This is a genomic window from Herbaspirillum sp. NPDC101396, assembly GCF_044767365.1.
Classification (GTDB): domain Bacteria; phylum Pseudomonadota; class Gammaproteobacteria; order Burkholderiales; family Burkholderiaceae_D; genus Herbaspirillum.
Window position 1 is genome coordinate 343,875 of sequence record NZ_JBIWNT010000001.1, and the last position, 54,569, is coordinate 398,443.

Sequence of the window (54,569 nt, forward strand, 5' to 3'; positions counted from 1 at the left end):
GTTCCTGCCGGCGGCGTATGCGGCGCTGTTCAGGGTCAAAAAGCCCTAGGAAAATTGCCGGGGAGACGGATAAAAACGCAGACAGCCCGCCAAGCTTGCAGTAGAATAGCGGGCTGCATTAAAACTGCTACCTCATTGACAGGACCTGGTTCTCCGGCGTACGCGCTGAAAAATCCAGCGCAAGCCGGTCAATGATTGCAACCTTTCAGCGAGGGTGGCGAAATTGGTAGACGCACCAGGTTTAGGTCCTGACGCCAGCAATGGTGTAGGGGTTCGAGTCCCCTCCCTCGCACCACGACTCATTTCCAGACATTTCCCTTTTAACCCTGTTTAGACCTCTTTTCCAGTCTGGAAAAGGCTTTCAGGCGTTTTCGACGTTGTTGTCAATTCCTCATTTTCCCGCTTTAAAACGCATTATAATTGCCGTCACTTCCCATATTTCTCCCACGAACTTCCCACGGGATATTGCCGATGGCATCAGTGTTAAAGGTAGCGACAGGCTGGCGCGTTCAGATCAACGTCAAGGGTCAGCGTGACAGCCGCGTGCTGTCGAGCAAGACTCTGGCGAACGAATGGGCTGTCAAGCGCGAGGCCGAGATGCGTTCCATTTCGTCCGGCGCCGGCAGCAAGACTCATACCGTCAACGACGCTTTGCGACGCTATGCAAAGGACGTCAGCCCAACCAAGAAAGGCGCGAGGTGGGAAATCCTTCGGTTGGACGTGATAGGCCGAAAAGAGATCGACGGCCAGGTGTTTTCAGCGATCCGTCTCGCAGACCTCCAGCCGAGCCACATCGCTCGTTGGCGTGATGCACGCCTACGGGAGGTCAAAGGCTCGTCAGTTTCCCGAGAAATGAGCCTGCTGTCCCATGTCTTGGAGATCTGCCGCAAAGAATGGGGTTGGCTGATCGCAGATCCGATGCAGGACGTGCGCCGGCCGGCGGAAGGTCCGCCACGCGATCGGCTTATATCGCAGGCGGAGATCGATGCCCTGACCGTCGCGTTAGGATTCCAGGAGGGGCTACCCGTGGCGCTTCCCTCGCAGCGAGTTGCGGTGGCCTTTCTGTTCGCGATCGAGACGGCCATGCGCTCTGGGGAAATCCTGGGGCTGACGTCGTTGACCGTCGACCTAACGTCCCGCGTGGCGCATCTGCCGCTGACAAAAAACGGCAGCGCCCGAAACGTACCGCTGTCGACGAGGGCCGTGGAGCTGCTCAAGGTTTTGCCTCCCGTGGATGCTGGCATGCCGTTGTTTGCCTTGAAAGCGGACAGTCGAGATGCGTTGTTCCGAAAAGCGAGGGATAGGGCGATGGTGCAGGGGGTGACGTTTCACGACTCACGGCACGAGGCAATCACTCGCCTGGCGAAGAAGCTGCAGATATTGGACCTGGCCAGGATGACAGGGCACAAGAATCTGCAGGAACTCATGACGTATTACAACGCCACCGCGAGCGATATCGCGGGGCGCTTGGGATAGATCAGTCGTCGGCCCGTGGCCGGCCGATTTTCTTTTCCTGGTGCGATTCTGCCCAGGCGATAACTTCTGTGGCTTTCCAGAGTGGCCGGCCGCGGGAGGCGTCTCCCGCCGGTAGGCGGATCGGCTTAGGAAAGCCATTCAACGTGACCACGCGTTCCATGACGACGTTGGGTGTGCGGTGCAGATAGCCGGCGATCGCCTTGCCGTCCCACAGCTGCACCGACAACGGTATTGCCGGGAACAGTTTGTCGCGCAGCGCGTTGGCGAGCTTCTCGATCATTTCAACCTCGCTCATCTTCGCGCCCCTTCCCCGTAGATGCGGGCTTGTCAGAGAGGCCTCGCCCAATTTCCGCAGCAGCGACGACGATGGCGCGGCGGGTATTCGCGGCAGCGTCCGGGCCATCAACGAAACGAAATTCGCAGCCGGTGCGTTCCTTGCCAATCGACAAGCACAGAACGGCACAACCAGATAGCGGCTGAATTGCTACCGCGAGGCGCAGCGCATCGCCGTCGTCCCTGAGCGGATTCCACCAGCGGTGCCCAAAGTCTGTCGGTATCTCAACCCCGGGGTGCATCCAGTTCGGCGGCTTTCCTGGTGTCTTGATTCCTGCGGCAATCGCCGCCAGATCTAGCAACTCGCGGTCGGCGGCGCTCACTTTGATACCTGCTGTGGTGGGGATTGCAGAGCGCGAGCGTCATCAATTGCCTTCGTGAAATGACCGGCTACACTGCCTCGAAGCAATGGCGTACCCGCTGCAACTGGAAGCGTTAAGAAGTGAAAGTTTGCATCCCATCCACCCAGCTTGTGAGCGCCGACGAATCGAAGTGCGGTACGCCACCGGTCGGCGTCGATCGCATCCTTATCTGCTGGCGTTTGCTCCTGCGGTGCGGCGGCGAGATCATGCCCGGCAAGGTTCGATACGGTCCGTTTGGTGATTTGCCAGATGTCTTGCAGTTCGTCGCTTTTGTAGCGCTGGGATGTTTGCGCGCGTGCGAAGTCAGCGTGCCCTTGCTTCCTTGCTTCATGCTCGAAGGCAATCCGCACTTCATCGACGGAAATGCTGGCAACGTCCTTGTATCCGGCTACTGGCTTCGCCTCTTGGTTTGTTGCTGCATCGGCGTGCTGCGCGTCTGAGCATTTGAAAGCGCCGATCGCTTTGATCGCGCTGGCCAGCGAGGGATAGGCCGCCGTGTCCCAGCACGCGGGATAGTGCAAGACGCTGGCCAGGAGGTTTGTTTCGATCCAGTGGGCATCGCGCGGCCAGCTTTGCTCGACCATTTCCTGTCCCAGTGCGAACCGGACGATATCGCGTAGGCGGGCGCTCGCGGCAAGGCCTAGATCGTCGGGATTCAATAGTCGCCGCAACAGCGCGGTGATTTCCGATGTCGGGCTGTAGGGGATGCTCATGCTGGCTCCTTCACTTGAATTGGTTGCATGCGGCCGGTGCGCAAGTTGATGAACGCTCCGTGCCACGTGAGGCGGCCGTGGCGGAACAATTCCCAGAGCAGCTGCAGCGCCGGCGTGACGACGGCTTGATTGATGAAGAGCTCTTGGCGCTCGAGCGCTTCGGCCAGGCCGCAGCTTGGCGTGTCGTCTTCGGGTAGCGCCACGTTGATAAGTTCCGGCAGAACGTCATACGGATAGGGCAGTCGGACATGCCCGGCTGGTGCAGCGTGGCCGGCCGTTACCGACGTGCGGGGCTGGCCGATGATCATTTGGCCGTCGGACGCCCGGTTGCCGAGGTCCATGATGTAGTGCGGCTCGCGGCCCATGGAATGAAAGTGCTGGTGAATTTCGTGTCGTGCGCCGATGCTGTCGACGCACATGATCACTATGTCCGACTGGTTGCCGCGCCGGTAAAGCGCTGGCGTAGCGCGCCAATCCAGACCGAAAAACGCGTTGATTCTGTGCGTCAGGACCAGCGCCTTGTGCTGGCCGACGTCGGCGGCGGTGAATAGTTGGCGTGCGAGATTCGCCTCGCTAACCGTATCTGGATCGTAAGCGTGCACATGAAGTCCGGGGTGTCCAAGCGCCTGGATGGCGTGACTCAGCCGGGCCAGGCCGGTCAGCATCTGGGAGCCGTTGCCGCCGCAGCCGACGAGGTCAACGTTGACGCGGCGCTGTAGGAGATGGGAGGGGAGAAAGTGCGGCACGTCAACCCCCGAACAGCTTGTCAGCCGGTACATGCACCGGCAGATAGAGGCCGAGAACGCAAAGGCGGAACTCAAGCGTTGGTGTCGACGTGTCCAGATTGCCGATGACTCCGGAGAATTTGACGCTGCCGGCGTCGTCCTTGTTGTCCTGGTCGCTGAAGAATGCCGGCAGTGCGCCGTGGCTGTGGATGTCAATTGCGAGCGTCTGGTGGTCCGGCAGGTCAGGGGCGCGATACTGAACTGCGCCCGGAGTAGCGGTTTCGATTTGCAGATCCACCGGCACGAGCGCCTGCGCTTGTTCGTCCCATGCCAGATGCCGGATGTGTTCGTTGGGAAGTTGATCCATGGCGTCGCGGACGAACGCGCGCATCAGATCCAGCGCGACGCCCAGGCGACCAAAAGCCAAGTCGATACGCGGCGTTATTTCGCCGAAGGGCATGGCGATAGATTTCTCTTCATAGAGGCGATGAATGAAGTGCAGCCATGGGCGCCGAACTTCGATGTGCAGTCCGTCCTTGGCCAGCAGGAACCGATGCTTGTTTTCTGTCAGCGGAGTGAACATGCCCCACGGCGGGACAATGGCGGTTGGAACGGTTTTAAACGATGCGATATCGAGCAGCTTGGAATCGTCTTCGTGCGAGCTTGCGATGGGGTACAGATCAGCCAACGGCAGCAGCGCGTCGATGAGAGACGTTGCCGCCTTGTCTGCCTGAACAAGGTGGTTGTGCAGCGCGCCGTAGTGCATGTCGGTTGCGTGTGCCGGATTGTTGTTTTTGGTCATTTGGTGATTCCCTTGATGGTTTCTGCGAGCGTGGCGCCGCATGGGACAAGGCGCTTAGCCCAGTCCCATTCGGCGTTCGGATTGTCTAGAAGGTGCTTCCACATATGGACGGAACCGCCCTTCCACTTGACGAGCTTTTTATCGTTGGGGTGGGTGAATCGGCTGCCGAAGAACGCGCGCTCGTAAGCGTCGATAGCGGATGCGTCTGTGGTTTTTGGGAAATTGACGTTGCCGGCGCATACCTTTCCGCCTTCCCATACATTGAAGTACGGCGCTTTGAATAGCTTCGTGTCTGGCACCGGTCTCTCGGCGCCGGTCACCGCAAAGACGTGGACGTCGCCGTGTGCGGCAATGAAGACGAGGCCTGGCTGGCTGATTGAGGCATGCGCCTCGCCGATGATTGCGTCGCTTGTCTTGAACCACATATGACGTAACAGCGGCGGGCACCACCAGGCCATTGCGTTCGGCCCGGTATACAGCATTCCGGCTGGGACAAATCCTGAAAACGCGGTCGCTGCGGCTACGGAAGCGCCGAGCGCAGCGATTGCCTTTTTGCTTGGTGCACGGCCTGGTCCCAGTACTGGTGCATGCGGATTTTCCGGGGAAAAGACAATCGGATGCTGAGATGCGTACACCGAGCGGCCGTCCTGCGATCGATAGAAGAGAAAGGCGGCCTCTAGGTTTAGCTCTTGAGGCGTGACGTCGTCATGAATCTCAAATATTGGGGTGCGTGTGCGCACGTTTACCTGACTCATTCTTGGCGCTCCCCGATCAAGAGCACCAAGTCTGCAACGAGTCGGGCGAGGCCGAGACCTTCTTCCATCGCGCGCAGACGTTTTTGAAGGCTTGGCGTGCTGACCTCGATGTGAGAGACGGTAATCATCTCAACGTATTCGCCTTGAATGAACATATTGAATGCATCGTCGATCACTCGCCCTGTGCAGTCGTTGCCATCCCATGCCAATACGAACGTGGCGGCAACCAGATCAACGCCGACATCTGTTCCAAATGCGTCGCGTGATGCATGTTTGACGAACTCAGGGCGATTCCCGTATGCGCTGATGGCGTCGCACGCATTGATGACGTTGCGAGCCAAGGGGCTGGTTGCGTCGCGTATCGCGCGCTTCCGGCTGCACACCCGCTCCGGGAAGGGGAGCCATGCTGGAATATTCCGGAAAAAATCCGCGCGCTTGAACACTTCGTTGTTTGCAAGGAAGTCGTCGACTGTTTGCTCGTCGTGGTATCCCAGATCTACTTCAAGTTCAGCGTATTTGACCTCATCGAATTCGCCTTGCCAGTAGAACCATTGCGCAAGCCCTAGCACGCTGGCCGGGGCCAAGTTGTAGGGGAGGTAGCGCAACGCGTCCTCTAAAACCGCCATCGTTGTTTGGCCCAGCCCGGGACACTCCGCTTCCAACTGCGAGATCGCGCGGCCGATGTGAAAGTACGGGAGTGTGTCCTGGATGGGCGCCACGCAGAAATAGCTCCCGGTACCGCCATATTCGCCGACGTTCTTTCCAGAGCGAATGCTCAGTTCCCAGTCAAACAGGGGCATCCCTTCGGTGCGTTGGCTCCACCAGCGAGTCATTACCCGGCGCGCCAAGATTGATTCGTCAGCGCTGATATCGAGATCGGCTTGGGTGGCGAGGCCAAGTTCAAGCAGGGCGATGGAAAGGTCGCCGGCAATCTGGGATCCCTTCGCGGCGGCCGGCCGTACGGCGTGCGGAATCGCGGCGCTCAGGCGCGGCAAAATCCACGGCGAGAAGGAGTGGAGATCCGGTTTCATGGCAGGACGGAAATGCTGGTGCTGGTCGCGACCAGGGGCTCTGCGCTGGGCAGCGCCTTCATCACTTCATGCAGTTTTAGCGAGAAGGATGAGTTGATGGTGACCTGCCGCTTCGGCTCCCCTAGGGTTGCGAGCGTGCCGTGCTTTTTGAGTTGCGCGATGGCTTCCGAGATGGTTGCGCCTTTGGTTCCGACCGCGCGGCGGAAAGTGTAAATCTGGCGGTTGTCGCGCAACTCCGGGCCTTCGATGTCGGCATTCAACAATTCGGGATAGGCGGTCGCATAGAACTCACGGACCTGCTCGATTGAGAACGCGGTATTGGGGTCAGCCAGTCTTACGCTGCCGTGCTTGAATTCGCGGATAAGTTCTTGTGTTTGCATTTTGGCACCTTAGAAAACTTCGAGGAAAGCGCCGGCGGTCGGCGCAGCTGGGGTTGGGGTAGAAGCACCGGCCGACACTGGAGGCGGTTGATTGCTGGCTGGCGGGATTTGCCAGTCCTTATCCAGCGTCGAGGTGGCGATTGCATCGCTGTTGGTCGTCGACGCGGCGTCGACTGTTGGTGCGCCTTCCGGCGTGACTTTGGCGTCGGTATCTTCGGGAGTTTTGTTCGTCGTCAGCGCGCCGCTTGCCGGGGCAGATTCCGCGCCTGCCGTAGGTGCAAGGTCGGACTTTTCCAATTCGCCAGCCGAGGCATCGGTCGGCGCGCCTGCCTTGGTCGCGCCGGGGTCTGCAGCCTTGGCGGCTGATTTGGTGCTGGACTTAGCGGCCTTCGCTGTCTTTGGCGGCTTGCCTGCTGTCTTTGATCCGGTCTCAGCCTCGGTCCCGGCCTCGGCCGCATCCTGTGCGCTGGCGTCGGCGACCTGGTCGAGCAGGGACTTGCGCGGAGGGCTGGTCCACGCCAAGAGCGCCTTGCCGAAATCTTGGTCAAGTTCCTCGGGTGTTGCGAGAAGGGACAGGGGGCGCAGCGCGGGCTTGTCTCCGCTGTCATTTGCCTTCGGGGTAATGTTGACGCGCAGCTGGTCGCCGTCGATTGCGACTGAAATAAGTAATGTAGATTTTTGGGCGAGTTCCGCCAGTGCTTTGAACATGATCGTCCTTTCGGGTGGGTGGCTGGGGTTAGGTGGCGCGGTAGAGATAGCGATGCGGCGTGCCGCGCCGAAGGATTTTGTATTTGCGGACGAGGTCGGTCAGCAGAGTGAACAGGCGATGCGCGTCAGCGCCCATCGTGACGGCCAGCGTTTGCAGGTCCATCTCCTGAGCGCGCAACAGCGTGATCGCGCGGGAGCTCAGGTTGATATCGTGCATGCCGTTGCTTGGGGCGTGCCGGCGACGGGTCTCCGTGGCCTGCTTGCCGGTCTGCGCGCGATAGGCGTGCGTGGTGCAGTCCTTTTCTGATGGGAATGAGATTTGCTGGCCGAGCACTTCGCCTTCGCGCGTGATCTGATACAGGATGTAAGGCGTCGAGCGCAAAGGCATGCGACGCACCAGATATTCGCCAACCATGACGGCGGAGAAATCCCGTTTGGCGCCCGGATCGTAGCGGTCGATACTGCTGTAGGCGATTGCCGGCGCCGAAAAATTGGTCGTGGCTGGATAGAACAGCGTGTGTTCGTTGGGCAGATAGCTCATGAATTGTCGTTTGCTTGTGCGAGTTTTTTATCGGTGGCGCGGAGCTGTTCCAGGCGGGCGGCGCGGCGCACATTTCTTTTTGCGAGGGCGTGGATCGTTGCGGCGAAAAGGGCTGTTTTCATGGCGGCTTCGAAGGACTCTCCAAGTCGGCATTCGCGCCACGCCCGCGCCAGATCAGCCTCGGAGATTGCTGGCGTATCCATCGGGCGATTACAGAGGGCTGCATGCAATTCGACGCGCGTCAGCGGCACCCGGAACGTCCGGCCATGGCTTGCCGCACAAGGTCGCGAGTTGCGAGTCCGGTTTGCCGCCGAGTGATTGCAGAACCTGTGACCGCTTACCGTCGATGAAGCCGCGCTCGTAGGCCGCCTGCTTCTCTTCTTCAGTGTGGTCGAACGTGCCGGCGGCGCCGAAGGCAGCAATGAGTAAGGCGATGGCGACGATGGGGTGGCGATCAAAATACGAAACGACTCTATTCATCGCGGTCACCTTTGCGTGCGGTTGTGACTTTGCGCGTCTCGGTGCCTGGCGAATGGAGTTTGCCGGCGGCCGCAGCTTGTGCAGCTGCTTCGGATGGGGACATCCCTACGGGCCATTGTTTTGGCGCGGCGCGAGATTTAGACGATGGCGCGGCATCGAGGAAATTGAAACTGCGCGGGAATCTGCTATTTGGCATTCTGGCTCCGTCGTTGAAGTACACGAAGCGGATATTAGAACCATTAGTAACCATCAGTCAAGAACTATTGGTTCTAAAAAAATGGTTGGTATATCACTAATTGGTTCTATTGCCGAGTTTTTCGGTTCGATTGGCTTGTTATGGTTGGCTTTGCTATGCTGCCAACATCAATGTGCATCTGCTGGGGAGGTGATGAATGAGGGGATTAATTGTGGTTGGCGTGACCGCGCTGATTTTGGCGGGCTGTGCGACAACACCCGTTTCTCTGGGGGATGCAACGGCTGTGCCTGCTGAGCGAATTTTTGCTCAGGCAAGCGGTGCCGCCAAAGACTGGCCGCGTATCACGGTGGTGCGCGACTCAGGGTATTTGGCTTCAGGATGCGACTTCGGTTTTTACCTTGATGGGAGGCTGGCGGCGCGCATGGCTGTTGGGGAGCGCTTCAGTATAGAAGTGCCGCCAGGAGAGCACATCTTAGGTGCAGCAATCGTCGGGCGGGCGCTATGCTCCTTTGGGGAGGATCAGCGCAGAGAAATTGCTTCGATCGTTCAGCCAGGAGAAAAGAAGGTCTACCGCATATCAGCAAGATCCGATGGGGGAGTCTTGATCGAGCCGACGACGATGTTGCAGGCCCGTTGATAGGGCTTTAGTCGTTGGTGCCGTCCCTCGGGAAGGCTTTCCTTTTTTCCGTTATGTCGTCTTTTTTTGATTGAGCAACTTGATCGGCTAGCCTCGTAACGAGCGCTTGCTGCTCAGGGTCAAGCTGCTTCATCACCTCTACCGTTCGAGCGATCGATTCGGACGGGTAGAGTGTTGTCAGTCGTTTGGGGCCACGTCCAGCAACTAGCCAGTCGACGGTTACGTCTGCCCATTCCGTTATGGCGACTATGTGTTCCCATCGAGGGAACGCTTCTCCCTCCAGCCACTTTCGCGCCCCTTTTTGCGAGACCTTGAAAATCTGTCCAAGCGCAGTCTGCCGGCCGCGCTCTGGCAGTTGCATGTCCCCGCAGATCTCGTTCATGCGCCTAGCGAACTCGTTTAAAAGTGTTGAATCGGTCATAGAACCAATGGTACGCACTGCGGACGGAACAATCAGTTCTCGACATTTGGTAACAGTTGGTTCTAAAATGCCGGCATGCATACAAACCTCATATCGAAAGCTATCGGGATTGTCGGGCTCGGAAAGCTGGCAAACGAATGTCGCGTCACGTATCAGGCGCTCCGAAAGTGGGAGAAGGCGGGCCGCCTCCCGCGAACCGACTGGACCGGTGAAACTAATTACGCTGCCGTGATCGAGCGTGAGACCGCGGGAATCGTCACGCGCGATGCGCTACTGTCGCGACCCGCTGCTGCATCGCTGCAAGGGCCGTGCGCGTCAGTAGTTGACGCTCTGCATCGAGGCCAGGGCGACCAGTCGGTAACTGCACCTCCGCCAGTGCCAGCATCATGACTCGAGCAAGAGTCGGGCTTTGGTCGGCAACGGCGGCGACCAGCGTGCCAATCACTGCGTCGAGCGCGAATCGATGGGTATTCACGACGTCCGCGAAGTGGTCTGAATTCTTCAGCAACTTTTCGAACAGCCTCTGCGCTGCATCAATCTCTTCAAAATTCCCTTTGGTCCGCATTTTCTTTTCCTTTGTTTTCGCCGCTTCCGGGTTGGCACTGGAAGGACTGTATCGCGACCGATTTCATAAATCATCAGGAAAAAATCGGAGATTTTCCCCATGACCTATCACTACGGCGAAACGAATCAGCATGACTGCATCTACAACCTTGCGCGCAAATATGCGGGCGGCATCGAGGCCCTTGCGCCCAGGCTTGGTATGTCAGTCAAGCTGCTCCGGAAGAAGCTGGCGCCGGGTGAGGTGCGCAATCAACTTAGCTTCGAAGAGGCCACGGCAATCATGGAGATTTGCGCTGCAGTCGGCATGAGGGATGCGTTGTATCCGCTCCACGCTATGGGGTTCCGACTTGGTCAGATCTGCGCACCGATCCCCGATGTTGACCATGGCGACTTGTCTCAGGAGGCCATTCATACCGCGGCGATCGGCGCGATGCGGCAACTGGCCGAGGCAATGGCGGCATCGTCGGACGCAATGATGGATGACGAGCTTACCGAGACGGAGCTGGAAACGATCGAGCCGAAGATCAGAGGCATTTTACCGGCGGTGTGCAAATGGTTGGAGCGTATTCGTGCGCGGGCCAGACGTGACCGTAAACCGCCTGGCGTACCGAAAAACATCTTTGGAAGCGGCCGCAGCGATCGCGCCGAGGAGCTTGAAAGTGTCGGACAGTAAGCCGGACACAAACTCGCAAGAGTGGCAAATGATCTGCCTTGCGCGGCACGTGTGTCGGCTGCCCAGCAAAGCTGACCGAATTGCGTTTGTAGATCTCCTGCGGCAGAAACGCATCGGGCGAGATCGTAAAGAAGATCCGGTGGCCATTGCGGCGGCCGATGCATTCGCGGAGTCGCTGAAGGCGCTGGTCCAGCAAGAGTGGGCGCTGATGTATCCAAAGAAATAGAAAGTTAGAAAAATGAAGCGATTGAACGGGGCGACAGATGGCAACGCTTGACCAAGCGATACAACAGATGCGAGACGCCGGGCTTCCACCCTTGCCCGATGGTCATCCAAAAAGAGACGGAAAGATTCACCGGTTTGGCCATGAAAGAAAAAGCTGGTACGTGATGCACGAAGCGGTCCTAAAGGACGGCCGTCAGCAGGTATACGGGGCGTTTGGGACCTGGCAGGGAACAAACGAAAACACGATCCGCATCGAGGCAGACTGGGCGGGCATCTCGGCCGAAGAGCGCGCGGCTATCGAAGATCGCGAGCGGGCATATCACGCGAAGCACGAAGAGGATAAGCGGGAAAAGGCTCAGCTTGCGGCAAACCGAGCGTCGCAGCAATGGGCCGACGCAGTGACGGAAGGAACGTCGCTCTACGCTCAGCGCAAACAAATCAGCACACCAGGCCTGCGGTTCCAACCCGACGGGACAATGCTTATTCCCATGCTGGCTGTGCGGGGTGAAGTCCGTGCGCTCGTCGGGCTGCAGAAAATAACCCCGGACGGAACGAAGCGATTCAACAAAGGCATGAGCAAGCAGGGCAGCTTTTGCCCAATCGGCAAGATCGCACCCGATGATCGCGTGCTCTTCGCGGCGGAGGGCTACGCGACAGGCCGCACGGTGCGTCAAGCCACGGACGATACCGTCGGTGGGTACGTTGCGTTCGACGCGGGAAATCTCATTCACGTGGCGCGCATGGCGAGACAGGCCCACCCTGACGCCCACATTGTGTTTTGCGCCGATGACGACTTCGAGATAGAGCCGCGCGTACACAAGGACCTTGAAAAGCGGTTCGGCGTCACTGGCTTGCAAATCGATGGACAAGAATACGAATTGGAAGGCAAGGACGGTGCCTACAAATGCCGCGCGACGTGGAAAGTCGGCATCGCGGAGACGCAGTTCGTGGAGTTGGCAGTCCGCACCAGCGGGTTCAGCACTGTCCTTCAGTTCGAGAACACTGGCCTGGTCAAGGCGCACCAAGCGGCAGCGGAGGTTGGGAATGCATCCGTTGCGGCGCCGGCCTTTGCGAGCCGTGGTGAGAACTCCTGGACGGACTGGAACGACCTTCATTGCGCCGAGGGGATCGATGTTTGCCGGACCCAGTTAGGGGGCGCTATCTTGTTCGCGCTGACGCCGCCTGCCATTAAGGCTCGGATGGCAGAGCGCGAGCTTGAATCTGCGGCTCTCCCGGACAACGTGGTCCCGATCACGGAGAAGAAGTCGAAGAAGAAAAGGGCGAAGGCCGCCGATCCCGCTGCCGCAGGGCAGGGGGGGGCGGCTGACGGGCCTCCGGATGGCCGGGAGCCTGAGAATTCGGAGTTGCGATGGGAGGCGCGCCTTGCGCGCACTGACAAGGGCCAGGTCCTGCCGGTGCTGAGCAACGTCGTCAGCATTCTCAAGAACTCTGATGAATGGCAGGGCGTGGTGGCGTTTGAAGAGTTTAGCGGCCAAGTCGTGAAGCTGAAGCCGCCACCGTATGAGCGTGGCGAAGTGGGCGAGTGGAGCGACATGGACGACTTGCGCACAGCGCTGTGGCTCCAGCAGACCTACTCATTTCATCCGCGCGAAGACATTGTAATGAAGGCGGTGTTGCTGGCCGCTGACATGCATTCTCATCATGTGGTGCGCGCGTACCTTGACCCGCTGATTTGGGACGGCAAAGAGCGCCTTTCGCATTGGCTGGTCGACTGTCTCAGCGCAGAGGACTCTGAGTATGTCCGACGGGTCAGTCGCAAATTTCTGATTGCTGCAGTCGCGCGAATATATAAGCCCGGCGTCAAGATGGATAACGTGTTGATCCTGGAGGGCGCGCAGGGCCTTTACAAGTCCACTGCGCTGAAGGTGTTGGCCGGGGAGTGGTTTACCGATGCCCCGCTGCGGTTTGGCGACAAGGACACCTACGCCATCATGCGTGGCAAGTGGTTCATCGAGCTGGCCGAACTGGACTCATTCAACAAGGCTGAATCAGAGGCCGCAAAGCAGTTCTTTGGCCAGTACATCGATCGCTTCCGGAATTTCTATGGGAAGCGTGCTTCGGACGTGCCGCGCCAGCAGGTGTTCACTGGCACAACAAACAAGATCAATGGTTACCTGAAAGATGAAACTGGGAATCGTCGGTATTGGCCGGTCGCTGTTTACGAAATCCTGTTGGAGGCCCTGCGGGACATGCGTGATCAGCTGTGGGCGGAAGCCGTCGCTGCGTACAAAGCCGGCGAGGCATTTTGGGAAACGCCGGCGGACGTGGAGATTTTCCGCGAAGCGCAGGATGCGCGCTTTATAGAAGACTCCTACACAGACCTGATTGCCAGTGGCCTTGCTGGCAAGTCGACAACCTCAGTCACTGATGTTCTGCAGGACATTCTGAAGCTTGACGTCGCGAAATGGACCATGCCGGAGCAGCAGCGTGTCGGCCGCAGTATGACTAGATTGGGCTGGATCCGCAAGAGGGGGCCGTGGAAGCATGGCAAACGCGACTGGGTATATCACCGGCCTGCGCCAGCAGATCAAGCCTCGACGCCATCAGCCCCAGCCCAGGGAGGTAGCGATGATGGGCCGTTCTGACATCACGTGCGGTCCCATTGTCCCAGTGGTTAGACCGACTGGGACGGACACTGGGACAAGGATTGAAATGTCCCAGTGGCCCAGCGCTATAAAACGTGGGCCAATTTCGGGACAGCCGCATTCTGTTGCTGTTTGTCCCAGTGTCCCAGTGCGCGCTTACGTGCACATGTGGGCGCGCATGTGTGGGCATGCGTAGGTGTGCGCACGTGTGCGCGTGCGAGTTATGTTCTTTTCTTTGGGACAACTGGGACATTGGGACAAATAAGGGGAGACGATGCTTGATGAATATGTAGAAGTGATTGAGGAGAGGCGGCCAGTGGGGAGTGGTGATCAATCCATCGCAATTCGTAAGACCGCCGGGTTGGGTTGGTCGTCGCTCGAGAGCAGCCCCCGCGTGGAGTCGCGCACGGTCCACGATTCTCCGCTGAGCCTGAGACTGTCGAACTGGCGCGACACGATCAGGGGGCACAAGTCTAAGGGCGCGTCGGCCCATGGTTGTGCTTCTGGCTGGGCGGCGATGTACGTACAGATTCGGAACACGGAAGCGAATCTTGGGAAAGATGCTGAGCGCGGCGCCGGCACCAGGCGCCAACCGGATGAAGAGGATGGTTGGCGAATAGAGGCGGCGGTACGCCAGCTGGCAGACCCTGACGATGTTACGGTGCTGCGCGAGTGGTATGTCTTCGAGATGTCCGAGCATGCGATTCGATGCCTGCTCAAGCTGAGGCGTGTGACCGTGCAGCAGGTGCGGCAGCGGGCGGAAAGAAATTTGCAAATAGTTCTTGCGGCGCGAGAAAAGAGGGACTAAATTTACGGCTAACAATTTACGTGCCGCCGTAGCGCGCCTTGAAGTGACTGCCAGATGGCGGTCACTTCACGACTGAAGACAATAGAGCCTCAATCGCCCACGCGATTGGGGCTTTTCCTTTTGGGCAGACCAGAACACAGATCGCGACCTGCGCCGCGAAGGAAAGCGCAGGACCATCCTGATACGAAAGGTAGGCCATGGCAAAGGTGACCGGAAAGCTAGAGACGATCGCAGCAATGCGCGCCAGTGGACGTGATCAAGCACCGTTTGTCATGGCATCCGGGTTGACCAGCATGGCGCGCGCAGTAGTGCAGGTTGAGACCGACACTATGCAGCGCGTTTTTGATCGGCCAACTCCATTCACCATGCGCGCCGTCGGCATGACGCCTGCCAGCAAGCAGTCACTGCAAGCGCAGGTATTCATCAAGGATGCGCAGGCTAAGTATCTGGAGGCACAGGTCGACGGTGGCGCTCGGCATCTGAAGACATTCGAAGAGCGGATGACAATCACCGCCGGTCAGCTGGTCGCGATCCCAGGCGATCAAGCCCCACGCAACGCGTACGGCAACGTGGGTAAAGCGCAGTTATTGAAGATCATCCGTGAAGGCAATACGAGTGGAGATGCGCGACGGTATTTCTATGGGCGGCCGAGGGGATCAGATCTGCCGGCTGCGATCTATGCGCGCGTGAACAACAACAAGCAGATCGTGCCGCTATTGGTCTTCGCTTCGAAGGCTGTGTACCAGAAGCGATTCAAGTTCGGCGAAGTCGCAGAGCTCACCGTCCGAGCGCAGTGGGTCGAACATCTGTCCGCAGCGTTCCGGAATGCAACATCGACGGCACGGCGGTGACCAGACGGCTCGGGTCCCTCCTGCAGCCTTTGGTACGTGGGTAATTCGCACCGCGGTGTTTGCGTAATCACTGATTTTTTTTAGGGTGGTCACTGGTGGTCAGTGGTCACTTTCCCTTATGGATGACAACAAAACTTCAGAGGCTACCGGTGCGGTAAGCCTCCGCGCGTACGCGCGTCATCGCGAGGTCGCGCTGTCAGCGGTCCAAAAGGCCATTCGATCCGGCCGGATTCAAACAACAGCCGCCGGCAAGATCGACGTCGCCGCTGCCGATGCCGCATGGGCGGCGAACACCGACGTTTCCCGGCTGCCGCCGGACAGCCCGAGAGCGCCGCATTCCGTGGGCGCCACCGGCAACTCGTCCCCGCAAAGCGATGATGATGAGCCTGTTCCTGGAGGCGGGACGTCCGAGTATCAAACGCACCGTGCAAACCGGGAGCGCATCCGCGCCGAGCGCGAGCAGATCGAACTCGATCAGATCGCAGGCCGATCGATGGATGTCGGGGAGGCTGGCCGACTTGCATTTACTGCGTTCCGCACACTGCGTGACGCAATGATGAACGTGGCGCCGCGAATCAAAGACAACCTGGCGGCCGAGTCCGATCCGATGAAGTGTGAGCTGCTGGTGGAACAAGAGATCATCGCGGCGCTCGCCAGCATCGATATCGCGCGCGTACTTAACGAGCAGGATGAAGAGGTGCAGGAGGATGGGAGCGACTGAAACCTTCATCCGGACGATTGCTAGCGCGATCAAACCGGATGCCAAAATCGGCATTGCGGATTGGTCTGCAAAACATCGCATCCTGCCGCCGGACTCGCCGGAGCCAGGCAAGTGGCGCAACGAGCGCACGCCGTACCTGATTGGCATCATGGATGCTCTGTCTGGCAAGCCGAGCGCGCTGACGCGCCGTAGTCATGACGATACCGGATTGTTCGATAACAGTTGGGTACGGTGGGTTCCTCTGCAGAAAGGGCACCAGCTGGGCGGTTCCGCGCTGGGCGAGAACTTCATCGGCCACAGCATCACCACCGCGGCCGGCAACATCCTTGCGGTGTTTGCAACGAAGGATGATGCCGAGAAGTGGGAGATGGACCGGTTTGAGTCCATGCGGACCTCGACGCCTGATTTGCGCCGGCGCGTTCGGGACTCAGGAAAGAAGGGCAGCGACAACACAAAGCTGCGCAAGAAATTTCCCGGCGGGATGGTCAACCTGGTCAGTGCGTCCCGTGCAGGCCGCTTGAAATCAACCACCACGCGCTACGTGCTGCTCGAGGAAATCGACGAGTACATGCTCAGCGTCGACGGTCAGGGCAATCCGCTGGACCTCGCCGCAAACCGGACAAGCAACTTCGGCAAGCGCGCAAAGATTTTTGCGAACAGCACCCCGACGGTGAAGGGCCGTTCGCAGATCGAAAAGCTGTACCTGCGCGGTGATCAGCGTCGGTATTTTGTTCCGTGTCCGGATTGCGAGACGGCACAGTACTTCAGTTGGGAGCGCTTGCGCTGGGAGACCGACAAGCCGGAAACGGCGCTGTATCACTGTTCCGATTGCGGATCAGGGAACCCAGAGCATGCGTGGAAGGCAGGCTATGAACGGTCCTACTGGATGCCAACAGCAACGGGAGATGGAGAGACGGCCAGCTTCCATTTGAGCGCGATGTATGCGCCGATCGGCTGGCGCCCGTGGGTATCTGCAGTCCGCGACTGGCTACAGGCCAAGGCGGAGCTGGCGACCGATCCGGCGAAGATGATTACGTTCATCAACAACTTTCTGGCCGAATGCTGGGAAGACCGATCGAGCGAAGTCAAATGGCAGACGATTCAAAAGCGGCAGGAGCCGTACAAACTGAAGCAGATTCCAGTCGGTTGCTTGATTTTGACAGGAGCCGTCGACGTGCAGCCAGACCGGCTCGAAGTGTTTACCGATGGCTGGGGGCGGGGCATGGAAAACTGGACGATCGATGCTCACGTGATTCACGGGGATCCATCGACGCCGGCGCCTTGGAAAGAGTTGGACGAGTTTCTGGCGAAGCCCTTGCGCAATTCGTTCGGCGTCGACATGCGCGTGCAGCTCACTGGCATCGACTCGGGCGGTCATAACACGCAGGAGGTGTATGACTATTGTCGTTTTCGGCAGCACCTGGGGGTCTTTGCTCTGAAGGGCGCGTCGGAGCGGCGACGGCCAGTGATCGGCCGTCCGACGCAACAGGATGTGACCGTGGCAGGAACGACGTTCAAGAACGGCGTACAGCTCTGGCCGATTGGAACGGACACCGCAAAGGAAAAAATCTTTGCGGCGTTGACTGCCGATGACAAGGAAGGGCGCGCGGAAACGCGCATGCATTTCCCTGCCGATCTTGGCGAGGAGTACTACCAGCAGCTGGTCTCCGAGGTCTACAACCCGGCGAAGGACCGCTGGGACAAGCTACGCAAGCGCAATGAAGTGTTGGACGGCAAGGTCTACAACATGGCCTGCGCCTACCATCCGCGTCTGCGTTTGAACGTGATGCCAGAACGCGAATGGGCTTACCTGGAAAGCATGTTGGAGCCGCGCGTTGGTGATCTGTTTTCGCAGCCCCCGCCGCAGGTGGAACAAATTGCAGAGAGCGATGCTCCGGTGACGAGCGGTGATGCAGTAGAAACATTGGTTCAGGCAGCGCCGCAAGGCGGCTGGATTGAGCCGCAGACTAACTGGATGGGACGGTGATATGGCATTTGACCAAACGCAACTGGACGCACTCGATGCGGCGATCGCCAGCGGCGAGCTGACGGTGAAATACAACGGGAAGGAGATCACCTATCGCAGCATCACCGAACTGGTGCGCGCACGCAACATCGTGATGGGGCAGCTGAATCCGGGCAATCACCGTCCCGGCGCGTCGGTCGGCATTGTGGACTGGAGTTAACGTGAACATCATCGACAAAATGATCGGCGCCGTTGCGCCTGGTGCGGCGCTTCGTCGCATGCATGCCCGTGACCTGCTGAACCTGCGGCGCGGCTTCGATGGTGCAAAACGCGGCGCCCGCGGCGCCGGCTGGCAGGCTGGCGGCGGGTCCGTCAATGCCGAGTTGGCCGGTTCGCTGCAGGTATTGCGCAACCGTTCGCGGGATCTGATTCGCAACAACCCGTTTATGAAACGTGCAGTCTCGGTGTTGCGGGCGAATATTGTCGGCACAGGCATTGTCCCGAAGTTCTCGGACAAGCAGGCGGCTGAAGCTTGGAAGCATTGGGCGCGGCGTGAATGCGACGCCGGGCGAATGTTGAACTTTGGCGGCTTGCAGGTGCAGCTCGTGCGGGCGATCTGGGAAAGCGGTGAGGTTCTGGTCCGGTTTCGTGCGCGTCGCCCGCAGGATGGTCTCAGGGTGCCGCTCCAGCTGCAGGTGCTGGAGGCAGACTACCTCGATAGCTCGAAGACGTTTCAGTTCGACGGCGGTTTCGTTATCGCTGGTGTGCAGTTCAACCTGATCGGCGAACGGACCGGATATTGGTTGTTCGACCAGCATCCCGGCGAGGTAGCGAATCTCGCGAAGAGCATGACCAGCAAGCTGGTGCCTGCCAGCGAAGTGATCCATTTTTTTGACGCGACGGGGCGGCCGGGGCAGGTTCGGGGATTCCCCGAACTGGCAATCAACATCTGGAAGGCGCGCGACTCGAACCTCTATCAAGAGGCAGAGTTGATGCGCAAGAAGCTGGAAGCGTGCTTTGCGGTGTTCGTGACGTCGACGGATCCGCAGTTTCGGATGGGGGCCGACAACGGGACCGTTCCTGGCAAGCGCACTGAGTCGCTAAGCCCGGGGATGATTCAGTATTTGAATCCTGGCGAGACCATCGATTTCTCGGCGCCGGCCAGCAGCGAGGGTTACGAGTCTGCGATGCGTGTGGACCTGAGATCACTGGCGGCAGGCGCGGACGTCACCTATGAGCAGATGACCGGTGACTATTCGCAGGTCAATTTCACCAGTGGCCGTATGGGGAAGATCGAGTTTCGCGGTTTCGTTGAGCAGTTCGTATTTCTTGCCCTTGTGCCGATCGTTCTTGACCGGATCGCGGAGCGTTGGGCGCTGTCGGCGTATCTCGCAGGTGTCATCACAAAGCCATCGATTCTTCCCGATGAATGGACGGCGCCGCGTGTCCCGCTCCTGGATCCGCTGCGCGAAAGTCAGGGATATAAGGTGTTGGTGGAGAACCGGATTATCAGCCGCGCCGAGGCGCAACGTGAGTTGGGCTATGACCCGGAGCAGATGGACGAGGAAATCAACGACGACAAGCTATTGGCGAGTATCCCGGCAAATCAAAGCGCCGGCGACAAGCAAACCGAACGCATCTTGGCCGACGACAAGTAATCAATTCGCAATATCAATCATTGCCCGCTCAGCGGGCTTTTTCTTTTGGGGAACCCCATGCCAAACATTGTAAGAAGCGTTGAGCAGCAGGATGTCGCGATGGTGTACCGCGCGCAGCCAATTTCTGCTGTCGATAACACCAATCGGACGGCAACGGTCGTCTGGACGGCAGGCGCGCAGGTCCAGCGCTATGACTGGTCGCGCGACCGCCCATACCTCGAGGAGCTGGGGCAGGCGGCAGGATCGGTGCGCATGGGGCGCCTGCAATCTGGAAACGCCCCGTTGCTCGACACGCACATCACCTGGAGCCTTGAGTCCGTTCTCGGCGTAGTAGATTCCGCGACGTCGCCCGACGAAGGTGCTGAAGCAACAATCCGCTTTTCCCGTCGCGATGACGTTGAGCCGGTCTACCAGGATGTCATGGACAAGATTATCGGCAACGTCTCCGTCGGCGCGCGTATCCATCGTATGGAAATGGTTGCGCCTGGTGTCGAAGGCAACCCGATGTGGATCTATCGGGCGACCGACTGGGAGCCGTATGAAATCTCGCTGGTGCCGATCGGCGCCGACCCGAATGCAGTTGTCCGCAGTGCAGATGGCGTGCAGGCAACGCAACGCTCGTTTAGCTGCGAAGTCACCATCATCACGTCGGCCGATGAAGTCGACCCTACCGTTTCAAACCGCACGGCCGCCGCCGTGCATCCAACCACGAAAGGAAGCAATATGCCTCAAGAAAATCAGGCGGCGTCCACCACCGCCACAGTACAACCTACCGTAACGACTACCCAGCAACAGCCCGCTCAGGCTCCGGGTGGTGCGGATCCTGCTGCCATTCAGCGTGCCGCGACCGAAGCTGGTCAGCAGGCTGAGCGCGCTCGCATCGTTGCGATCGGCGTGTCGGTGCGTGCCAGCGGTCTGGATGGTCAAGATGCGCTGCTCAACGGCTATATCGAGCGCGGCATCTCGCTGGAAGGTGTCAACGCAGATCTGCTGAGCCGTCTGGCAGAGCGTAGCCAGGCCAGCACCATCCGCGCACAGGGCGGCCAGAACATCGTGACGACGCAGGATGAAACCGATGTTCGTCGCGAAGCGATGACCAACGCGATCATGCACCGCGTTGCGCCTGGCGTCGTGAAGCTGACCGATGCCGGTCGCCAATATCGCGGCATGTCGCTGCGCGAGCTGGCGCGCGACGGCTTGGAAGCTGCCGGCATTTCGACGCGCGGCATGAGTCCCAATGAACTGGCCGGCGCCGCGCTCGGCTTGTCGCAGCGCGGTGCGCACAATACGACGGACCTGCCGCTGATTTTCGGCGGCGTCATCTCGCGCACCATGCGCGAAGCTTACCAAGGTGCGCCGAAGACGTTCGAGGCATGGGCGCGCCGCGGCGTTCTGACCGATTTTCGCGCTGTTACGCGCGCATCGTTTGATGCTGCCGTGAAGTTCGAGAAGGTCGGCCAGAATGGCGAATACAAATACGGCCAGTTGAAGGATGGCGGCGAAGTAATCCAGCTGGGCACTTACGGCAAGGTCGTTGCGTTCACACGTCAGATGATCATCAATGACGATCTGTCGGCGCTGCAGCGCCTGCCACAGTTCTTCGGTCGTGCCGCGGCCGACATGGAATCGGACCTGGTCTACGGCATCCTGACCGGCAATCCATCCATGTCCGACGGCAAGGCGCTGTTCCACTCGGGGCACGGCAATCTGGCAGCCACGGGCGGCGCCATCGGTATCGATACGTTGTCCGCAGGGCGCACTGCGATGCGCACGCAGAAGGCTCCAGGCGGCTCGCTGCTGAATCTGGCGCCACGCACGTTGCTAGTGCCTGCCGCGCTGGAAACGGTCGCGTACCAGATGACCAGCCCGAACTATCAACCGACGACGGCCGGCGCAGTCAATCCGTTCTCCTCGACATTGCAGACGGTCGTCGAAGCGCGTCTCGATGCGTCCAGCGCGACTGCATGGTATTTGACAGCCGATGGTGGCCAGGTCGACACCGTCGAATTTGCTTACCTGGACGGTGAAGAAGGTCTGTACACCGAGCAGGCGGTGGACTTCGATGTCGATGGCGTCAAGGTCAAGGGCCGTATCGATTTCGCTGCACAGGCGATCGAGTTCCGCGGCATGTACAAAAATCCCGGCGCGTAATCTGGCACCGGCTTCTTGAGCTGGTCGCCCTCGGCGGCCAGTGTTTGATCATCTTTCAATTCTTCTTTTCAAGGACAGCACATGAAAAACTTCATTCAAGCCGGCAACGTCATCAGCGCTGCCATCGCCGTTGCGGTCTCTTCCGGTGATCTGGTCATTCTGGGCGCTCTGGCCGGTGTTGCCAGCGGCACCTACGCCGCAAACGAAACCGGTGAGTACTCGCTGGAAGGCGTGTATGAGCTGACGGCACTGAACACATCGACGGCCGCGATCGGCGCCATCGCCTACTGGGACCAGACAAACAAGCGTGTCACGGACGCGGCCAGCGGCAATGGCGCCATCGGCCATTTCTTCATTGCCAAGGCGAACGGCGACACGACGGCAAAAGTTCGCCTGGCACAGCGCCTGGCGTAGTCATGGGGCGCTTCGGTTCCCGCTTCATGAGCACGTTCGCGCGTCACGGTATGTTGTCAACCCTGGAAATTCAGGTTGCCGGCGAAACCAAGCGGGTTGACGTGGGCTACGAAGAGGGCGGCACGGTGGTGATCGACGGCATTGCACATGCCGTTGAGCACTACATCGAGTATGAAAAATCACTGCTCGATCTCAGGCGCGGTACGGAACTGACCGTGGACGGCATGCCGTTCAAAGTCAAGCGCCCGCCTGACCCGAAAGGAGATGGCACGTTCTGCATTGCATTTTTGGAGCCGGCTTGACCATGATTATTCGACAACAACTTCTGCAGGGACTGGCCGAGTTCCTTGCGCAGCAACCAGGCTTTCCGGCAACGGTAGGCCGGTCCCTGGCGCGAGCGTTCGGCGCCGACGAGGGAAATCAGCTCGTCGTGCATCGTGGGAGCGAGTCTCCAGATCTCGATGTGGATGGTGACGGCCAGCGCTACTGCGATGTTTTGATCAGCGTCGTCGGCCGCAGCGACGATGCTGAGGTCGAGGCCGACGCGGTGATGGAAGTCGCGCATCCACTGGTGATGGGCTACAGCGATCCGCGCATCGTGCAGATTGAGGAAATCAAGGTGGACGAGCCCAAATATGCTTCGGCAGATTACAAGCTCTGTGTGATCACTACGCAATACCGCTTCAGCTACCAAGTCCAAGACTACGGTATCTGATCTATTCGATTCAGCAACAGCCGCCGCCCTCGGGCGGCATTTTTTTTGAGGAAATCATATGACTATCTCTGCACAAGGTTGCAAGTTCGAGGTCAAGACCGGAGCTGGTGCCGCTAAGGCGATCACCGGCATCGTGCGTGGCTATCCGACAATTCTCAATTCGGCAGCACATGGCTTCAGTAACGGCGACGTCGTCAACCTGGCAAGTATCGGCGGCACGACCGTCCTGAACGGCCAAAAGGCTACCGTCAAATACGCCACCGCCGATACCTACGCTGTCGATATCGACACCACCGGCGCCAGTGCTTGGACGTCGGGCGGTACGGCGACCTCGGTGGCGTACACCTTCATCAAAGGCGTGACGGGTTTCAATGGCCTCGACGGTGCTGCTGACGAACTCGACGCCACCGACATGGACAGCACCGCCAAGGAATTCCTGCTGGGCCTGCAGGATTTCGGCAAGTTTGCGCTGGACATCAATATCAAACGCGAAGACGCCGGTCAGCAAGCCATGGAAGCGGCACGCACCACCGGCGCGCCAACAGGCTTCCGCTTCACTCTTCCCAACGGCATGGTTGCGACGTTCGATGTGCTGGTGAAGTCGACTCCGCTGTCCGGTAGTGTCAATGCGCTCGTCAAGGGCACTATCGACACCCGCATCACAGGAGCTGTCACATGGGCGTAACTCTTCTTTCGGCAGACGCCATCCTGAGCGCACCGCTGCGCAGTGTCGACGTGCCGGTTCCCGAATGGGGCGGCATGGTTCGCGTGCAGGGCATGAGCGGGAGCGACCGCGACAGCTTCCAGACGGTGCTGCGCGGCGACGAGACCGGCCGCACATCTAACGACAAGTTCCAGGCGATCCTGCTGGCCTTCACGCTGGTCGGCGACGATGGCCAGCTTCTGTTCTCGGTCGACCAGGTGGAAGTACTGCGTGCGCGCAGTGCGACTGCGCTGGAGCGTGTCGCGGTGGAAGCGATGCGGCTCAATGGCCTCTTGCCGGAAGCGGTTGCGGATGCAGCAAAAAACTCCGAAGCCGCCCAGAACGCCGATTCTGGTTCCGACTCGCCGGCCACCTCGGATTAAGCGTAAGGCGCGCACAGCAGGAGATTGATTCTGCTGAGTTCGTGGAATGGATGGGTTACTACCAGCTGGAGCCGTTTGGCGAAATGGTGGCGGACCGGAGGCATGCGGTGGCAGTGCAGACGTTTGCAAATGCCAACCGCAATCCGAAGGACCGGCCCACTCCATACCTCGAAAAGGACTTCATTCGCTGGGGGGAACTCGGCGAAATGGATGCGCAGGACGAGGAGGCGATCCTACTTGAGGATCCTGACGAACAGTCAGCGCTGATTGCGGCACGAATTTTCGGCACTTCACTCCCAAAAAAATAAGGGGTTGTACACATGGCGAGCCAGCAAATCGGATCCATGGTTGTCACGCTGGAAGGCGATGTTGCGAAGTATCAAAGCAGCATGGACAGCAGCGCTCAACTCACCGAGCGTGCCATGGCGCGCATCCAGACCAGCGCCGCGAACGTTGAGCAGTCGTTCGGACGGCTCGAGTCCGCGGCGGATCTGGTCAAGACAGCCATTGCCGGCGTCGCTTTGGGCGGCCTGGTGGTGGAGCTGGGCGCCATCGGCGAAGCATCATCGCGTATGCAGGGCCAGTTGCGGCTGGTGACCGACAGTTTTACCGAGTTGAAGTCGGTGCAGGCTGACTTATTTACCGTGTCACAACGCACGCGTCAAAGCATGGACGCGACGGTAGACCTGTATTCCAAAGTTTCCCGTGCGGTCTCCGACATGCTGCTTAGCCAGCGCACGCTGGTGACCTTCACGCAAGCGGTGAACAACAGCATCACGGTCAGCGGCGCCGGCGTTCAGCAGGCCGAATCGGCGATCCTGCAACTCGGCCAGGCATTGGCGTCGGGCAAGCTGCAGGGCGATGAGTATCGCTCTATCGCCGAGAACGCGCCGCGGCTGGCGCAGGCCATCGCTGACGGCATGGGGGTGTCGCGTGGCCAACTGAAGAAGCTGTCGACGGAAGGCAAGCTCACGGCCGAGACCATTGTTACGGCCGTCATCGGTCAGTTTGACAAACTCCAGTCGGAGGCCGATAAGCTGCCGCAGACGGTTGGCCAGGCGTTCCAGCAGTTGCGCAATGTGATTCTCAACGAGATCACCGCAATCAACGAAGGCCCTGGTGTGGGCGCTGTGGCAGCGCAAGGCGTTCGCTTGCTCGCCGACAATCTGGACGTTTTGAAGGCAGCTGTTGCCGGCCTCGTCGCTTTCAAGTTGGGCGGCTGGATGCTGGAAGCTGCGGCGATGATGACGCAGAAGGCGAACGCGGCGTATAACGCCGCTGCCGCAACGTCTGCGGAGTACTACGCCACAGTGCAGGCAACACAGGCGACGGCCGCAAAGACAGCCGCCGATGTGGCTGCGGCGGAGGCGAAGGTCGCCACTATCGTGGCCTTGCGTGAGCAGGCGGTGCTGACTCTCAACGAGAGCAACGCAACGATCGCCGCGACGGAAGCCGTCGGTGCATACAGCACCGCGCTGGCGCTCAATCGGCAGGCAGTGATCACGCGCAGCGCTGCTTTGGCTGAGCTTGCGGCGCTGTCGCGCGCCCAGGTAGTGGCGGAAACCTCCTTGACGGCAGCGACCACAGCATCGACGGTCGCGACCGAGGCCTATACCGTTGCAAAGGTCGGCGCCGCCGGCGCCGCGGGCTTGGCTTCACGTGCTTTGGGTCTGCTGGGTGGTCCGATCGGCGCCATCACAACCGTACTCGGTCTGGGTGTTGCGGCCTGGCAGCTATGGAGCATGTCATCGGAGAAGGCCGAAAAAGATGCCCTCAAAACGGTGGAAGAGTCGACTCCAGCATTTCTTTCCCGGCTGGATCAGCAGATTGCCAAGCTGAAGGAACGCAATTCACTGGTGGCGACGATGCCGGCACTGTCCGACTCCAGTGATCAGGACGTGTCGAAAGTCGCAGCGCTGAAGTCCAAGTTGGACGCCATCGTCAACCGGCAGGGCGGCTTCGCCGGCCTCAACGACGAGGCGCGCAACAGCTTGATCACCACCGTCGGCGGCCAGTATGCGCAGGCCCTGACCAAGATCGCCGAGTTGAAGGCGCAGACGGACATCAAGGGCGCCAAGGATGTGCAGTCCAAGTTTGATGATTTCCTGGAGAAATACAAATCGAAGGAACAAAAGCTGAGTGAAACGCTGGCAGATTTCGATAAGCAATTCAAGGGAAAGGTCAGCGACGAGAAATTCCAGAAGGGCCGGCAGGACATCATCGACAAGCTGTCGGACAAGCCGACCAACGACAGCGATGGGGTCGCGGCGGCGAAGAAAGCGAACGAAGGAAAGCTCAAAGCCATCGAGCAGGGGCTGGCTCAGCAGCGCGACGTGCAGCAATTCCACGATCAGTACGTAGCCGAGCTGCGGGCGCGCGACCTGGTCGATCTGCAGACGTATGAAGACTATCGCTCCAAGTCCATTCAGAACGGCCTGCAATCGCAGCTTGATGCATATGACAAGGAAATTGCGGCGCTGCAGAAGTACCGCGCCGGCGCCCAAACGCAGAAAGAGACGCAGGATGCCACCAACAAAATCGCAGAGCTCAACCAAAAGAAAGACAAGGCGCGCCTGGATGCCTCGCAAAAGCTGGAAATGCAAACGTTGGGTCTGTCGGCCGCACAGGACCAGCTCAACAAGAGCATGAAGGAATGGGGTATCCAGCAGGATCTGGGCCTGTCGCAGCAGCAGTTCGAAATCGACATGATGGGCAAGTCGACGGTAGAGGTGCAGAAGCTGACGGCCGCCCGGCGCATCCAGCAGGATATCAACGAGCAGGTCCGCCAGGCGCAAAAGAACAGTGTGGCGCCGATTGACCGCAGCGCATTCGATGATGCTGCCAACGACGCGATCGCTCGATCGAATGCCCTGTACGACATGGCTGATCAGAAACGGAAGGACCCCTGGGTCAACTTTACCGATTCGGTGCGCAAGTATGGCGAGGCGGCAAACGATGTGGGCAGCCAGGTGGCGAACGGGTTCAACACGGCGACGCAAGGTATGGAGGATGCCTGGGTCAGCTTCGCAACGACAGGCAAGGCGTCGTTTGGTGACCTGGCGAAATCTGTGGTTGCCGACATTGCCCGCATGCAGGCGAGGGCGGCTATCTCTGGCCTGTTCAATTTCGCCGCCAGCGCCGTCGGCTCATGGCTTGGTGGTGGAGGCGGTACCGGTACAGGCACGGAGTCGTCCGCGGCGAGCACGGCCAACTACTGGGATTCGGCGGCAGGCGGCGGGCAGGGTCTAAAGCTCAATGCCAAAGGTGGCGTCTACGAGTCGTCCAATCTGAGTTCCTACTCTGGAAGCATTGTGTCGTCGCCAACGGTGTTTGCGTTCGCGAACGGTGCCGGGCTGATGGGTGAGGCTGGGCCGGAGGCGATTATGCCGCTGGCGCGGGGCCCAGATGGATCACTTGGCGTTCGATCCCTTGGGCCGCAAGGAATTCAGAGCGGCGGCGCGTCCATCAGCGTGGTTGTCAATGTTGAGCAGGGTGGCGGGGCTGAGGTGCAGGCGCCGTCGGATTACCAGCAGTTCGGCAAAGAGCTGGGCGACTTCGTTGATGGACGTATCAACAATAAGTTTGCCAAAGAGTCCCGGCAGAACGGGATGATTTGGAAGGCTGCAAACGCACGGACTGGATAACGCGATATGGAAACTTTTACCTGGGCCGTACGCATTGAGCCGGTGGGCGACGTCGGATTCACGGTTGCCGAGGCGGTGTTTGGGGACGGCTATTCGCAGCAGGCCGCCGAGGGGATCAACAACGTCACCGAAGGATGGCAGGTCTCAATCCGTGGCATGGCAGACAAGATATCTGCAGTCGATGCCTTTCTCCGGCGCCACGGGGGATTCAAGCGTTTCCTCTGGACCCCTCCGGGCGGTGTCGAGGGCGCGTACTTGGCCAAGGCGTTTCAAAAGACGCCACACAACTCACTCGGTGTCGCGACAATCACGGCGAAATTTGAACTGAAGGGCATGCCATGAGCATCACGTCCGATATGCAGAAGTTGGAAGTGGGGCAGCGCGTCGAGCTATTCGAGCTCGACGCCACGTCCATCAGTGGCGACATCCTTCGCTTCCACGGTTACGCGGACGTCGGGCCGATCTGGTGGCAGGGCAACGAGTACTCACCATGGCCCATCAAGGCAGAGGGATTTGCGAAAACCAGTGACGGGCAACCACCAACGCCGAAGCTTTCCGTGGGAAATATTGACGGATCGATTGGTGCCGCGTGCCTGTATTTGGATGATTTCGTCGGTGCGGAGCTCACCAAGCGCACAACGCTGGGCAAGTATTTGGACGCGATCAATTTCCCCGACGGAAATCCGGAGGCTGATCCAGAGGAGGAGTTCCCTCCTGAAATTTGGTTCGTCGAACAAAAAGTATCGGAGACGGACGAAGTAATCGAGTTCGAGTTGTCGAGTCCGTTGGATTTCGACGGCCTGATGCTTCCCGGGCGCCGGATCATCGCAAATTTGTGTCCGTGGGTGTACCGCGGCACCGAGTGCGGATGGACCGGCGTTACTTTTTATGACGCCAAGGACCAGCCCCTGACCGACCCAAATTTAGATCGATGCGGCAAACGACTGTCTTCCTGCAAGTGCCGTTTCGGCGAATACGAAGAGCTGCCCTATGGCGGCTTCCCAGCTGCTGATCTTATCCGACCCAACTGATATGAACCCAGATACAGAAGTAGCGATCCGTGCTCACGCGATCGCGGAATACCCACGCGAGTGCTGCGGACTCATCGTCCTGGAAGCCGGCGTTGAGGTGTACGTGCCATGCAGGAATGTCGCCACCGGAAAGAAAAACGGAAGAGATATCCGGCAAGAGCAGTTCCGATTGGCGCAAGAGGACTACTTCGCTGCTGCAGATCGTGGTGATGTGCTGGCGTTGGTGCATTCGCATCCCGACGAGCCGGCGCGGCCTACGCAAGGTGACCGCGTGTGTTGTGAGGAGTCGCAGATTCCCTGGTACATCGTCCGCGTCGACGGTACCGAAGGCGAGATTGTCACGCGTGAGATCGAATCTTTGGCGCCATGCGGTTATCAGGCTCCTTTGATCGGGCGCGAGTTTTATCACGGGGTGCTCGACTGCTACGCGTTGATCCGTGATTGGTTTCAGATCGAGCGCGGAATAGTGATTCCCGATTTTGCGCGGCGAGACAACTGGTGGGCGGACGGTAGCGGTGACGATCTCTACATGACCCAGTTTCGCAAGGCCGGCTTCGTCCAGGTTGACCTGGAGGATTTGCAGGTCGGAGACTGTTTCATCATGCAGGTGCGCGCGAAAGTGGCAAACCACGCTGCGGTCTACATCGGCAACAACATGATTCTGCATCACCTGTATGGACGACCGTCGCGTCGCGATGTTTATGGCGTCGGGGGCTATTGGCACGAAGTCACGCGCCTGGTGGTGCGATATAGCGGTCAGGGTTAGAGGAGAGGTTTATGAGCAATCGACTGCGAACGATCCGTCTTTACGGCAAATTGGGAAGCCGGTTTGGCCGCGTCCATGAGCTGGCGGTTCGCAATGCTCGGGAGGCAATCCGTGCTTTATGTGTGTTGATTCCAGGGTTCGAGCGGGAGCTGATGACGGCGCGGGCTCGTGGTGTTGTTTACTCCGTTTTCCTTGGTAAGCAAAACGTGACTACAGAGCAGTTGGATGATCCACCTGGTCATGCAGAGATTCGCATTGCTCCCGTTCTTCAGGGTAGTAAGCGAGGCGGTGCATTGCAGACGATTGTGGGGGCGGTTTTGGTCGTGGTTGGTGCCATCATCAACTATTTCGCTCCAGGCGCGGGCACTCCCGTCATCCAGTTTGGTTTCGCGATGATGATCGGCGGCGCGGTGCAGATGCTGTCTCCTCAGAAATCCGGAACTTCTACTCAGGACCGGGCTGACAACGCCGCATCCTATAACTTCAACGGGCCGGTAAACACTAGCGCGCAAGGCAATCCCGTCCCGATAGGATATGGGCGATTTATGTGCGGCTCAGCAGTGGTATCAGCCGGAATTTTTGCAGAGGACCAAGCATGAGAGGGTTAGTCGGATTTGGCGGCGGCGGCGGCAAAGGGGGCGAAGACGGCTCCTCTGCGGTCGAGGCGCCGGATAGCTTGCGTAGCATCTCGTATGCACGCGTGCTGGATCTTATCTGCGAGGGGCCGATTGTTGGCCTGGCCAACGGCGCGCAGTCAATTTTCCTCAATGAGACGCCACTTCAGAATCCTGACGGCTCCTACAATTTTTCGGGATTTCAATACGAATTTCGGCCTGGGACGCAAGATCAGACCTACATACCGGGTTTCCCGTCGGTGGAGAATGAGCTCGCAGTTTCAACCGAGCTCAAGTCAGACACCCCTTGGACGCGGGGATTGACCAATCTCCAGCTGTCGGCGGTTCGCGTGCGGCTATCGGTGCCGCAGGAGAGTGAGACTGATAACTCGAACGGCAACGTCAACGGCTATCGCATCGAGTACGTGATTGAGGTGTCGACTGATGGTGGTGCGTTTGTCACCAAGGTCAACGCAGCGTTTGACGGCAAGACGACGACCAAGTATTCCCGCAGCCATCGCATCAATTTACCGCGCGCCACTGTCACCGGCTGGCAGGTGCGCGTGCGGCGATTGACGCCCAACGCGAACAGCGCGCGGGTAGCGGATACGACAATTGTTGAGTCTTACACCGAAGTGATCGACGCCAAGCTGCGGTGCCCAATGTCAGCACTTATGGGCCTGATGGTTGACTCCTCGCAGTTCCAGGCGGTGCCGAACCGGTCGTATGACATGTTCTTGCGCATCATTCGCGTGCCATCGAACTACGATCCAGTGTCGCGCACCTATGATGGAAATTGGGACGGCACATTCAAGCCGGCGTGGACTGACAACCCGGCCTGGGTGTATTACGACTTGGTCCTTCATCGTCGCTATGGGGCGGGACAGCGCCTGACGGAGTCGCAGCTTGATAAATGGGAGTTGTACAAGATTGGCCGCTACTGCGACGAGCCGGTGCCAAATGGAAAAGGCGGGTCCGAGCCACGCTTTACCTGCAATGTCTATATCCAAAAGCAGGAGCAGGGATATCGTGTCCTTCAGGACTTCGCCTCGATTTTCCGCGGTATTAGTTTTTGGGGAGGTGGACAGGTTGTCGCCGCTGCGGACATGCCTGGTGATCCGATGTTTGTCTATACGGCCGCGAACGTGGTGGGTGGAAAATTCGGCCGAATCGGGAGTAGCAGGCGGACGCGCTACACGACGGCGCTTGTCAGCTGGAACGACCCGAGCGACTTCTATCGCGCCAAAAATGAGTATGTCGAGGATCCTGATGGGATAGAGCGTTACGGTTATAGGCCGATGGAACTCACGGCCTTCGGTTGCACATCACAGGGCCAGGCCCAGAGGGCAGGTCGTTGGGCGCTGGCGTCTTCGCGGCTTGAAACTGAGACGATCACATTTACTGTCGGGTTGGATGGCGCTATCGCTGCGCCGGGCCAGATCATTCGTGTGGCCGATCCTAAAAAGATGGGGCGCCGTAACGGGGGGCGAATTCGGGCCGTGAACGGCAATATCGTCACGTTGGACAAGGCGCCGGTTGTGGTTGTCGGCGATGCCCTGACCGTGATCTTGCCCAGTGCCATTTCGGAAACGAGGACGGTCTTTCAGGTTGACGGCGATGACGTGACCGTCGCGGAGGCGTTCTCGGAGGTGCCTGAGTCGCAATCGGTATGGTCGGTTGATAACATCGATCTGATTGCGCCGACGTACAAGGTTGTGTCGGTCGCGATCAAGGAAGGGCTTACCTTCGAGATATCCGCGCTTCAGCACGAGCCTGGTAAGTTTGCCTTTGTTGACAATGGGACGGTAATTGCGCCGCGGCCGGCCAGCGTCATTCCGATGCGGTTTCAGCCGCCCGTGACGAACCTGCGGGTGTCCAGCTATGACACTGTGGCGGGTGGATCGCGCTCGACCACATTGACTATTGCGTGGGACGCGGCGGAAAAGGCAATCACCTATGTCGCCGAATGGCGGCGTGACTCGGGCGAGTGGGTGATGCTTCCGCGTTCAGGATCGCTCAGTGCCGAAGTCGCAGGGATCTACGCTGGGAAGTACCAGGCCCGCGTTCGGGCTTTCAACAGCATCGATGTCGCATCCATTCCTATTTCAACTGAGCCGACGCCGTTGAATGGCAACGCAGGGCCGCCGCCGGACGTGCCTTGGTTCTTCATGGACGGCGACGTGCTGTCGTGGGGCCCGGTCACAGATGCCGAGTTATCCGGTTACGTGATCAGGTACCACTACGGTCAGAACACCAGTTGGGGTGATGCCAATCCCTTGCATACCGGTGTGCTGGTTGGTAGCCCTTACCAGGCATTAAATCGGCCGACTGGGCAGATCACGCTGATGATCAAGGCGGTGAATAAGTCCGGAATCTTCTCGGCATCGCCGGCAGTGATCCTTTCGGCGTTTGGCGATGCGCTGGTGGCGAACGTCGTGGAAGACTTTGACTTCCAGGCGATGGGCTATCCGGGTGATATCGCCGGCGCTGAACTGGTCGGCGGCTCACTGCATGCCCTCGGGACCAGCGTGTTCTATCGCAGCGATGTCGCTGATTTCTACGCGGCAGATGGGGAGACGGATTTCTTTACTGACAACTACCAGGCGATGGGATACGAGACGATCGTTTTCACGCCGTCCACGGTGGCCACCGGGGTAAAGATGACGCTGGACTTGGACATGCTCGGCAGCACCAAGTTGATCGAATACAGGCTTTCGGGCGGGGAGCCGTTCTTCCCGGCCGACGACGCGCAGATGTTCTATGGAGATGATGGGGTGCCATTTTACGGTGCCAACGCCATTTATCAGAACTGGCCGGGATCCGTAATCGTGCAGCCGGTGCAGTACCAGTTCCGCTTTTCCATCGGGCAGGGGGCCGTTGAGGGCTTTATTGGATCCTGTCGCGCGGTGATTGACGTGCCGGACATTGAGGAGAAACTCAATGACATTCCGATTGCGGCAGCTGGTACGCGCCTGCCACTGAGTAAGTCTTACCTGGCTGTGAAGAATGTGCAGTTGACCCTGCAGGCGGACGGCGGCACCGCGGCCAGCGTCAAGTATCTCGACAAGAACAGCAGTATCGGACCGATGGTCCAGTGTTTCAACGTCGTCGGCGCCGCTGTCGCAGGCGTGGTCGACGCATCCATTCAAGGTTATTAAGAAGGGGAATCATGTCACTTTTACCAAACAAAAACGTGCTCGATGGCAGTAAAACGCCCGCTACCTCTGTGGCGGAAATGAAGGCCGCGCTGGGGAGCATTCGTGACTTTCTGGCAGATCTGCTCGGCATCGACAGCGCAGACAAGGCTGCAGCACGCACTGCATTGGGGGTCCCGGCAGACGCAGATGTTCAGGCAGCAAAATCGGTATCTGCGATTGCGTCAGGAACGGGGGATGCGATGGCGATCGCCATGACGCCGACCCTGTTGGCGATGGTGGATATGATGGAGTTTCACGTTCGCTGCTCCGGAGCCAACACCGTCGCCGCGCCGACGTTGACGGTGGACGCGCTCCCTACAATGACGATTGTCGCCGCGGATGGCGGTCCGTTGCCACTCGGCGCCTATCTTGACAAATGGCCGGCGACGGTTCGTTACCGAGCAAGCACCGGTAAGCTGGAGCTGCTGAATCCTGTGCCGATTATCAGTACCGGGAAATCCACAGTGCGCCAGACGGTGCTCAGCGGACAGGCCGATGGAAGCGGGTATTCCAACTTTATTGCGGCAGGGAGCGGCTTGTCGTTGAATTTGGCAGCTGCGACCGTGCCGCTGGTGCTCTCGTTCGCTGGTGGATTTGATGCAACTGGTGAGGTTAACTATTTGACCAGGCTGACGGCGGACGTCAGCGGCGTTGTATCGGCGCTCGCGGCTAGCAACGTGACCTACGTGTATGCGGACTATGTATCACCGACAGCTGTCACGTGGGGAAAGTCACTTGCGCCCGTGCAGTATGGACAATCCTACAACAAGGCGGCACAGGCTCTTCTTCAGTTCGAGGGCGCGTCTGGTTCGACGGTGTTTTTTGATGATTTCGGTAATGTTTGGTCGGCGCAGGGGAATGCCAAGATCCAGACAACACAGAAGAAGTTCGGAAGTGCAGCGCTGGGCGGTGCCGGGGCCAGCAACGCACTGAATGGCTCGTCGGATTACGTCAGGTGCAGCGGTATCACGACGCTTGGCAACGGTGGTTGGACGCTCCGTGCGGATGGCTACTTAACGGATTTGTCGTCGGCGCGGGGCTTGTTCAGCGCAGCCAATGCCGGGAGTTATGGCGCATCGGTGCAGATCACAACCGCAGGAAAAACCAAAGTAAGTCTGTCGAGCTCGGGGGCATCGTTTGATATTGCTAGCGGCACGCTCGGCAGCGCTACCTTAGTGGTAGGCCAGTTTTATACGATCGAACTGACCTTTGATGCCGTGGCAGGCAAGTATTTTGTCTACGTGAATGGTGTGATCGACCAAACGATTACCTCGGGCTTGCGCATCTGTCCTTTCACGAACCTGTATGTTGGTGCAGATTTCACGGGGATCTCTTACTGGGCCGGCTACATCGATAATTTCGAGTTCCTTCCTTATTGTCAGCATCCTGCAGGTTCGACCCACTCGCTGCCACCTAGCGCTCCTAGCATCACCGCCGTGGGGTACGCAAGTGACTTCTTCAACATCGCTGAAATGAAGATGTACAAGGTGGCGGGTGCTTCAACCACAGCTGGCGTGAATCCATCGTTTGCCAATATAAATCGACTCTACGTTGGCGAGGCGACGGGCGGGGTCGGCTCTATATCCAGCATCGTCAGCTATGCAATGCGCGGACAATACGACAGCGGGTGGTTTCCACTTTCAACATCAGCGCTACATACTAAAAATCACAACATAGGGGTGACGCCACTGGTGCAGCGCTCGTGGGGATCCGCAGACGCAGCAGGCGCGGTAGCAGGCGACTGGATGCTGAATCTCTACGTCGGCGGTTCAGCAGCAGTCGGTGGCGCTTGGACGGCAAATCCAACTCGAAACACCATAGCGATCGAAACGGACAGCATTCCTCGGTTCGTCGCTAACAACACCTATCTCTCGGCCACCTACGGTCGTATCGTCGCAAACAGGGGGTTTTAAGCCATGCCATTTTTCAACATTCAAACAGGAATTTATAACTGCGGCGACCAGCAGCCAGGAGAGATTGAGGTGCCAGTCCGTCCGGCGCCTGATTTCCGATGGAACGGGGCCGCGTGGATTGCTGCACTTGCACCCGTGCCGCAAACGGTCACTCCGCTCCAGGCTCGCCGCGCGCTGCTTGCAGTTGGGAAGTTGGATGCGGTCAACGCGGCCGTTGCGGCTGGCAGTGTTGAAACGCAGCTTGCGTGGGAATTCGCGGCTTCCGTAGAGCGTGGCAGCCAGTTCGTTGCTCTACTGGCGGCTGCGGTTGGGCTATCAGACGTCGACGTAGACAACCTTTTCCGTTCTGCCGCGACGTTTGTGTAGACGTCTGCACAAACAATAATCATGCCACCTTCAGGTGGCTTTTTCTTTTCTTGGGGGAGCAATGCCGGAACCAATTACTTCGTCGTCGACGGCAGCAGGGTTCTTGATGGTGGGTAGCGTCAGCGCCGTGACCATCTTGGCCGGACTGGACGGGGCGGCGCTCATTGGCGCTTTTGCAGGGGCGGCAGTATTTGTCCTGCGGTCGAAGGATATGGCGGTGATCGCGCGCGCCCTGTATTTCATCGTGTCGATGGTCGCCGGCTACCTGACGTCGCCTGAATTGATGCGCCTGGTAGCAATTCATGATCGGAGCGTGGCATCGCTGATTGCGGCGACATTGGTGGTGACGATCCTGAATAAGGGGCTGGATTGGGCCGGCAATATAAATTTTGCCGATTTTATGATCAACCTCGGCTCGCTGCTGAGCCGAATGAGAGGACCAAAAAATGATGATTGACCTTCCTGCGCCGCACATCGGCTTACAGCGCGTCTTGCTGCTTGCTCAACTGGTGATGTCGCTGCTGATCGTTATGCGGCTGATGTTCTACCGAAAGAAGCATGCGCGCCACAAGGTGCATATGTCCCTCGTCGCGTATCTGCTGCTGGTCGCGTACGGCTGGACGGCGATTCGAATACTGACGGGCGAGTATTTGTCGCCCGTCGACTGGTCCGACTTAGCAGTCAATGCCGCCGTGCTGCTGGCTGTCTTTTATGCCAAGGGCAATATCGCCCGCTTCCTGATGACGGCGCCCAGCGCGCAGTTTGCGGTGCGGGTCTCAGGGCAGTTTCCAGCGCGACGCAATCCGACCGTTTCAAAGGAGACGAAACTATGAACGTGCAGCAATTGCAAGTCATCATGCCCGCCGCCAAGCGGGCATTGTTGTTTTTGGAGCCGTTGAACGCCGCCATGCAGGAGTTTGGCATTCTGGCGCCGCTTCACCGTGCGATGTTCATTCCGCAGATCGCGGTGGAAACGAACCAGCTGGCCAGGCTCGACGAAAACCTGAACTACAGCGCGGATGGCCTGGCCAACACATGGCCGAGTCGCTACGCCCAAAAGGACGGCGCCGGCAACTACGTCAAGGTCACGCCGGCTGCTGCGGTGTCCGATCTGCCGACGCGGCTGCGTAACGCGCCCAACGACCTGGCTAAATGCCTTGACCGTAACGCGGTCGCGATCGCCAACAACGTTTACGCCAATCGTGGCGGTAATGGGGATGAGGCTAGCGGCGACGGCTGGATGTTCCGTGGCGCGGGCGGCTTCATGTGCACGTTTCATGATGGCCACGCGCAATGTGCCGCTTACTTCGGAATCCCGTTGCATCAGGTTGGTGACTGGCTGCGTACGCCCGAGGGTGCTATGCGGTCGGCCGGTTGGTACTGGAGCGTGAACGGCATGGCTAAGTTTGCCGATGCCGGCGATTTCGACGGCGTCTGCGATGTCCTCAATATCGGCCGCAAAACTCAGAAGGTCGGCGACGCCATTGGTTACGCGGCTCGCCTTACGCACTTCAATCTGGCGCGGAAGGAGTTGCTATGACGTGGGGCGCTATCAAGGCGTTGCTCGGTGTCGTGCCGAGCTGGTGCTGGTGGATCCTGGTCATTGTCGCACTTTGCTTGGGCTGCGATCTTCACGGCGCCGGGAGGATACAAGGCAAATGGGACTTGCAGAATCAGCGAAACAAACTCGCAAACGAAGCGGCGCTCGAGCTGCGGCGAGAGCAGAACCGCGCGCAGGCTGTTGAACAGGCGCTGCGATCGGCAAACATTCAGAAGGGGTATGACGATGAAATGGATAAAGTGCGCGCTGATCTGCGCAGTTCTGAGCGCCTGCGTCTCGGCGCCTCCTGGTGCGACGGTGCCGAACCTGCCCGACCGACCGAAGCCGACAGCGCCGGCGGCGGCAATGAAACCAATACCACCGGCCGGTTACTTCCAGAAGAAGTGGACCGCGCTGTTAAGTCATTAATCCTGGAGATGGAGGAGGTCGCGGCAACCGCACGTGCGGCGCAGGCCTTCATTGACAGCAACGGCATGGCGCCAGCGCCGCAACAACAATAAAGACAGGGCGCCCGATCGGATTGCGCTAACAATCCAATCGGGCCTCAATCCACTGATGCGACCAGTGAATCAAGCCAGGGCACTGCCACCTCGCGAGGCGGGCGTATCCTAGCACAACCGAAAGATTCACTATGGGAACACCAATTATTCCTTGGCTCGGCGGCAAGCGTCGTCTAGCCGATACTCTTATCCCACGCTTCCCGCAGCACAAATGCTACGTCGAGGTTTTCGCCGGCGGCGCTGCGCTGTATTTCTTGCGACCGCCGGCGGAGGTGGAGGTGATTAACGACGTCAACGGCGAGCTGATTAATCTCTATCGGGTGGTCAAGAATCACCTTGAGGAATTTGTCCGGCAATTCAAGTATGCGTTGTCGAGCCGACAGGTATTCAAGTGGCTGCAGGATACGCCGACCGAGACGCTGACCGATATTCAGCGTGCTGCCCGGTTCTTCTATCTGCAGCAGCACTGTTTTGGCGGCAAGGTCGACGGCCAGACGTGGGGAACGGCGACAACGGCGCCGCCCGTCAACCTGTTGCGCATCGAGGAAAATTTGTCTGCAGCACATTTGCGCCTAGCATCGACGTACATTGAGAACCGTGATTGGGCAAAGTGCATTGAGACTTATGACCGGCCGCACACGTTTTTCTACATGGACCCGCCGTATTGGGAGACAGCAGGATACGGCGTGGACTTCGGCTTGGAACAGTACGAGCGCATGGCCGGCCTGATGAAATCCATGAAGGGGAAAGCCATTCTGAGTATCAACGATCATCCGGAGATTCGGCGTGTGTTTGCCGGTTTTCAGATGGAGGAGGTCGGAATTGACTATCAGGTTGGCGGCGGGGGTAAGGCCGTGGCCAGGACGGAGTTAATTATTTATAGCTGGGACCGCGCGGCAGAGCCGGCCGGCTTGTTTTAATCCTGCGCGAAGCGTCGATAATTAGCAAGATGCTTCGCCATTTTCCACGTCAGGCGCCGCCGAAAGCGCCTTCCGGTTGTGGTTTCCACCTCAAAAAACATTTGCTTTGCTGCCCACACGGATGTGATGCCTATGGCTGTCGCTTTGTCCATTGATATCCGGAAGGAGAGGTCTTGCCCGAACTGAATTCTCTCTTCCTCTGGCTCCGTGTCGCTTACGACGCGAAGAAACAAGATTGCGGCCATCTCGCCCTGTCGCCCAAACCATCCTCCACTGGCAAGCGAGACAAATTGCAGTGTCACGGGTATCGGCCCGACATTGACGATGTCGAGGTGGTAGGCGAGCCCGGTGACCTGCATATTCTTTCCCCTCATTGACGTGTTGCTTTCGAACACCAGTAAGTCGCCGAGATCAAGCTTCAGGCGCTCGCTTTGTTGCCTTGTAGCGATGTAGAGCGAGACTATAACTGCGGCCGCAGTTGCGATGGCGCTCAGGATCTGAGCATAGTCGACCAGCGTAGCGGGCCAGAATGGAGGGGTGGACATGGATATTTGAATTGTGTGTCGAAAAAGGATGGTAGCGGAGGGAAGGGGGAATTGGTATATACTGTGTTTTTATACAGTATTAGTGTGCTGCCATGGCAACTGCCCCATTTCCACTGCTATTGCCTCGATTGAAAGAGCTTGCCCAAAATGATCCGTCGCCGGAAGTGTTGGAGCTGCTCTGGGAGGTCAGACGGCTACGCAGTTTGCTCCGGATGGACCGGATCGAGATCGAGACCATACTTCCGGCTGCGCTGGTCGTGGGTGGCGGTATTCATGCCGGCATCGAGAAGATGCACATCCGGTTAAAAAATGAGTCGGCAGCGCAATAACCAGGATGCGCCATGACTGAAAAATCTAGTCATCCCGCTGCTGGCAACTTCATGGGCAAGTACCCTGGAAGTCCGAAAGACTCAGTTCAGCCGAGCGAGCCAGGAATCTTGGTGGATGTTTTCGTTCTCTACCGCGACGGAATCCGGCTCAGCGTGGAGGAGCGGAAAGCGGTCGCGCCAGTGAGAGGCCGGTTAGTGATTGACACGGAGATGCGCCCCAGTACGACAGGGCCTGGCTACGTGGTGCACATCGCCGAATTGAACGCGCCGGTCGCGCCCGGCATAATGTTTCAGCCGAAAGTGCTGACCCCGATATTCGATCCGGTCATCGTGAAGGCGACCGCTGCCGGCATTTTTGTCAGAGGGCGGCAGATCAGCACCAGAGACAGTGAGCGGATCGAGTATTGTCAGATGTGGAAGGTGCTGCCGGTGTTTGATTCCGCAGGGTAAGAAATTTTTTCAGCGGAATGGCATCATACGTTTTTCCGCAGGAGGTGTGAGATGGAAGAGGATCTGGGCGACGTCCTGGTGAACTGGGCATTCCGTGAGTTGGGCACGCGGGAATTCACCGTCATGGCGGCGCCAGACGAAAGCTGGCCAGAAACGGTTCGTAACCACGACAAGTTTCGCAACCTGCTGCTTGCGGCGGTCAACATGGGCAGAAACATGGCGGCGGGGCGCCCAACGATCATCGACCTGGACGCGGCCGAGGCTCACGAGCTGATGGCCGCCCGGTTAAATTCTGGAGATGCATGATGTGCGTCGACTACGAGCCGGCCGATGACGAGCAGATCCGGGAAATGCTCGACGCGCTCCTTGAAGGTGATCTGTTGCCGCAGGGCTGGCCGCCAGAGGTCTGGCAGGATTATTCCGCGCCGCTGGTACGCAATGTCGACGGCGTGCCGCAACTGATCCTGGGCACTTACGGCATGATCCCAAAACGCAAGCTGCCGCCGAAGTCGAAACGCTACAGCACTATGAACGCGCGCGCCGAGACCATTGGCGAACTCAGATCCTATGCAAAGGCCTGGCGCGAAGGGCAGCGGTGCCTACTCCCTACCAAGTGCTTCTACGAGCCGAGCTATGAATCGGGGAAGGCTGAGCGCTACGCCATTGGCATGGCTGACGATGAGCCCTTTTGTGTTGCCGGCCTTTGGCGTGCCTGGGAGGAAGAGAATGGGGCGTTTTCTTTCTCATTCACGCAGATCACGGTTGAAGCTGCCGAGCACCAGTTGATGAAGCGGTTCCACAAGCCTGGTGCCGAGAAGCGCAGCCTGGTGATTGTGCCTCGGGAATCATATGGGGATTGGTTGAGCTGCCGTGATCCGCAGGTGGCGCGCTCGATGCTGACCCTATATCCAGCTGAGCTCATGAAGGCGCGGCCAGCGGCGAAGGGTTACGACGGAAAGCCGCAGCAAGAGGTATTGCTGTAGAGGGCGCTCAGGGAAGAATCCGGGGAAGAATTTGGGTATTTGAGGGTATTGATTCGAGGGGCCGCACTATGGCGCAAGCCCATCGAATACCCTACGTTACCCGGTCTTTTTGGTTCGAGTCTAACGACTCTACTCCCGTCGATGGTGCGAAAAAATAATATAAAATCAATGCGACACCCACTAAGGCGGCCATGATAAAAGCAAGAGAGTATTCGTTCCAGCAACCATCAACTCTTTACCACTATTGTTCTCCAGAGACGTTTTTGATCATCTGTCAAACGAAGCGACTCAGATACAGCGACCTGTATGGAATGAACGACTTCCTCGAACGTCGTTGGGGGCTTGACATGTTTTCTCGGATTGCGGCAACGTTCGAGACGGCCATGGGGGAACAGTTTGTTAAAACGATGGTTGAAGCAGTTCAGGGTTTTGGCGCTATTGTTTGTCCTCTAGCGGCGTGTTTTTCCAAAGATGGCGACGTATTAAGCCAATGGCGTGCGTATTCTCAAGACGGAGCAGGGTATGCGATTGGCTTCGATGCGCAAAAGATTGCTCACATGCCGGCGCGTACCGTGAATGTGGAATACGATGCCCAGGTGCAGCACAATGAAATCCGTCAACATATTCAATCGTTGTTTGACGAGTTCGGACGTGCGGATATCGAAAAAGAATACAAACTGGCGTTTCGGACGGCTTGCTCTCACTTTGCGAACGACTTGGCTGCTTATAAAAATCCTGCGTTCAAGGAGGAAAATGAGGTCCGGCAGCTGCATGTCATCTCACACTCCCTGCATGGTGAGAGTATAAAGTTAGAGGATTCAGGTGGAGTTGCTTTTACCAAGCCGTATGTCGACCAGCCAATCTCGTTCGTGATGAAACGAGGCATTCCAGTTCCCTTTTTGGACATCGATTTTTCCGATGATGGCGCGCTCAACCCGATTCGCGAGGTGATCATTGGGCCGAGAAATCCGGCGCCGGAATTAGCGGTGATGAGAATGCTGGAGACACTTAATATTCCTAGTGTGATTGTGCGAAAATCAAGCGCCTCATACCAATAGATATCTAAGGAACTAGGTCAAGTGGCTCCCCGAAAATTCCCCGGAAGTGTTTTAAGTATTTGATTTTTATGCGAATGCGTTTCCCCTCCCTCGCACCAGTCATTCCCTTTGTTTTTCCGTTCGCCCGGCTCCGCAGCGCTGACTTGTTCGCGCAATGCGCCGGGCGATTTTCATTTGCAACGTGATGTTTATCCAACCGGGAGCAGGCATGCGCTATCAGCATTACAAGGGCGGCATTTACGAATTCCTGTATGAGGCGACGCTGGAGTCGGACCTGACGCCGATGGTGGTGTACCGCGCCGCCGACGGCACCGTCTGGATCCGCCCGCGCGAGGTGTTTCATGAAATGATCGAAGTCGACGGCAAGCGCGTGCCGCGTTTTGCGGCAATGACAGACGCTGGTTAGGCCTCGGCCAAGCTTGCTGCGCAATTCAGGAAAATTCAGTCATTCTTCTATCGGGCAGGCCGCGCGATATCTGCTAATGTCGCAGCCTCGTCCTCACCTCCATAGCAAAGGAAAAATCATGCGCAAGCTTTCATGTCTGGCAGCGATCACGCTGTCCTTGTCGGCCGTCGTCATGCCTGCCGCGGCGCAGGAACTCGGTGACGTCAGCACGGCATTCCGCTGGCTCGGCAAGAACGATCGCATCGCGGTGGAAGCGTATGACGATCCGAAGGTGGTCGGCGTGACCTGCTACGTGTCGCGCGCACGCACCGGCGGCGTCAAGGGCACCGTCGGCCTGGCCGAGGACAAGGCCGAGGCCTCGATCGCCTGCCGCCAGGTGGCGGCGTCGATTTCCTTCAAGGGAACCGTACCGGTGCAGGAAGATGTATTTTCGGAGCGCATGTCGATCCTGTTCAAGCGCCTGCACATCGTGCGGCTGGTCGATGTGAAGCGCAACACCTTGGTATATTTGACGTATTCCGACAAGCTGATCGACGGTAGTCCGATGAATGCCATCACTGCCGTCCCCGTATCGACGTCCACTCCCATTCCAGTGAAATAAATCATGAAAACCATCCGGGCTCTTGCAGCCGAATTGCAGGCAGGGCAAACCACCAGCGTCAAACTGGTCGAACAGGCGCTGGAGCGCATCGTCGCTTATCGCGGGCAGGGCGGTGCCGCCTATGTCAGCGTCGACGCCGACCAGGCCCTGGCCGCTGCGCGCGCCAGCGATGCCACACGTGCCGCCGGCAATGTCCCGTCGCTGCTGGCAGGCTTGCCGGTGTCGATCAAGGATCTGTTCGACGTCCAGGGCGAGGTAACGGCTGCCGGTTCGAAGGCGCTGACGGATGCGCCGGCGGCACAGGCCGATGCGCCCGCCGTGGCGCGTCTGCGGCATGCCGGCGCAGTCCTGCTGGGACGCACCAACATGAGCGAGTTCGCATTTTCCGGACTGGGCCTGAATCCGCATTACGGCACGCCGCGCAATCTTCTGGATGGCACACGTGTCACCGGCGGTTCGACCTCGGGCGGCGCAGTCAGCGTGGCGGGCGACATGGCGGTGATGGCGCTGGGCACTGATACCGGTGGTTCCATCCGCATTCCTTCGGCGTTCTGCGGCCTGACAGGTTTCAAGCCGACTGCGCGACGCGTCAGCCTGGACGGTGCGGTGCCGTTGTCGACCACGCTGGATTCGGCCGGGCCGCTGACGCGCAGCGTCGATTGCTGTGTGATTGCGGACGCCATCCTGTCGGGCGAAACTCTGGTCACCGATGCCGTGCCGCTGGCCGGATTGCGTTTCGGTGTGACGGAAGATTTCGTCAACGATGGCATGGACGATACCGTGCGCGCTGCATTCGAAGCGGCGTTGTCGCGCCTGCAAAAGGCGGGCGCATTGATCCAGCGTTTTTCCTTCCCTGAATTGAAAGAACTGCCGTCGATCAATGCCGGCGGCGGCTTCAGCGCAGCGGAATCCTGGGCCTGGCATCGCAATTTGCTGGAACGCGCCGGCGACAAGTACGATCAGCGCGTGGCGGTGCGTATCCGCCGCGGCGCGCAGCAAAGCGCGGCCGATTACATCGATTTGCTGGCGGCGCGCCGGCGCATGATCGCCCAGGCCGAACGCCGTCTGGCGGTGTTCGACGCCTGGCTGATGCCGACTGTGCCGGTGGTGCCGCCGCTGTTGCAGCCTTTGCAAGACAGCGATGAAACCTTTTTCGCGACCAACGGGCTGGTGTTGCGCAATCCCAGTGTGATCAATTTCCTTGACGGTTGCGCGCTGAATTTGCCTTGTCCGTCCGACAGTAAGTTGCCGGTTGGCATCAGTATTTGCGGCAACCGCGGCGCTGATGCCCGGGTGCTTGCCATCGGCCGTACGGTCGAGGCGCTTTTGCACGGCGGGCAAGGCTGAGCGGCGTCTTTGGCGGTTTTTATCAGCTCCGATTCGCCGTTTTGGCGCAAGGGCATCTTTTCCGTATAAAATAGCGGACTTTAGCGCGGCCGGGCAGGGCAAAAAGCGATGGTTTCCACGCTTGTTCTTTCCGGGCCGCACCACGGAATTTATTAATTTTTGGACGATTCACATGGCAACTGCAGTCGAAACTCTGAGCAAACTTGAGCGCCGTATCACCCTGACATTCCCCCTGGCCGACGTGCAGGCTGAAGTTGAAAAACGCCTGAAAGTGCGCGCGCGCACAGCCAAGGCGCCAGGCTTCCGTCCAGGCAAAGTGCCGATGAAGATGGTTGCCGCCCAGTTCGGCTACCAGGTCGAAACCGAAGTGCTGAACGACAAGGTCGGTCGCGCATTCAACGACATCGCCGTCGAAAACAACCTGCGCGTTGCCGGTTACCCGAAGATCGAGCCAAAGACCAGCGAAGGCGTTGCTGAAGGTTCGTTGGCGTTCGACGCCACATTTGAAATCTATCCTGAAGTCGTCCTCGGCGATCTGGCCTCGGCTGAAGTCGAGAAGACCACATCGGCTGTTTCCGACACTGAAATCGACAAGACCCTGGACATCCTGCGCAAGCAACGCGTGCACTACCACGTCAAGGGCGAGCAAGGCGCGCACGGCGACGGCGGCGAGCCTGTTGCACAAAACGGCGACCGCGCCACTGTCGACTTCGTCGGCAAGATCGACGGCGTTGAATTCCAGGGTGGCAAGGCTGACGCTTTCCCGTTCGTGCTGGGCGAAGGCCGCATGCTGCCGGAATTCGAAACAGCGACACTGGGCCTGAAGGTCGGCGAGTCGAAGACTTTCCCACTGGCTTTCCCTGCCGATTACCACGGCAAGGACGTGGCCGGCAAAACTGCAGAATTCACCATCACGCTGAAGCAACTGGAATGGGCGCATCTGCCGGAAGTCGACGCAGAATTCGCCAAGTCGCTGGGCATCGAAGACGGCGATCTGACCAAGATGCGCGAAGACATCAAGCGCAACCTGGAACGTGAAGTCGCTGCCCGCACCAAGGCCAAGACCAAGGACAGCGTCATGGACGCCCTGATCAAGGTCAGCGAGCTGGAAGTGCCGAAGGCATTGGTCGAGCAAGACATCGAACGCCTGATCGAAATGGCGCATCAGGACATGCAGCAACGCGGCATGGATCCAAAGGGCATGCAACTGCCGCGCGAATTGTTCACTGCACAAGCGGAACGTCGTGTTCGTCTGGGCCTGATCCTGGCTGAAGTCGTCAAGACCAACAAGCTGGAAGCCACCGAAGAACAAGTCAAGGCGCAAGTCGAAGATTTCGCACAAAGCTACGAAGACCCGCAACAAGTCCTGAAGTACTACTTCAGCGACCGTCGCCGTCTGGCTGAAGTCGAAGCCCTTGTTTTGGAAGAAAACGTCGTCAACTACGTGCTGGGTAAATCCAAAGTTTCCGAGAAACCGGTCGCGTTTGACGCCTTGATGGGCAACCAGCCGCAAGCGTAATCCGACCTTCCCGGGTAACATCTGAGAAGACTACGACGCATAAGGAATGCACATGACAGGTTTGATTAGGCAGTCTGCACTGGATACAGAAATGCTCGGCATGGTGCCGATGGTGATCGAGCAAAGCGGTCGCGGTGAGCGTGCGTACGATATTTATTCGCGTTTGCTGAAAGAGCGCATCATTTTCCTGGTTGGTCCGGTCAATGATGCGACCGCCAATCTGGTGGTGGCGCAGCTGCTGTTCCTGGAGAGCGAAAATCCTGACAAGGATATCTCGCTGTACATCAACTCCCCGGGCGGTTCGGTCTCGGCCGGCATGGCGATTTTCGACACGATGCAATTCATCAAGCCGGACGTCTCCACGCTGTGCACGGGCCTAGCAGCCTCGATGGGCGCTTTCCTGCTCGCCGCCGGCGCCAAGGGCAAGCGTTTTTCGTTGCCGAACTCGCGCATCATGATTCACCAGCCTCTGGGCGGTGCGCAAGGCCAGGCGTCGGACATCGAAATCCAGGCACGCGAAATCCTGTACCTGCGTGAACGTCTGAACGCCATCCTCGCTGAAAAGACCGGTCGCACCATTGATCAGATCAGCAAGGACACCGATCGTGACAACTTCATGTCGGCGGAAGCCGCTGCGGAGTATGGCCTGATCGACCAGGTGCTGGAAAAGCGCGCGTAGTTCGGATTTGTCGCATGTGTGTCGCCGATTCGGCGTCGCATTGCTGCATTTCAAGAAAACAAGAAAATGCCCGGACTACGGTCCGGGCATTTTTCTTTTGCAGCGCATCATCGTACAACTCTGTCAACGCGCGCTGTCAATGCGGCGATTAGGGACGGATTTCCGTCTCATTGCTTTTTTTGTCTGCGATCCCATATGGAGTACTCTGGAAGCTCGTTTTTACCGGCTTCCAAATATGGCGATTCCGTGACGAATCATGAAATCGCAGGTATGATCAAGCCGAACTCTATTCACATTTGCCCTATATGTCCGAGAAAAAATCTTCCAGTGGCGAAAAGCTGCTTTATTGCTCGTTTTGCGGCAAAAGCCAGCATGAAGTCAAAAAACTGATCGCAGGTCCGTCGGTCTTCATTTGCGACGAGTGCATCGATCTTTGCAATGACATCATTCGCGACGAAGCTTCCAGCGTTGAGTCTGTCGCCGGTGCAAAATCCGACCTGCCGACGCCGCAGGAAATTTCCGAATTGCTCGACCAGTACGTGATCGGTCAGCAGACTGCCAAGCGCATTCTGTCGGTTGCTGTCTACAACCACTACAAGCGCCTGAAGCATCTCGGCAAGAAGGATGACGTCGAACTCGCCAAGAGCAACATCCTGCTGGTCGGTCCGACCGGTTCCGGCAAGACCTTGCTGGCGCAGACGCTGGCGCGCATGCTCAACGTGCCGTTCGTGATCGCCGATGCGACCACGCTGACCGAAGCCGGCTATGTCGGTGAAGACGTTGAGAACATCATTCAGAAGCTGCTGCAGAACTGCAACTACGAAGTCGAGAAGGCCCAGAGGGGCATCGTCTACATCGATGAAATCGACAAGATCTCGCGCAAGTCCGACAATCCGTCAATTACCCGCGACGTGTCCGGCGAAGGTGTGCAGCAGGCGCTGCTGAAGCTGATCGAAGGCACCATGGCGTCGGTGCCTCCGCAAGGCGGCCGCAAGCATCCGAACCAGGATTTTGTGCAGATCGACACGACCAACATCATGTTCATCTGCGGCGGCGCTTTCGACGGCCTGACCAAGATTATTTCCGAGCGTTCGGAGAAGAGCGGCATCGGTTTCGGCGCCAACGTCAAGAGCCAGACCCAAAAGACCGCCAGCGAAGTGCTGCTGCATGCGGAGCCGGACGATCTGGTCAAGTTCGGCCTGATCCCTGAACTGGTCGGCCGTTTGCCAGTGATCGCCGCGCTCAACGAATTGAACGAAGACGCACTGATTCAGATTTTGCTGGAGCCGAAGAATGCGCTGATCAAGCAGTATTCCAAGCTGCTGCAAATGGAAGGCGCGGAACTCGAGATTCGCCCGGCCGCGTTGCAGGCGATCGCCAAGAAAGCATTGGCCCGCAAGACCGGCGCGCGTGGCCTGCGCTCCATCCTTGAACACGCTCTGCTGGATGTGATGTACGAACTGCCAAGCCAGCAAAACGTCGCCAAGGTGGTGATTGACGAAAACACCATCACCAACGGCGCCAAGCCTTTGCTGATCTACCACGAGCAGCCCAAGGTTTCGGGCGCTTGATCCTCCTGTGAAACGGGCTCCGGCGACAAAAATCGCCGGCCCGATTCGCCTGGACTAAAAGCGGTACAATAAACCGCAGACATCACTCAGGCTTCCATCGTAAAGCCACCCGAGGGCGACTTCGTGTGTGGCTTTTTTTGTTTCAGATTTCATTGTTTGTTTGGCATTTTCTGTTTTTAGCAACCGCAGCACTTACCTGGTTTTACCCGAAAGTTGTCGTGTTTTTATTTCAATCTGGGCTTGTGTTTTAACAGCTCGCGCCAACATCACTAACAGTAACTTTTGATAAGGCTCGCCATGACGACTTCTACTCTCACAGAACAAACGCAATTGCCTCTGTTGCCGTTGCGGGATGTTGTTGTCTTCCCGCATATGGTGATCCCATTATTCGTCGGACGCCCCAAGTCGATCAAGGCCCTGGAAGCCGCGATGGAGCAGGGCAAGAGCATCATGCTTGCCGCTCAGAAAGCCGCCGCCAAGGATGAGCCGTCGGCTGATGACATTTACGAAATCGGCTGCGTCGCCAACATCCTGCAAATGCTGAAGTTGCCCGACGGCACCGTCAAGGTCCTGGTCGAAGGCGCACAGCGCGCGCGCATCCATCACATCAGCGAGCTGGACACGCATTTCGTCGCCGATCTGACGCCGGTCGAATCCGAACTGGGCGACGAGGCTGAAGTCGAAGCCATGCGCCGCACCATCGTTCAGCAGTTCGACCAGTACGTCAAACTTAACAAGAAGATCCCGCCCGAGATCCTGAGCTCGCTGGCCGGCATCGATGACGCCGGCCGTCTGGCCGACACTATCGCTGCGCATCTGCCGCTCAAGCTCGAGCAAAAACAGGTGATCCTGGAAATCTTCAATGTCGCCAAGCGCCATGAGCATCTGCTCGGCCAGCTGGAAGGCGAACTGGACATCCTGCAGGTTGAAAAGCGCATCCGCGGCCGCGTCAAGCGCCAGATGGAAAAGTCGCAGCGCGAGTACTACCTGAACGAACAGGTCAAGGCCATCCAGAAGGAACTGGGCGAAGGCGAAGACGGCGCCGATCTGGAAGAGCTGGAGAAGAAGATTCTCTCCGCCAAGATGCCGAAGGAAGCGCTGGAAAAGGCGCAATCCGAACTCCGCAAGCTCAAGCTGATGTCGCCGATGTCGGCCGAAGCCACGGTCGTGCGCAACTACATCGACACGCTGGTCGGTTTGCCATGGAAGAAGAAGTCCAAGGTCAACAACGACTTGCCGAATGCAGAGAAAGTCCTTGAAGGCGACCATTACGGCCTCGACAAGGTCAAGGAACGCATCCTGGAATACCTCGCCGTGCAACAGCGCGTCGACAAGCTGAAAGCGCCGATCCTGTGCTTCGTCGGTCCTCCGGGCGTGGGTAAGACCTCGCTGGGTCAATCGATCGCCCGTGCGACCAACCGCAAGTTCGTGCGCATGGCGCTCGGCGGTGTACGCGACGAAGCCGAGATCCGCGGCCATCGCCGTACGTACATCGGCTCCATGCCAGGCAAGATTCTGCAAAGCCTGTCCAAGGTCGGCGTGCGCAATCCATTATTCCTGCTCGACGAAATCGACAAGCTGGGCATGGATTTCCGCGGCGATCCATCGTCGGCGCTGTTGGAAGTGCTGGATCCGGAACAGAACCACACCTTCTCCGATCACTACATCGAAGTCGATTTCGACTTGTCGGATGTAATGTTCGTGGCGACGTCGAACTCCTTCAACATCCCGCCGGCGCTGCTGGACCGGATGGAAGTGATTCGCCTGTCGGGTTACACCGAAGATGAAAAGACCAGCATCGCACAACGTTACCTCCTGCCGAAACAGATCAAGAACAATGGTCTGAAAGAGGGCGAGATCAGTGTGGCAGAGTCGGCGCTGCGCGACATCATCCGCTACTACACCCGTGAAGCCGGCGTACGTTCGCTGGAACGCGAAGTGTCGAAGATCTGCCGCAAGGTCGTGAAGATGCTGCTGCTGAAGAAGCAGGAAAAGAAGGTCACCGTGACTTCGCGCAACCTGGACAAATTCCTCGGCGTGCGTCGTTTCGACTTCGGTATCGCCGAGAAGGAAAATCAAGTTGGTCAAGTCGTCGGCTTGGCATGGACCGAAGTGGGCGGCGATCTGCTGACCATCGAAGCCGTGACGATGCCGGGCAAGGGCGGCGTGATCCGCACCGGCACCTTGGGCGACGTGATGAAGGAATCGATTGAAGCGGCGCGCACCGTCGTCCGCAGTCGCGCCAGCAAGCTCGGCATCAAGAGCGAAGTGTTCGAGAAGCGTGACATCCATATTCACGTTCCCGAAGGCGCGACGCCGAAAGACGGTCCATCGGCAGGTATTGCGATGACCACGGCGATGGTGTCGGTGTTCACCGGTATCCCGGTTCGCGCCGATGTGGCGATGACTGGCGAGATCACCTTGCGCGGCGAAGTATTGCCGATCGGCGGCCTGAAGGAAAAACTGCTGGCGGCGCATCGCGGCGGCATCAAGACGGTCCTGATCCCTGAGCAAAACGTCAAGGATCTGACTGAGATTCCCGATAACGTGAAGAACAAGTTGGAAATCGTGCCGGTGCGCTGGATCGACAAGGTCCTGGAAATCGCGCTGGAAAGCCAGCCGGTTCCGTTGACCGAAGAGGAAGCCGCAGTGGTTGCAGTCGCACCGAAGGAATCGAACGATCCCAACGTCGTGAAGCACTGAGGTAATTCGTGCGGCGGCCTCACGGTCGCCAGTGATGAAAAGGCGCTCTCCGGAGCGCCTTTTTTTATGCCTCGCCACATCAACACAGACGGTCGTTAATAAAAAGATAAACGTTTTACATCATTTCGAAAGCGGCGCTTCGGGAACCGGATGAAACCCCGGTAAACCGCTTGACACAAGGATTTGCGGCTTGTTTAATACCTTCTGCAGATTTTTCTGCTGGGTCCGTGATGCTTGTTTGGCTTCACCGAATCGAAGTCGCAGGCGTCACGAAATGAAGCTTTGTTCAATCTTTAGTCTGGAGGGGCGTAAGTGAATAAAACCGAATTGATCGATCATATTGCGAAGCAGGCCGACATCTCGAAAGCGGCATCGGCGCGTGCACTGGAAGCCGTGATCGGCGCAGTGAAAACCACGTTGAAGAAAAACGGTTCCGTGACTCTTGTTGGTTTCGGCACCTTCTCTGTCGGCAAGCGCGCCGCACGCACGGGCCGCAACCCGCGCACCGGGGCCGCAATCAAGATCAAGGCTGCCAAAGTGCCAAAATTTAAACCTGGCAAAGGTTTGAAAGATGCGCTAAACTAGCGGTCTTTCGTCGTTGACAGACGATAAAAGACTGTTTGGGGTTAAGGTGCGGGTGCTTAGCTCAGTTGGTAGAGCAGCGCCCTTACAAGGCGCGGGTCGGGAGTTCGAGCCTCTCAGCACCCACCAAATCTCAAGTGGTCAGCAACGATTTAGGAGTGGTAGTTCAGTTGGTTAGAATACCGGCCTGTCACGCCGGGGGTCGCGGGTTCGAGTCCCGTCCACTCCGCCAAAACATGGAAAGGCCTGAGAAATCAGGCCTTTTTTCATTTCCGCTTTTCTCAGGTGATCCATTCGGGTGGTCCATTCGACCGCCAAATGCGTATACCTACCTACATGTCCCTTTGCTCGCAGAATTGACCCTCTCCAATTGATCCACTTTTCATTGCCTAGCGAACGCGGCAACGCGATCATAAGAACCCTCAAATCCTAATACACGCAGGTCCGCATGCATTTGCTTGAGGCTGCGTTTTTGCTTTCGAGATCTGGTGGATTCAGTTTTAAGCCATGCAGATAGTTTGAATGCGTACACATCCAAAGCACTGGCTGAACGCCGGTCAGCGTATGCTGGCTCTACAGTTTCGGAGCGCAGATAGCGTCTAACGGTGTTCCTGGAGATGCCAAGTCGCTTGGCGATCTCCCTTATCGATATCTGGTCACGTAAGTGCCAGCGCCGAATAATTCCTAGTAATGCCACGTCGATCACTCCAATCTCCTACCTGATTCATTAGGTAGGATTGTGTCTCAAACGTGGGTCAATTTTCGATGCAAAATTCCCAGCAAAGTGGGTCAGTTTTCGATGCAAATCTACATTTATTGGTTTGCCAGACTAACACCGGAGATCCCTTCGCTCAACCATGCGATGATGTACTACGAAGTAGGTTCTAAGTGCGGGAGGAGCGAAGCAAATACACATTTTATTTTCGAGTGATCTTTGGGAGCCCTCCCTCCCATTTCGTTCTCTTTTAAGATAGTATTCCGCCTCGGCAACTAACATTTTCAAACCGTTTCAAGCCCAGGCTTTTAACGGTTTTTTGTTTTTATTTTGTGATCACGCAACATGCAAAACTTCTCTTTGGTACGTATTGATCATCTCAATAAGAGGTGACTTCAAACAATCAAGGGCTATTCGATGTGGTGAGTTTTTTTTCGAGTTGAGAACGAAAAATGGACGGGGCCTGTTGCAAGTCATTGCATCCCTTCGTCTTCGGAGTAGGCCGGGAATAAACACCTCGGCGATGTTCAAAAGTCATTCAATTTATATCGGGGGATATTTGTGTTTAAAAGTCTAGTTGCAGTGTGTGCTTTATTAGTTTTATGTTCGTGCAGCCCAATCCGTTATGTTCGATATCAACCGCCCGATGTGAAACAAGATGCGGCAGAGATTTTTGTTGAGAAGATTGTTGGATATTATGAGCCTCGAACAGCCATAAGGACGTTTGATAAAGAGGGTTGTTTTAGCGGCTATACCTACGTCACCGATAGTGCGAGACTCTATGCAAACAACGAGGCCTTCATGCATATGTGGAAAAATACAGACCGGGAAAATATTTGCACTTTTGATTATTCATTTGTCCCAGAGAAGAATGCCAAATATAAAGCCACTACAACACAGGTCAGTGTTCCCAATGGAAAAAGAAGACTTACAATCACGGGGTGGCAGCCAGTCGAACAATTGTCGTGTGAATTTAAGTTGGTGCAAATCGGTGCGGATGGCAGTGAAACAGCCGTCCAAACTCGTGGCTATCGCCTAACTAACGATAATCAATGCTCGAAACTTGTTCCACGAAAGGACGCAACTGTAACTAAGTAACGCCGCAAGAGTCTTCAATTAGCCAGTATACGATTTGTTGGGTGAAGAGATTTGTTGCTGTAGCATCCCGTTCACTCCGCCAGACAACAAACGCCCGCGCAAGCGGGCGTTTTTGCGTTCATGTCTTTTTTCATTTTCACTGAGCAAAAAGCTCAGCTTCAACAAAAACGCCTGCCGGGAAATCGGGCAGGCGTTTTTGTTTGTATTCCACGTCAAATCAATAAGTCAGCGTAACTGTCACTGTGTCCGTATAGACGCCGGCCAAAGGTGTCTGGGCGCTGGCGATACGGCCGTAGACCGTGAGATTCTGGATCAGACCGTTGCCGGTACCGGCTTGTGTATCCGTGCCGATGGTCGAGCCCCAGTTGTTGGTGCGGCCCGAATCGCGATACAGCGCGTAGTTCAATGTGCCGCCCAGGGTTCCGCTCAGTTTGCGCACGCTGGTGGTGGCGCCGGTGCCGGCGCCTGCATCCAGGCCGATGGTGTAAGACGTGCCGTTGGTGCAAACCACGGCGATGTTGCCGGTCTGGTCGATCTGGGTGCTGGTGTAGTTGCCGAAAGCGATGGTGGAGCCGACCACGGCGCAGGCGGACAGGACGGTAGCGGTGTTGATCAGCGAACCGGTAGCTGTCGAAGCGGCGAGGACTGGCGCGCTGGAAGCCATGACGGCAGCGGCGAGAGTGACAGCGATGATGCGATTTTTCTTGGTTGTGAACATGGTGGTTTCCCCTAAGTCGGCCCCGTATTCTTGCCCTTGCAAGAATTTCTAATTCGCCGGGTACAACTGCACTTTATATTTCCAACATACTCGAGAGTATCGGGAGTTTCCTGAATCGTGCTTTAAATACATCAGGAGATTCCTGATCCCAGATTCTGTTGACTGGATCGCCTTGAAGCCACGGCAAGCAGTTCTGCCAAGCTTAGTAAGTCAGCGTCACCGTCACCGTGTCCGTATAGACGCCGGCCAAAGGTGTCTGGGCGGAAGCAATACGACCGTAGACGGTCAGGTTTTGCAGCAAACCGTTGCCGGTGCCGGCTTGTGTATCCGTCCCGATGGTCGAGCCCCAGTTGCTGGTGCGGCCGGAATCGCGATACAGCGCGTAGTTCAGTGTGCCGCCCAGGGAGCCGCTCAGCTTGCGTACGCTGGTAGTGGCACCAGTGCCGGCGCCTGCATCCAGGCCGATAGTGTAGGACGTGCCGTTGGTGCACAAGACGGCAAGGTTGCCAGTCTGGTCCACTTGGGTGCTGGTGTAGTTGCCGAAAGCAATGGTGGAGCCGACCACGGTGCAGGATGCCAGCACAGTCGCAGTATTGATCAGTGAGCCGGTGGCAGTCGAAGCAGCCAGGACAGGTGCGCTGGAAGCCATGACGGCGGCGGCGAGAGTGGCGGCGATGATGCGATTCTTGTTCGATGCAAACATGGTGAGTTCTCCTGATTCCCGGGATGGCTTCCACGTCCCATTACGTGGATTG

The 54,569-nt window shown here is 58.0% G+C and carries 63 protein-coding genes, 3 tRNA genes and 1 pseudogene (1 of these 67 only partly in view); 49 read left to right on the top strand and 18 right to left on the bottom strand.

The genetic code is table 11. The features are described 5' to 3' along the window. The 3 genes from ACIROY_RS01540 to ACIROY_RS01550 all read left to right on the top strand — a co-directional run. Nucleotides 1–49, top strand: partial view of an efflux RND transporter permease subunit gene (locus ACIROY_RS01540; RefSeq protein WP_402271824.1) — the final stretch only. The gene continues 3,092 nt to the left of window position 1, outside the view; the window shows 49 of its 3,141 coding nt (coding positions 3,093–3,141); the start codon falls outside the window, past its left edge; it ends in the stop codon at nt 47–49. A gap of 159 nt (nt 50–208) precedes the next feature. Then, nucleotides 209–295: transfer RNA gene (locus ACIROY_RS01545), tRNA-Leu, on the top strand. 176 nt (nt 296–471) lie between these two features. Continuing rightward, a complete protein-coding gene (locus tag ACIROY_RS01550; RefSeq protein WP_402339106.1) occupies nt 472–1,476 on the top strand; it encodes a tyrosine-type recombinase/integrase in 1,005 nt (334 codons plus the stop codon). Between the two features lies 1 nt (nt 1,477). Here the strand turns inward: ACIROY_RS01550 and ACIROY_RS01555 are convergent, their stop codons facing one another. The 12 genes from ACIROY_RS01555 to ACIROY_RS01610 are packed head-to-tail and all read right to left on the bottom strand — an operon-like array spanning nt 1,478 to nt 8,306. Then, nucleotides 1,478–1,771, bottom strand: coding sequence for a hypothetical protein (locus ACIROY_RS01555; protein WP_402339108.1), 294 nt, complete (start codon nt 1,769–1,771; stop codon nt 1,478–1,480). After that, the gene (locus ACIROY_RS01560; RefSeq protein ID WP_402339110.1) at nt 1,758–2,132 is read right to left on the bottom strand and encodes a hypothetical protein; all 375 of its coding nucleotides are present in this window, start codon (nt 2,130–2,132) and stop codon (nt 1,758–1,760) included. The genes ACIROY_RS01555 and ACIROY_RS01560 overlap by 14 nt, the downstream gene beginning before the upstream one ends. Then, the gene (locus tag ACIROY_RS01565) at nt 2,129–2,884 is read right to left on the bottom strand and encodes a hypothetical protein (protein WP_402339111.1); all 756 of its coding nucleotides are present in this window, start codon (nt 2,882–2,884) and stop codon (nt 2,129–2,131) included. The genes ACIROY_RS01560 and ACIROY_RS01565 overlap by 4 nt, the downstream gene beginning before the upstream one ends. Beyond that, nucleotides 2,881–3,663, bottom strand: coding sequence for a PRTRC system ThiF family protein (locus ACIROY_RS01570; RefSeq protein WP_402339113.1), 783 nt, complete (start codon nt 3,661–3,663; stop codon nt 2,881–2,883). Before ACIROY_RS01570 ends, ACIROY_RS01565 begins: the two co-directional genes overlap by 4 nt. Continuing rightward, a complete protein-coding gene (locus ACIROY_RS01575; RefSeq protein ID WP_402339115.1) occupies nt 3,632–4,411 on the bottom strand; it encodes a PRTRC system protein A in 780 nt (259 codons plus the stop codon). The genes ACIROY_RS01570 and ACIROY_RS01575 overlap by 32 nt, the downstream gene beginning before the upstream one ends. Beyond that, a complete protein-coding gene (locus ACIROY_RS01580; protein WP_402339116.1) occupies nt 4,408–5,166 on the bottom strand; it encodes a PRTRC system protein B in 759 nt (252 codons plus the stop codon). Before ACIROY_RS01580 ends, ACIROY_RS01575 begins: the two co-directional genes overlap by 4 nt. Continuing rightward, nucleotides 5,163–6,197: a PRTRC system protein F gene (locus tag ACIROY_RS01585; protein ID WP_402339118.1), complete on the bottom strand. Its 1,035-nt coding sequence runs from the start codon at nt 6,195–6,197 to the stop codon at nt 5,163–5,165. Before ACIROY_RS01585 ends, ACIROY_RS01580 begins: the two co-directional genes overlap by 4 nt. Then, the gene (locus ACIROY_RS01590; protein WP_402339120.1) at nt 6,194–6,577 is read right to left on the bottom strand and encodes a PRTRC system protein C; all 384 of its coding nucleotides are present in this window, start codon (nt 6,575–6,577) and stop codon (nt 6,194–6,196) included. The genes ACIROY_RS01585 and ACIROY_RS01590 overlap by 4 nt, the downstream gene beginning before the upstream one ends. A 9-nt stretch (nt 6,578–6,586) precedes the next feature. Beyond that, nucleotides 6,587–7,285 (bottom strand): PRTRC system protein E, encoded by a 699-nt coding sequence (locus ACIROY_RS01595; RefSeq protein ID WP_402339122.1) that lies wholly within the window; start codon nt 7,283–7,285, stop codon nt 6,587–6,589. 28 nt (nt 7,286–7,313) lie between these two features. Further along, entirely contained in the window at nt 7,314–7,826 is a 513-nt protein-coding gene (locus ACIROY_RS01600) for a hypothetical protein (RefSeq protein WP_402339124.1), read from the bottom strand. Further along, nucleotides 7,823–8,029, bottom strand: coding sequence for a hypothetical protein (locus tag ACIROY_RS01605; protein WP_402339126.1), 207 nt, complete (start codon nt 8,027–8,029; stop codon nt 7,823–7,825). Before ACIROY_RS01605 ends, ACIROY_RS01600 begins: the two co-directional genes overlap by 4 nt. Before the next feature lie 7 nt (nt 8,030–8,036). Beyond that, on the bottom strand, nt 8,037–8,306 hold the full coding sequence (locus ACIROY_RS01610; RefSeq protein ID WP_402339128.1) for a hypothetical protein: 270 nt from the start codon (nt 8,304–8,306) through the stop codon (nt 8,037–8,039). Nucleotides 8,307–8,698: 392 nt separating this feature from the next. On the opposite strand from ACIROY_RS01610, the gene ACIROY_RS01615 reads away from it, so the two are divergent. Continuing rightward, nucleotides 8,699–9,139, top strand: coding sequence for a hypothetical protein (locus ACIROY_RS01615; RefSeq protein ID WP_402339130.1), 441 nt, complete (start codon nt 8,699–8,701; stop codon nt 9,137–9,139). Nucleotides 9,140–9,146: 7 nt separating this feature from the next. On the opposite strand, the gene ACIROY_RS01620 is transcribed toward ACIROY_RS01615, so the two are convergent. Both ACIROY_RS01620 and ACIROY_RS01625 read right to left on the bottom strand, forming a co-directional pair. Continuing rightward, complete coding sequence (locus ACIROY_RS01620) at nt 9,147–9,641, bottom strand: hypothetical protein (protein WP_402339131.1); 495 nt, start codon at nt 9,639–9,641, stop codon at nt 9,147–9,149. Nucleotides 9,642–9,816: 175 nt separating this feature from the next. Further along, on the bottom strand, nt 9,817–10,125 hold the full coding sequence (locus ACIROY_RS01625) for a hypothetical protein (RefSeq protein WP_402339133.1): 309 nt from the start codon (nt 10,123–10,125) through the stop codon (nt 9,817–9,819). Between the two features lie 99 nt (nt 10,126–10,224). Between ACIROY_RS01625 and ACIROY_RS01630 the strand changes: the two genes are divergently transcribed. From ACIROY_RS01630 to ACIROY_RS01770, 29 genes are all read left to right on the top strand, one after another. After that, nucleotides 10,225–10,797 carry a phage regulatory CII family protein gene (locus tag ACIROY_RS01630; RefSeq protein ID WP_402339135.1) on the top strand — a complete coding sequence of 191 codons (573 nt, stop codon included), beginning with the start codon at nt 10,225–10,227 and terminating at the stop codon, nt 10,795–10,797. Next, nucleotides 10,784–11,023, top strand: coding sequence for a hypothetical protein (locus ACIROY_RS01635; RefSeq protein WP_402339137.1), 240 nt, complete (start codon nt 10,784–10,786; stop codon nt 11,021–11,023). The genes ACIROY_RS01630 and ACIROY_RS01635 overlap by 14 nt, the downstream gene beginning before the upstream one ends. A 37-nt stretch (nt 11,024–11,060) precedes the next feature. Further along, entirely contained in the window at nt 11,061–13,628 is a 2,568-nt protein-coding gene (locus ACIROY_RS01640) for a VapE domain-containing protein (protein ID WP_402339139.1), read from the top strand. Between the two features lie 274 nt (nt 13,629–13,902). Continuing rightward, a complete protein-coding gene (locus ACIROY_RS01645) occupies nt 13,903–14,436 on the top strand; it encodes a hypothetical protein (protein WP_402339140.1) in 534 nt (177 codons plus the stop codon). Between the two features lie 197 nt (nt 14,437–14,633). Further along, nucleotides 14,634–15,287 carry a hypothetical protein gene (locus ACIROY_RS01650; protein ID WP_402339142.1) on the top strand — a complete coding sequence of 218 codons (654 nt, stop codon included), beginning with the start codon at nt 14,634–14,636 and terminating at the stop codon, nt 15,285–15,287. Nucleotides 15,288–15,405: 118 nt separating this feature from the next. Then, nucleotides 15,406–16,008: a hypothetical protein gene (locus tag ACIROY_RS01655; RefSeq protein ID WP_402339144.1), complete on the top strand. Its 603-nt coding sequence runs from the start codon at nt 15,406–15,408 to the stop codon at nt 16,006–16,008. Further along, entirely contained in the window at nt 15,995–17,995 is a 2,001-nt protein-coding gene (locus ACIROY_RS01660) for a phage terminase large subunit family protein (RefSeq protein WP_402339146.1), read from the top strand. The genes ACIROY_RS01655 and ACIROY_RS01660 overlap by 14 nt, the downstream gene beginning before the upstream one ends. A 1-nt stretch (nt 17,996) precedes the next feature. After that, nucleotides 17,997–18,194, top strand: coding sequence for a phage head-tail joining protein (locus ACIROY_RS01665; protein WP_402339148.1), 198 nt, complete (start codon nt 17,997–17,999; stop codon nt 18,192–18,194). A 1-nt stretch (nt 18,195) separates the two neighbouring features. Next, nucleotides 18,196–19,632, top strand: a complete 1,437-nt coding sequence (locus ACIROY_RS01670; RefSeq protein WP_402339150.1) for a phage portal protein — start codon at nt 18,196–18,198, stop codon at nt 19,630–19,632. Between the two features lie 57 nt (nt 19,633–19,689). Further along, nucleotides 19,690–21,783 (top strand): prohead protease/major capsid protein fusion protein, encoded by a 2,094-nt coding sequence (locus tag ACIROY_RS01675; RefSeq protein WP_402339152.1) that lies wholly within the window; start codon nt 19,690–19,692, stop codon nt 21,781–21,783. An 81-nt stretch (nt 21,784–21,864) separates the two neighbouring features. Continuing rightward, nucleotides 21,865–22,197 (top strand): DUF2190 family protein, encoded by a 333-nt coding sequence (locus ACIROY_RS01680; RefSeq protein WP_402339154.1) that lies wholly within the window; start codon nt 21,865–21,867, stop codon nt 22,195–22,197. A 2-nt stretch (nt 22,198–22,199) separates the two neighbouring features. Further along, nucleotides 22,200–22,499 (top strand): hypothetical protein, encoded by a 300-nt coding sequence (locus ACIROY_RS01685; protein ID WP_402339156.1) that lies wholly within the window; start codon nt 22,200–22,202, stop codon nt 22,497–22,499. Continuing rightward, on the top strand, nt 22,496–22,912 hold the full coding sequence (locus ACIROY_RS01690; protein ID WP_402339157.1) for a hypothetical protein: 417 nt from the start codon (nt 22,496–22,498) through the stop codon (nt 22,910–22,912). Before ACIROY_RS01685 ends, ACIROY_RS01690 begins: the two co-directional genes overlap by 4 nt. Nucleotides 22,913–22,970: 58 nt before the next feature. Next, nucleotides 22,971–23,597, top strand: a complete 627-nt coding sequence (locus tag ACIROY_RS01695; RefSeq protein ID WP_402339159.1) for a ubiquitin-activating E1 FCCH domain-containing protein — start codon at nt 22,971–22,973, stop codon at nt 23,595–23,597. Next, the gene (locus tag ACIROY_RS01700) at nt 23,588–23,998 is read left to right on the top strand and encodes a hypothetical protein (RefSeq protein ID WP_402339161.1); all 411 of its coding nucleotides are present in this window, start codon (nt 23,588–23,590) and stop codon (nt 23,996–23,998) included. Before ACIROY_RS01695 ends, ACIROY_RS01700 begins: the two co-directional genes overlap by 10 nt. 50 nt (nt 23,999–24,048) lie before the next feature. Continuing rightward, nucleotides 24,049–24,306, top strand: coding sequence for a hypothetical protein (locus ACIROY_RS01705; protein WP_402339163.1), 258 nt, complete (start codon nt 24,049–24,051; stop codon nt 24,304–24,306). A 12-nt stretch (nt 24,307–24,318) separates the two neighbouring features. After that, entirely contained in the window at nt 24,319–27,642 is a 3,324-nt protein-coding gene (locus ACIROY_RS01710) for a phage tail tape measure protein (protein WP_402339165.1), read from the top strand. Between the two features lie 6 nt (nt 27,643–27,648). Continuing rightward, complete coding sequence (locus ACIROY_RS01715; protein WP_402339167.1) at nt 27,649–27,984, top strand: phage tail protein; 336 nt, start codon at nt 27,649–27,651, stop codon at nt 27,982–27,984. Then, on the top strand, nt 27,981–28,673 hold the full coding sequence (locus ACIROY_RS01720; RefSeq protein ID WP_402339169.1) for a phage minor tail protein L: 693 nt from the start codon (nt 27,981–27,983) through the stop codon (nt 28,671–28,673). Before ACIROY_RS01715 ends, ACIROY_RS01720 begins: the two co-directional genes overlap by 4 nt. Beyond that, nucleotides 28,633–29,439: a C40 family peptidase gene (locus tag ACIROY_RS01725; protein WP_402339171.1), complete on the top strand. Its 807-nt coding sequence runs from the start codon at nt 28,633–28,635 to the stop codon at nt 29,437–29,439. The genes ACIROY_RS01720 and ACIROY_RS01725 overlap by 41 nt, the downstream gene beginning before the upstream one ends. A gap of 11 nt (nt 29,440–29,450) precedes the next feature. Continuing rightward, entirely contained in the window at nt 29,451–30,038 is a 588-nt protein-coding gene (locus ACIROY_RS01730) for a tail assembly protein (protein ID WP_402339173.1), read from the top strand. Next, a complete protein-coding gene (locus tag ACIROY_RS01735; RefSeq protein WP_402339175.1) occupies nt 30,035–33,211 on the top strand; it encodes a host specificity protein J in 3,177 nt (1,058 codons plus the stop codon). The genes ACIROY_RS01730 and ACIROY_RS01735 overlap by 4 nt, the downstream gene beginning before the upstream one ends. An 11-nt stretch (nt 33,212–33,222) precedes the next feature. Beyond that, a complete protein-coding gene (locus ACIROY_RS01740) occupies nt 33,223–35,163 on the top strand; it encodes a LamG-like jellyroll fold domain-containing protein (protein WP_402339176.1) in 1,941 nt (646 codons plus the stop codon). A 3-nt stretch (nt 35,164–35,166) separates the two neighbouring features. Beyond that, the gene (locus ACIROY_RS01745) at nt 35,167–35,529 is read left to right on the top strand and encodes a hypothetical protein (RefSeq protein WP_402339178.1); all 363 of its coding nucleotides are present in this window, start codon (nt 35,167–35,169) and stop codon (nt 35,527–35,529) included. Between the two features lie 61 nt (nt 35,530–35,590). Beyond that, nucleotides 35,591–35,986 carry a putative holin gene (locus ACIROY_RS01750; RefSeq protein WP_402339180.1) on the top strand — a complete coding sequence of 132 codons (396 nt, stop codon included), beginning with the start codon at nt 35,591–35,593 and terminating at the stop codon, nt 35,984–35,986. Then, on the top strand, nt 35,976–36,362 hold the full coding sequence (locus ACIROY_RS01755; protein WP_402339182.1) for a phage holin family protein: 387 nt from the start codon (nt 35,976–35,978) through the stop codon (nt 36,360–36,362). Before ACIROY_RS01750 ends, ACIROY_RS01755 begins: the two co-directional genes overlap by 11 nt. After that, nucleotides 36,359–37,069, top strand: a complete 711-nt coding sequence (locus tag ACIROY_RS01760) for a glycoside hydrolase family 19 protein (RefSeq protein ID WP_402339184.1) — start codon at nt 36,359–36,361, stop codon at nt 37,067–37,069. Before ACIROY_RS01755 ends, ACIROY_RS01760 begins: the two co-directional genes overlap by 4 nt. Next, complete coding sequence (locus ACIROY_RS01765) at nt 37,066–37,590, top strand: hypothetical protein (protein WP_402339186.1); 525 nt, start codon at nt 37,066–37,068, stop codon at nt 37,588–37,590. Before ACIROY_RS01760 ends, ACIROY_RS01765 begins: the two co-directional genes overlap by 4 nt. A 131-nt stretch (nt 37,591–37,721) precedes the next feature. Further along, nucleotides 37,722–38,510, top strand: coding sequence for a DNA adenine methylase (locus tag ACIROY_RS01770; RefSeq protein ID WP_402339188.1), 789 nt, complete (start codon nt 37,722–37,724; stop codon nt 38,508–38,510). Here ACIROY_RS01770 and ACIROY_RS01775 read toward each other — a convergent pair. Continuing rightward, nucleotides 38,507–39,055 carry a hypothetical protein gene (locus ACIROY_RS01775; RefSeq protein WP_402339190.1) on the bottom strand — a complete coding sequence of 183 codons (549 nt, stop codon included), beginning with the start codon at nt 39,053–39,055 and terminating at the stop codon, nt 38,507–38,509. The two genes, ACIROY_RS01770 and ACIROY_RS01775, sit on opposite strands and share 4 nt — an antisense overlap. 92 nt (nt 39,056–39,147) lie before the next feature. Between ACIROY_RS01775 and ACIROY_RS01780 the strand changes: the two genes are divergently transcribed. From ACIROY_RS01780 to ACIROY_RS01850, 15 genes are all read left to right on the top strand, one after another. Continuing rightward, complete coding sequence (locus tag ACIROY_RS01780) at nt 39,148–39,384, top strand: hypothetical protein (RefSeq protein WP_402339192.1); 237 nt, start codon at nt 39,148–39,150, stop codon at nt 39,382–39,384. 12 nt (nt 39,385–39,396) lie between these two features. Beyond that, the gene (locus tag ACIROY_RS01785) at nt 39,397–39,834 is read left to right on the top strand and encodes a hypothetical protein (protein WP_402339194.1); all 438 of its coding nucleotides are present in this window, start codon (nt 39,397–39,399) and stop codon (nt 39,832–39,834) included. Between the two features lie 51 nt (nt 39,835–39,885). Then, nucleotides 39,886–40,140, top strand: a complete 255-nt coding sequence (locus tag ACIROY_RS01790; protein ID WP_402339196.1) for a hypothetical protein — start codon at nt 39,886–39,888, stop codon at nt 40,138–40,140. Beyond that, nucleotides 40,137–40,817: an SOS response-associated peptidase gene (locus tag ACIROY_RS01795; protein WP_402339198.1), complete on the top strand. Its 681-nt coding sequence runs from the start codon at nt 40,137–40,139 to the stop codon at nt 40,815–40,817. Before ACIROY_RS01790 ends, ACIROY_RS01795 begins: the two co-directional genes overlap by 4 nt. Before the next feature lie 191 nt (nt 40,818–41,008). Then, nucleotides 41,009–41,875, top strand: coding sequence for a DUF2971 domain-containing protein (locus ACIROY_RS01800; RefSeq protein ID WP_402339200.1), 867 nt, complete (start codon nt 41,009–41,011; stop codon nt 41,873–41,875). 208 nt (nt 41,876–42,083) lie between these two features. After that, nucleotides 42,084–42,281, top strand: coding sequence for a DUF1653 domain-containing protein (locus ACIROY_RS01805; protein WP_402339202.1), 198 nt, complete (start codon nt 42,084–42,086; stop codon nt 42,279–42,281). A 118-nt stretch (nt 42,282–42,399) separates the two neighbouring features. Further along, nucleotides 42,400–42,882 (top strand): CreA family protein, encoded by a 483-nt coding sequence (locus ACIROY_RS01810; RefSeq protein ID WP_402271820.1) that lies wholly within the window; start codon nt 42,400–42,402, stop codon nt 42,880–42,882. Between the two features lie 3 nt (nt 42,883–42,885). Next, nucleotides 42,886–44,229: an amidase gene (locus ACIROY_RS01815; protein WP_402339204.1), complete on the top strand. Its 1,344-nt coding sequence runs from the start codon at nt 42,886–42,888 to the stop codon at nt 44,227–44,229. Between the two features lie 172 nt (nt 44,230–44,401). Beyond that, a complete protein-coding gene (gene tig, locus ACIROY_RS01820; RefSeq protein WP_402271816.1) occupies nt 44,402–45,748 on the top strand; it encodes a trigger factor in 1,347 nt (448 codons plus the stop codon). 52 nt (nt 45,749–45,800) lie between these two features. Continuing rightward, complete coding sequence (clpP, locus tag ACIROY_RS01825) at nt 45,801–46,427, top strand: ATP-dependent Clp endopeptidase proteolytic subunit ClpP (protein WP_402271814.1); 627 nt, start codon at nt 45,801–45,803, stop codon at nt 46,425–46,427. 305 nt (nt 46,428–46,732) lie between these two features. Continuing rightward, nucleotides 46,733–47,998 (top strand): ATP-dependent Clp protease ATP-binding subunit ClpX, encoded by a 1,266-nt coding sequence (clpX, locus tag ACIROY_RS01830; RefSeq protein ID WP_402271812.1) that lies wholly within the window; start codon nt 46,733–46,735, stop codon nt 47,996–47,998. A gap of 297 nt (nt 47,999–48,295) precedes the next feature. After that, nucleotides 48,296–50,701, top strand: a complete 2,406-nt coding sequence (gene lon, locus ACIROY_RS01835) for an endopeptidase La (protein WP_402271810.1) — start codon at nt 48,296–48,298, stop codon at nt 50,699–50,701. Nucleotides 50,702–51,013: 312 nt separating this feature from the next. Continuing rightward, nucleotides 51,014–51,286, top strand: coding sequence for an HU family DNA-binding protein (locus ACIROY_RS01840; protein ID WP_402271808.1), 273 nt, complete (start codon nt 51,014–51,016; stop codon nt 51,284–51,286). Nucleotides 51,287–51,336: 50 nt separating this feature from the next. Continuing rightward, a tRNA-Val gene (locus ACIROY_RS01845) sits at nt 51,337–51,412 on the top strand. 26 nt (nt 51,413–51,438) lie between these two features. Next, nucleotides 51,439–51,515 (top strand) — tRNA-Asp (locus tag ACIROY_RS01850). A 156-nt stretch (nt 51,516–51,671) separates the two neighbouring features. On the opposite strand, the pseudogene ACIROY_RS01855 reads toward ACIROY_RS01850, so the two are convergent. After that, nucleotides 51,672–51,989: pseudogene (locus ACIROY_RS01855) on the bottom strand (helix-turn-helix domain-containing protein); the annotation flags it as partial. A gap of 657 nt (nt 51,990–52,646) precedes the next feature. On the opposite strand from ACIROY_RS01855, the gene ACIROY_RS01860 reads away from it, so the two are divergent. Next, entirely contained in the window at nt 52,647–53,096 is a 450-nt protein-coding gene (locus ACIROY_RS01860; RefSeq protein WP_402339206.1) for a hypothetical protein, read from the top strand. Nucleotides 53,097–53,313: 217 nt separating this feature from the next. Here the strand turns inward: ACIROY_RS01860 and ACIROY_RS01865 are convergent, their stop codons facing one another. Both ACIROY_RS01865 and ACIROY_RS01870 read right to left on the bottom strand, forming a co-directional pair. Continuing rightward, nucleotides 53,314–53,814 carry a spore coat U domain-containing protein gene (locus ACIROY_RS01865; protein ID WP_402271806.1) on the bottom strand — a complete coding sequence of 167 codons (501 nt, stop codon included), beginning with the start codon at nt 53,812–53,814 and terminating at the stop codon, nt 53,314–53,316. A 202-nt stretch (nt 53,815–54,016) separates the two neighbouring features. Beyond that, complete coding sequence (locus tag ACIROY_RS01870; protein WP_116432621.1) at nt 54,017–54,517, bottom strand: spore coat U domain-containing protein; 501 nt, start codon at nt 54,515–54,517, stop codon at nt 54,017–54,019. Between the last annotated feature and the right edge of the window lie 52 nt (nt 54,518–54,569).

Excerpts from the sequence above, each read along its gene's own strand:
- ACIROY_RS01625 (WP_402339133.1), bottom strand. The coding sequence starts at position 10,125 with ATGCGGACCAAAGGGAATTTTGAAGAGATTGATGCAGCGCAGAGGCTG.
- ACIROY_RS01575 (WP_402339115.1), bottom strand. The coding sequence starts at position 4,411 with ATGACCAAAAACAACAATCCGGCACACGCAACCGACATGCACTACGGC.
- ACIROY_RS01745 (WP_402339178.1), top strand. The coding sequence starts at position 35,167 with ATGCCATTTTTCAACATTCAAACAGGAATTTATAACTGCGGCGACCAG.
- ACIROY_RS01775 (WP_402339190.1), bottom strand. The coding sequence starts at position 39,055 with ATGTCCACCCCTCCATTCTGGCCCGCTACGCTGGTCGACTATGCTCAG.
- ACIROY_RS01790 (WP_402339196.1), top strand. The coding sequence starts at position 39,886 with ATGGAAGAGGATCTGGGCGACGTCCTGGTGAACTGGGCATTCCGTGAG.
- ACIROY_RS01780 (WP_402339192.1), top strand. The coding sequence starts at position 39,148 with ATGGCAACTGCCCCATTTCCACTGCTATTGCCTCGATTGAAAGAGCTT.
- ACIROY_RS01660 (WP_402339146.1), top strand. The coding sequence starts at position 15,995 with ATGGGAGCGACTGAAACCTTCATCCGGACGATTGCTAGCGCGATCAAA.
- ACIROY_RS01795 (WP_402339198.1), top strand. The coding sequence starts at position 40,137 with ATGATGTGCGTCGACTACGAGCCGGCCGATGACGAGCAGATCCGGGAA.
- ACIROY_RS01570 (WP_402339113.1), bottom strand. The coding sequence starts at position 3,663 with ATGTACCGGCTGACAAGCTGTTCGGGGGTTGACGTGCCGCACTTTCTC.
- ACIROY_RS01600 (WP_402339124.1), bottom strand. The coding sequence starts at position 7,826 with ATGAGCTATCTGCCCAACGAACACACGCTGTTCTATCCAGCCACGACC.
- ACIROY_RS01605 (WP_402339126.1), bottom strand. The coding sequence starts at position 8,029 with ATGGATACGCCAGCAATCTCCGAGGCTGATCTGGCGCGGGCGTGGCGC.
- ACIROY_RS01765 (WP_402339186.1), top strand. The coding sequence starts at position 37,066 with ATGACGTGGGGCGCTATCAAGGCGTTGCTCGGTGTCGTGCCGAGCTGG.
- ACIROY_RS01580 (WP_402339116.1), bottom strand. The coding sequence starts at position 5,166 with ATGAGTCAGGTAAACGTGCGCACACGCACCCCAATATTTGAGATTCAT.
- ACIROY_RS01550 (WP_402339106.1), top strand. The coding sequence starts at position 472 with ATGGCATCAGTGTTAAAGGTAGCGACAGGCTGGCGCGTTCAGATCAAC.
- ACIROY_RS01645 (WP_402339140.1), top strand. The coding sequence starts at position 13,903 with ATGCTTGATGAATATGTAGAAGTGATTGAGGAGAGGCGGCCAGTGGGG.
- ACIROY_RS01715 (WP_402339167.1), top strand. The coding sequence starts at position 27,649 with ATGGAAACTTTTACCTGGGCCGTACGCATTGAGCCGGTGGGCGACGTC.
- ACIROY_RS01770 (WP_402339188.1), top strand. The coding sequence starts at position 37,722 with ATGGGAACACCAATTATTCCTTGGCTCGGCGGCAAGCGTCGTCTAGCC.
- ACIROY_RS01730 (WP_402339173.1), top strand. The coding sequence starts at position 29,451 with ATGAGCAATCGACTGCGAACGATCCGTCTTTACGGCAAATTGGGAAGC.
- ACIROY_RS01655 (WP_402339144.1), top strand. The coding sequence starts at position 15,406 with ATGGATGACAACAAAACTTCAGAGGCTACCGGTGCGGTAAGCCTCCGC.
- ACIROY_RS01805 (WP_402339202.1), top strand. The coding sequence starts at position 42,084 with ATGCGCTATCAGCATTACAAGGGCGGCATTTACGAATTCCTGTATGAG.
- ACIROY_RS01685 (WP_402339156.1), top strand. The coding sequence starts at position 22,200 with ATGGGGCGCTTCGGTTCCCGCTTCATGAGCACGTTCGCGCGTCACGGT.
- ACIROY_RS01615 (WP_402339130.1), top strand. The coding sequence starts at position 8,699 with ATGAGGGGATTAATTGTGGTTGGCGTGACCGCGCTGATTTTGGCGGGC.
- tig (WP_402271816.1), top strand. The coding sequence starts at position 44,402 with ATGGCAACTGCAGTCGAAACTCTGAGCAAACTTGAGCGCCGTATCACC.
- ACIROY_RS01750 (WP_402339180.1), top strand. The coding sequence starts at position 35,591 with ATGCCGGAACCAATTACTTCGTCGTCGACGGCAGCAGGGTTCTTGATG.
- ACIROY_RS01555 (WP_402339108.1), bottom strand. The coding sequence starts at position 1,771 with ATGAGCGAGGTTGAAATGATCGAGAAGCTCGCCAACGCGCTGCGCGAC.
- ACIROY_RS01565 (WP_402339111.1), bottom strand. The coding sequence starts at position 2,884 with ATGAGCATCCCCTACAGCCCGACATCGGAAATCACCGCGCTGTTGCGG.
- ACIROY_RS01680 (WP_402339154.1), top strand. The coding sequence starts at position 21,865 with ATGAAAAACTTCATTCAAGCCGGCAACGTCATCAGCGCTGCCATCGCC.
- ACIROY_RS01865 (WP_402271806.1), bottom strand. The coding sequence starts at position 53,814 with ATGTTCACAACCAAGAAAAATCGCATCATCGCTGTCACTCTCGCCGCT.
- ACIROY_RS01695 (WP_402339159.1), top strand. The coding sequence starts at position 22,971 with ATGACTATCTCTGCACAAGGTTGCAAGTTCGAGGTCAAGACCGGAGCT.
- ACIROY_RS01620 (WP_402339131.1), bottom strand. The coding sequence starts at position 9,641 with ATGCATGCCGGCATTTTAGAACCAACTGTTACCAAATGTCGAGAACTG.
- ACIROY_RS01710 (WP_402339165.1), top strand. The coding sequence starts at position 24,319 with ATGGCGAGCCAGCAAATCGGATCCATGGTTGTCACGCTGGAAGGCGAT.
- ACIROY_RS01725 (WP_402339171.1), top strand. The coding sequence starts at position 28,633 with ATGGCGGCTTCCCAGCTGCTGATCTTATCCGACCCAACTGATATGAAC.
- clpP (WP_402271814.1), top strand. The coding sequence starts at position 45,801 with ATGACAGGTTTGATTAGGCAGTCTGCACTGGATACAGAAATGCTCGGC.
- ACIROY_RS01700 (WP_402339161.1), top strand. The coding sequence starts at position 23,588 with ATGGGCGTAACTCTTCTTTCGGCAGACGCCATCCTGAGCGCACCGCTG.
- ACIROY_RS01675 (WP_402339152.1), top strand. The coding sequence starts at position 19,690 with ATGCCAAACATTGTAAGAAGCGTTGAGCAGCAGGATGTCGCGATGGTG.
- ACIROY_RS01640 (WP_402339139.1), top strand. The coding sequence starts at position 11,061 with ATGGCAACGCTTGACCAAGCGATACAACAGATGCGAGACGCCGGGCTT.
- ACIROY_RS01785 (WP_402339194.1), top strand. The coding sequence starts at position 39,397 with ATGACTGAAAAATCTAGTCATCCCGCTGCTGGCAACTTCATGGGCAAG.
- ACIROY_RS01740 (WP_402339176.1), top strand. The coding sequence starts at position 33,223 with ATGTCACTTTTACCAAACAAAAACGTGCTCGATGGCAGTAAAACGCCC.
- ACIROY_RS01720 (WP_402339169.1), top strand. The coding sequence starts at position 27,981 with ATGAGCATCACGTCCGATATGCAGAAGTTGGAAGTGGGGCAGCGCGTC.
- ACIROY_RS01755 (WP_402339182.1), top strand. The coding sequence starts at position 35,976 with ATGATGATTGACCTTCCTGCGCCGCACATCGGCTTACAGCGCGTCTTG.
- ACIROY_RS01800 (WP_402339200.1), top strand. The coding sequence starts at position 41,009 with ATGATAAAAGCAAGAGAGTATTCGTTCCAGCAACCATCAACTCTTTAC.
- ACIROY_RS01705 (WP_402339163.1), top strand. The coding sequence starts at position 24,049 with ATGGGTTACTACCAGCTGGAGCCGTTTGGCGAAATGGTGGCGGACCGG.
- ACIROY_RS01760 (WP_402339184.1), top strand. The coding sequence starts at position 36,359 with ATGAACGTGCAGCAATTGCAAGTCATCATGCCCGCCGCCAAGCGGGCA.
- ACIROY_RS01735 (WP_402339175.1), top strand. The coding sequence starts at position 30,035 with ATGAGAGGGTTAGTCGGATTTGGCGGCGGCGGCGGCAAAGGGGGCGAA.
- clpX (WP_402271812.1), top strand. The coding sequence starts at position 46,733 with ATGTCCGAGAAAAAATCTTCCAGTGGCGAAAAGCTGCTTTATTGCTCG.
- ACIROY_RS01815 (WP_402339204.1), top strand. The coding sequence starts at position 42,886 with ATGAAAACCATCCGGGCTCTTGCAGCCGAATTGCAGGCAGGGCAAACC.
- ACIROY_RS01810 (WP_402271820.1), top strand. The coding sequence starts at position 42,400 with ATGCGCAAGCTTTCATGTCTGGCAGCGATCACGCTGTCCTTGTCGGCC.
- lon (WP_402271810.1), top strand. The coding sequence starts at position 48,296 with ATGACGACTTCTACTCTCACAGAACAAACGCAATTGCCTCTGTTGCCG.
- ACIROY_RS01870 (WP_116432621.1), bottom strand. The coding sequence starts at position 54,517 with ATGTTTGCATCGAACAAGAATCGCATCATCGCCGCCACTCTCGCCGCC.
- ACIROY_RS01665 (WP_402339148.1), top strand. The coding sequence starts at position 17,997 with ATGGCATTTGACCAAACGCAACTGGACGCACTCGATGCGGCGATCGCC.
- ACIROY_RS01650 (WP_402339142.1), top strand. The coding sequence starts at position 14,634 with ATGGCAAAGGTGACCGGAAAGCTAGAGACGATCGCAGCAATGCGCGCC.
- ACIROY_RS01610 (WP_402339128.1), bottom strand. The coding sequence starts at position 8,306 with ATGAATAGAGTCGTTTCGTATTTTGATCGCCACCCCATCGTCGCCATC.
- ACIROY_RS01630 (WP_402339135.1), top strand. The coding sequence starts at position 10,225 with ATGACCTATCACTACGGCGAAACGAATCAGCATGACTGCATCTACAAC.
- ACIROY_RS01590 (WP_402339120.1), bottom strand. The coding sequence starts at position 6,577 with ATGCAAACACAAGAACTTATCCGCGAATTCAAGCACGGCAGCGTAAGA.
- ACIROY_RS01585 (WP_402339118.1), bottom strand. The coding sequence starts at position 6,197 with ATGAAACCGGATCTCCACTCCTTCTCGCCGTGGATTTTGCCGCGCCTG.
- ACIROY_RS01595 (WP_402339122.1), bottom strand. The coding sequence starts at position 7,285 with ATGTTCAAAGCACTGGCGGAACTCGCCCAAAAATCTACATTACTTATT.